The organism is Swaminathania salitolerans (assembly GCF_007988945.1).
Lineage (GTDB): Bacteria > Pseudomonadota > Alphaproteobacteria > Acetobacterales > Acetobacteraceae > Swaminathania > Swaminathania salitolerans.
Window position 1 is genome coordinate 1 of record NZ_BJVC01000001.1, and the last position, 57218, is coordinate 57218.

The following is a 57218-nucleotide window of genomic DNA, read 5'->3' on the forward strand; positions in this document are numbered from 1 at the left end:
ACGCGTCCCGTCACGCGCACGCTCCCCTCTCTATGCTTCGTCCCTCACAGTCTCCCTGACACAAACAGCGCGGGGTAGGGCAGAAGCGAAGCGATGTCGGAAGAGCAGCCGTAAAACCCGGAATTCGAGCGAGATCCCCTACGCGCGTACCGTAGGCGTGCGGCAACAAGGGCTCCGTGATCTGTTCTGTACATCACAAGAACGGCAAATATTGCGGCATATGCTTGAGACGTCTTCTGTTTTTATGAAAGGATCAGCGCTCCGCAGTGGCAGGGAGGCGGACCGTGCAGCGTCGTGAGATTTTGGCAGGGCTTCCTCTTGCCGCCGCTCTTGGAGGAATGTCCGTCGCCGAGGGAGAGCCGATGCGTCGACCCGTTATGCTGATTCACGGGCTGAATTGCGGAGGGTGGGTCTGGCGTTTCGTCTCTCCCTTGCTGGTCGCGCGCGGGTTCGATGTGATCGCCCCGACGCTGACCGGAACAGGGGACCGGGCGCATCTTCTGTCTCATGAGATCACGCTGGAGACCCATATCCAGGATATCGTCGCCACCATCGACATGCTCGATCTGCGGGATATCGTGCTGGTCGGGCATTCTTATGGCGGCATGGTGGCGACCTGCGTGGCCGACAGGCTGGGAGAGCGGATCGCCAGATTGATCTATCTCGATGCATTGATCGCGCAGGATGGAAAAACGGCGTTCGATATCCTGCCTGCAGGCATGGCGACGAGCCGACGCGAGCGCGCCCATACGAGAGGGGCCGATGTTGCGTTTCCTGTTCCGCCCGAATCCGCGCTTCCTATTCCGGATACGGAGCGCAGGCGCTGGTTCGTCTCTCATCTGCGGCCCCACCCGGTCGGCACCTATGAAACTCCGGTTCGGCTGAGCCATCCACCGGGAGAAGGGTTGCCGGTGACCTATATCGCTTATGAGAATCCGGCGCTCGCCTCGATCGAGCCCAGTCGGGCTTATGCGCGCAGTCGGAGTGACTGGCATTATCGCTCCGAGGCCGTGCCGCATGATGCCGAGGTCGTTTACCCTGAAAAGGTTGCCGCTTTTATCGCAGAATCCGTCTGAGCGCCGCCGGAGCGCAAGGTTCCGGCGGGATCTGTTTCAGACGCGCGCCATCAGGGCAGCATTTCCCCCGGCAGCGGTGGTGTTGGTGCTGCATGCATATTCCAGCACCAGCCATTCGAGCGGGTAGTCCCCCTTCGTATCAGGCGTATGCAGGGAAACGATCTGACCGGAACGCGCGGCGAGTTCGGCACCGAGTGTGCGACGGAACGCCTCGTCTCCGTTGGCCAGGGCCAGGTCGAGGGTCTCGACGGTTTCCGCTCTGAGGATGAGGGAGCCGAGACCGGGGGGTAGCGCGGGCAGCATGTCCGAAAGCGCGGCTGGCACGGCACAGCGATTGCCCGTCGCGAGCGCTGCGAGAATCTGCGTGCAGAGATCGCCTTGTGTCGGGCCGGCGCAGAGGATCGTCCCTCTGGGCGCCAGACTGTAGAGATTGGACTCGCCCACCGGCCCTGCCAGAGACAGGGAAAGACCCAGCAATGTCGTGTCGGGAACAGCACGCGCGGTCTCCGGTAGGCATGTCGCCATCCAGTCGGCAAAAAGCCGGGCGTCATCGGGAAGCGGCGCGGCATAGTCTGCGGGAAGGGCCGGGCGTCGGGCGAGAAGACGACGCAGATAGAGCGGACCGCCTGCCTTCGGCCCCGTGCCGGAGAGGCCGTGCCCGCCGAAAGGTTGCACGCCTACGACGGCCCCCACGAGATTGCGATTGATGTAGATGTTTCCCGCATGGCTTTGCCGCTTCAGGGTCTCGATCGTGTCGTCGATGCGGGAGTGAATGCCGAAGGTCAGCGCGTAGCCTGTGGCATTGATGGCCTCCATGACCTTGGCGACATCCTCTCGCCGGTAGCGCAGGACATGAAGAACGGGTCCGAATACCTCTTTCCTGAGGTCGGAGACGGCATCGATCTCGATCAGCGTCGGAGGAATGAAGGTGCCTGTACCGGCTTCCGGTGCGAGGGAGGTCTGATAGACGCGATGTCCTCGCTGCCTGAGTGTCTCGATATGCTCGGCGATCATGGCCCGGGCTTCGGCGCTGATGACCGGACCGACATCCGTATCGGGACGTTCAGGCGTGCCGGTACGAAGTTCTCTCATGGCGCCTTCGAGCATGGTGATCAGACGATCGGCGCTTTCTTCCTGCACGCAAAGCAGACGCAAGGCGCTACAACGCTGGCCTGCACTGTCGAAGGCCGAGGCCAGTACATCGGTGACGACCTGCTCCGTCAGGGCGGAGCTGTCGACGATGAGCGCGTTCTGGCCTCCTGTTTCGGCAATGAGCGGTACAGGGGTGAGGTCGCGGTTCAGCCGTCCGGCGAGTTGTTTCTGGATCAGACGGGCCACGTCGGTGGAGCCTGTGAAAAGCACGGCGGTGATGCGGGGATCGTTCACGAGCTGTGCACCCGCCGCCCCCTCGCCCGGAATGAGCTGGACGACATCCTGCGCAATACCGGATTCGTGCAGAAGGCGGATGGCCTCGCGCGCGATCAGAGGCGTTTCTTCGGCGGGCTTGGCGAGAACGGTGTTTCCTACGGCGAGGGCGGCGGAAACCTGTCCGAGAAAAATGGCCAGCGGAAAATTCCAGGGACTGATGCAGGCGACCGGACCGAGGGGCGTCGCAGTCTGCAGGGGGCCGCGCGCCTGAGCTGCGTAGTAGCGTAGAAAATCGACGGCTTCGCGTATCTCGGCAACGGCATTGGCCAGGGTCTTGCCTGCCTCGCGCATGATGAGTGCCATGAGACTGGGCATTTCGGCTTCAAGCAGATCCGCCGTTTTCTCGAGATGAGCAGCGCGTTGTGCGGCCGGGATATCGCGCCAGTGCGGGAAGGCGGCTTCTGCGCGTTGGATCGCGTTCCCGATTCCGGACCCATCCAGGAACGCGATATGTCCGACGAGATCGTCCCGGTTGGCGGGATTGCGGATAGGCATTTCCGCATCGCGCCTTTTTTCTGCGGGGGTTTCCCGGATGGATGCCGGACGCGAACCGGCGTCGAGAAAGACGCGGGCGAGCCGGCGCAGGGTGTTTTCGTCGGACAGATCGAGGCCCTGCGAATTCACCCGCTCCGTTCCGTAAAGCGCATGGGGGAGCGGAACGACATAACCCGGTGGTGTCGCCTTCGAGAGGGTAACCGGATCGGTGCTCAGCTCCTCCACGGAGATCGACCCGTCCTGGATACGGTTGATGAAGGAGGAGTTCGCGCCATTTTCCAGAAGGCGACGAACCAGATAGGCCAGAAGCGTCTCATGCGTCCCGACCGGCGCGTAGATGCGTACGGGGCGGTCGAGTTTTCGGGGTCCGACGACCTCGTCATAGAGGCCCTCGCCCATGCCGTGCAGACATTGGAACTCATAGCGCTCGACGGAAAAACCCGGCCCGGCATAAGCGTGGATACTGGCGAGGGTCTGCGCATTATGGGTGGCGAATTGCGGGAAAATGGCGTCCGGCGCGTCCAGCAGTTTTTTCGCGCAGGCGATATAGGCGATATCGGTATGGAGTTTGCGGGTATAGACGGGGAAATCGCTCTGGCCATCGGTCTGGGCGCGTTTGATCTCGCTGTCCCAGTACGCACCCTTGACCAGACGGACCATGAGTCGGTGGCCGCTGCGGCGGGCAAGGTCGATCACCCAGTCCAGCACGAAGGGCGCGCGCTTCTGGTAAGCCTGAACGACGAATCCGATGCCTTTCCAGCCTCTGAGCGTTTCGTCGAAACACAGGGCCTCGAGAAGATCCAGGGAGAGCTCGAGACGATCCGCCTCCTCGGCATCGATATTGAAACCGATATCGTAGGCGCAGGCGAGACGGGCAAGCTGGGTGACGCGCGGCAGAAGCTCGGTCAGCACGCGCTCGCGCTGCAGGCGGGCATACCGTGGGTGAAGGGCCGAGAGCTTGATGGAAATGCCCGGGCCACGATAGACGCCCATACGGTTCGAGGCCTTGCCGATCGCATGAATGGCGCGCTCGTAATCGCGGTAGTACCGTTCGGCATCTTCGGCCGTCATCGCGGCCTCGCCCAGCATGTCGTAGGAGTAGCGGTAGCCTTTTTCTTCCAGCTTGCGGCCGTTTTTCAAAGCCTCGTCGATGGTCTGACCTGTGACGAACTGCTCGCCCATGAGCCGCATGGCCATATCGACACCGCGACGGATGACAGGCTCGCCACAGCGCTTGAGCAGGGTGTCGAGTGTCTGCGGCAGTCGTTTGGCTTGTGTGGTCGAAAGAAAGCCACCCGAGACGATCAGCCCCCAGGTGGCGGCGTTGACGAAAAGTGGCGTTCCCTTGCGGATATGTCCCTGCCAATGGCCCTTGGCGATCTTGTCGCGAATCAGGGCGTCGCGTGTTGCGGTATCGGGGATGCGCAGCAGGGCCTCGGCGAGGCACATCAGGGCGACGCCTTCCTGCGAGGACAGGTCATATTCCCTGATGAGACCCTGCACGAGCCCGGGTGTGCCGTTGCGGCGCAGCGCCTCGACCAGTTTGCGGGCAGTGGCGCGCGAAGCAGCTTCCTGTGCAGGCGTCAGTGTTGCGTCAATGGACAATGCTGCCACGCGTTCGGGCTCTGGGGCACGCGTATGGTCGGTGATTGCCTGACGCAAGGCGGAACGTTCGGGAGCGATCGTGCGGAAGGCGGCAAAGGGTGCGTTCATCACAGGCCATATCGTTGCTGGTTGTTTATGATCCCTTATGGTGATTTGCACCAAATGAGTTATGGAAGAATGGTGATAGGGCCGTATATAATTCTCTTAGAGGGAGTTTTACCGAATATCATTCGGGGGAAGTGATGGCGCTGGATGAGATCGATCGCAGGATTCTAAGAATCCTCCAGAAGGACGGTCGTATGACCAATGTGGAGCTCGCCAGGCTGGTGAACCTCAGTCCTGCAGCGACGCTTGAGCGCGTCCGCAAGCTCGAACATTCCGGGGTGATCAGGAATTATATGGCGCGTCTGGACCCTGAGACCGTCAATCTGGGATTACTGGTCTTTGTGCAGGTGACGCTGGATCGCACGAGTGCCGATATCTTCGACTCATTCGCGAAGGCTGTGCGGGCCATGCCACAGGTGAGCGAATGCTACATGGTGGCGGGTGGGTTCGATTATCTGGTGAAGGCACGGGTGCGGGACATGAATGCGTATCGTGCCTTTCTGGGCAAGACGCTTACACGTCTGCCGGGAGTGCGACAGACGCATACTTATACCGTGATGGAAGAGGTAAAGGCGGACCTTGAACTCCCGATTTGAGGGCAGCGTCGTCAGTCCAGACAGGCAACACCCTGATGCAGGTCGAAAGAGAGCTTCGCGCCTTCGAGGGCGGACATGGTCAGGACTGGGGGTTTTGTGGAATCCCCGACTCGATAGCGTATGCGGGCCTGCACATTGTGATGATCCAGGCGCAGGGCAGTGCTGCGCAGGATCGCACTTTCACGGATCATGCCGGTAGCGGTCTCGAATTTTTGCGTGGCCTTTATACCGGCTTGAGTGGTGAGCGTGGGACGCTGGATGACGAGCGGCTCAGGGGAGTTGTCTCCTGTCATCAGGGCAGCCATGCGATGCTGGCCGTCATAGGAGACTGGAAGGAGGAACGCGGCATTGAGCCCCCCGATATCCGACTGAAGTGAAGCCTGACGATGACAGGAAAACGGAGCATCAGGGCCGAAACTCATGCCGTGATCTGTCATGACAACATGGATCAGTACGCCGAGCGACTGGAGGCCGATAACGGCGTGGCTGGTTTTCGCGACAATCATGAGTTGGTTGCGAAAGACTGTATGACCAAGTGTCAGGCTCGGGACCTGCACGAGGTCGGCTTTTTCTGCCTGTATCGTATCGTCGCGCAGTGATGAGACAGTGCCGACTACCGGCCAGTGATGACTGCGCTGCATAGCCTGCGGTACAGCCCCCAGGACACTGCCTGTATTGATGATCGCATGTACCGGACTGCCGTCCAGATCGATTATCGTACCGGCCGTCGCCGTTGTTACACCATCGATCAGCGTCTGGAATGGATTGAAAGAGACCTGATCACTGCGTGGCCCTTTGACCTCGATCGGGAGTATGGCTGACTCTGGAACTGTGAGGGTGACCTGATCGAGGTCCGTGAGAACGAGGCCCGGTTTGTCGTAATAGGCAATGAGGGGCGCACGAAAGGCGCGGTCGATGAAGAGTTTTCCGCCCGCCCATGCGGGAAGGCGGTTTTCCAGAAGCAGGTCGCCGGTCAGGAATGTGACCAGCATGAAATTGAACGGATTAACGCTTCGGGCCGGGTTGCTCCACGGTGCTGCACGGTGCAGAGCCTCCTGGATAATGTGATCGGCCCGGAAGAGGTCACCCTGCGTCCGGGCCATGGCGGCATCGCACAGGGCGAGCAACATCACATTGAAAGCCGGTTCAGGGCCAGGAGCTTTTTCGAGGGACTTTCTTATTGCGCTCAGTCGGCCGGTATCTCCTGCTTCAAGAGTGGAGAGGATATCTCGGGTATCGCTTGCAGCGAGTGTCGTCCTGCCTCGCCTGTCGATGCTCAGCAGGTCTGGCTCGAAGAAATGAACCGGCCCTTTTGCCGTACCTGGTGGCGAGTGACCAGCGCGGGCGGTGTAAGCAGGAAAGAGCAGAGGCGCCGCAATTATGGTCGTGAGAAGAAGCAGTCGAGACAGGCGCATGTTCAGGAATCCCGTTTAGACGCATGAGTGAGGCGGGTTGCGAAGCGGTAGAACAGGATGTCGGCTGCGTCCGGTCTTTCAGGGTTTGCCAAGGAGAGGCGTTTTCCCCCTGCCTTCTGGCAGGGGGAATGATTGCTTAGCGCAGGCAGGCCATGCTCTCGGGCAGGTCAAGGGAGAAACTCAGCGTCTTGAGAGCTGCCATTGAGATAACAGGCCGGTCGGCCGGGTCGCCGATCTGGTATCTCACGCTCGAGCGCAGGCTTTTCCCGGCGACTTCGATAGTGTCGTTTTGCGTGAACGTCTCATGGGCTCGTTGACCATAGGATGTGCCGAGATATTCTGTTCTGCTGCGATGCGCCATTTTGCCGGAGAAGCTGGTGATGTTGACAGTCAGGAGATCGGGAGCATTGTCTTCGGTTCCGATAATTGCCTGTGTATCGCCTCGGGCATAGGATACGGGAAACAGAAGAAACATACTGACCCCAGATCTGAAGCTACTGACGACAGGCCTCAGATTGCAGGAAATCGGTGCTGAGGACCCAAAGCTGAGGCGACGGCTGGTCATCGTCAGGTGACGCAGACGGCTCAGTTGTTGCAGCCCGATCAGCACCGTCTCCGAATGGGTCACTGTCATGATCTGGTTTGTCAGGACAGTCTGTCCGATCTTGATGGAGGGAATGAGAACGACTGTCTCGGTGCGTGGGTCGGGTGATGAATCCCTGCTTCCGGCCAGACGGCCAATGACAGGCCAGTGATGATCCCGTTGTAAAGAAAACGGGACGGAGCCAATGACGGTCGCGGTGCCGAAAGTGGCTGTGGCAGGCGAGCCGTCGATCAGTACGGTTGCCTTTGCTGAAATTGCGGTCTGATCCCCGAACTGGCTCTCGGACGGGTCCAGATCGACAGAATCCGATGGTGGCCCTTCGAGAGTCGAGTCCGGAATTGCATGGGCCGGTACGGAGAGCTTGAGGAAGTCCATATTCCGAAATTCGAGGTCAGGAATATTATAGTAGGCCCTGACAGGCGCATAGAAGCCGGTTTGGAGGTTCCCTGTTTCTTCGGCCCAGTCACGGACGCGGCCCATCAACATCAGATTGCCGATATGGATGTTGCGCAGCATGATCTGGATGGGATTGATCGTCCGGGAAAGGTCCCCGAATCTCCCGGCCTCATGAAGAGCTTGCAGGATGATATTGGATGAACGGGCGAAATCGCCGTCTACACGCGCCATTGCGGCATCACATAGCGCGATCATCATCTTGCGTATCGGCGAGGCATTTTGCTCTGAGGCGACCACCGCGCGAAGACTCTCGATGCGGGATCTGTCGCCCGCTTCCATCGCGTCATTGATCCCATAGCTGTCACGGACGCTGATATGGGCAATGTTTGTCTGCTTATCCCGGAAGATCAGATCTCGATCAAAACCAAGAATAGCCGGGCCGGGCGGGAGGGACGTGGCGGCGGCTGTGTAATCAGCCGACCCCCATAGAAATAGAGCGAACATCGGGACTATACGCCGTATATAACGCAAGATAATGGCTCCAACAGGGAGTTCTCGTTTATTTTCTCGCAATCTATACGCTGTGTTCTATTCTGAATATGCGGATTATAGGACCAGCCGATAGAAGCTGTGCATATGTGACGCAATTGTCACGATTCATCGGATTCTTGTTGGCGCAGACTTGTGCTGCACGGGTATCGCAATCCGCCGCCATAGGGCGCTTTGCCGATGACACTATTTTTATGGGGAGTGGTGAACCGGGTGGGACTCGAACCCACGACCATTCGATTAAAAGTCGAATGCTCTACCGGCTGAGCTACCGGTTCACATGAGGCGTCTGGCTACAATATGCGCCAGAGGCCGTCAACCGACTGAATGGGGTTCAGTCGGTTTTCGTTCGGCTTTAGGGCCGCGAGGCCCGATTCAGGCTTCGGGGCGCATGGAGATGATGGTGTCGGGATCCTGCACCATGCCGGAAGCGCCAGAACCGCGCTTGATCTGGTCGATATGCTCCATGCCGGAAACGACCTGGCCTGCGATGGTGTACTGGCCATCGAGCGACGGGGTGGGCTGGAACATGATGAAGAACTGGCTATTGGCCGAGTTCGGGTTCATGGTGCGTGCCATGCCCAGCGTGCCGCGCTCGAACTTCGCCTCACGCGTGAATTCGGCCTTCAGATCCGGAAGGTCGCTGCCGCCCGAGCCGGTGCCGGTCGGGTCGCCACCCTGAGCCATGAAGCCTTCGATGACGCGATGGAACTTCACGCCGTCATAGAAGCCCTGCTCGGAAAGGGTGCGCAGACGCTCCGCGGCGAGGGGCGCGAGATCGGGGCGGAGTTCGATCACGACATCGCCGGTCTTGAGCTTCATGACGAGGCGGTTCTTGGTCTCGGACATTGACTTCTATCCTTTTGTTTTGCGGAGCCCTGAGAGGCCACGCGGCCTATGTCGGCTTCTCTGCGGGATTGGACAAGAGACGCCGGGCAATATTCTCGGGCACATAGGGACGGATATCGCCCCCATAGACCAGCAGTTCACGCACGAGACTCGAGGCGATCAGACGATGCTCCTCGCGCGCGGTGAGAAAGACGGTCTCCAGTTCCGGGGCCAGGCGCCGATTGATGGCGGCCATAGGCATCTCGCTCGTCAGGTCCGATTCCGAACGCAGCCCCCGGATGACGAATTGCGCCCCGTGCGCGCGTGCAGCATCGACCATCAAGGTGTTGAACGACGCGACCTGGACCCTGGAGATATTTTCCCGGGCAAAGGTCTCGGCAATCGCCTCGCAGCGCTCCGCGACAGGCAGACGCGGTGCCTTGCCCGGGTTGAGCGATACCCCGATGACGAGACGATCGACGAGGCTGAGCGCGCGACGGGCAATATCGAGATGGCCCAGAGTGAACGGATCGAAGGTGCCGGGATAGAACCCGACACGTTCGTCGTTCGGGGAGACGTCAGTTTGCACTGTCATCCGGTGTTGTGTCGCCGGGCGCTTCCGAGGGGGCATCTGCCGAAGACGCGGTTTCCTGTGCGTTCGCTGTCGCGGCATCCGATTCCTCGAGCGAGGTTTCGGCATCGTCCGCTTCCGTTCCTTCGGATTCCGCAACCGGGAAGATGCTGGTCACGCGTTCCTCTGCGCCGACGCGGAACAGGGTGACGCCGCTGGCCTGACGAGCCATGACGCGCACCTGCGAGACCGGGACGCGAATGAGGCGTCCCACATCGGTCACCATCATGACATCCGTACCGTCGAGCGTGGGCAGGGTGGCGACCACCTCGCGACCGCGTCTGGGGTTGGTGAGCGTCATGTTCGCGATGCCCTGACCGCCACGACCGCTCACACGATACTCATAGGCCGAGGAGCGGCGACCGAATCCGGCATCGGTGACGGTGAGCAGGATTTCTTCCTGAGCGGCGAGCTCGTCGAATCGCTCCTGCGTCAGATCGCTGGCATCGATGGCTTCATCGGCCTCGTCAGGCGTCTCATCGGAGGCGATCTCCTCGATCTCCTCCTCGGTGCCCGCGGCATTGGCTGCGGCTTCAGCGCGGCGTCTGGCGTTCGCGGCGCGCAGATAGGCGGAGCGTTCCTCGACGCTGGCATCGACATGGTTGAGGATGCAGAGCGAATTGACCTCATCGCCTGTGGCGAGGCGGATGCCGCGTACGCCCGAGCTGTCGCGCCCGGCGAAGACACGCAGCGTGTCATCGGTGATCTGGAAGCGGATGGAGCGGGCCTTGCGCGTGGCAAGGAATACATCCTGACCCTCGCGGCAGGTGGCAACCCCGACCAGGCTGTCGCCCTCATCGAGCTTCATGGCGATCAGGCCGGAGGCGCGGATGTTCCTGAAATCGCTCAGGCGGTTGCGTCGGACATTGCCGCTGGCCGTTGCGAAGACGAGGTGCAGATCTTCCCACTGCTCCTCCTCCTGCGGCAAAGCGAGGATGGCCGTGATCGAATCTGTGCCGAGGTCGGGCAGGAGATTGACGAGGGCACGACCCTTTGCGGTGGGGGAGGCCTCTGGCAGGCGCCATACCTTCTCGCGATAGGCCTTGCCGCCCGATGAGAAGAACATGACCCATTGATGGGTGTGGGCGTTGAAGCTGTTGACGATGACATCGTCACCGCGACGCCCCGCGGCCGTACGGCCACGGCCGCCACGGTTCTGGGCACGGAAGATTTCGAGCGGTGTGCGTTTGATAAAGCCGTCACGTGTGATGGTGACGACCATCTGGCCGGGTTCGATCAGGCTTTCATCCGACTGGTCGCCCAGCGCATCCGAGATTTCGGTCATACGCGGCGTGGCGATTTCGGCGCGGGCCAGAAGCAGCTCGTGACGCATGACTTCCATGCGACGGACATGGCTGCCGATGATTTCGAGCAATTCGTTGATCTTGGTGGCGACCTCGCTCAGCTCGCCCTGGATCTTGTCACGCTCCAGACCGGTCAGGCGCTGCAGGCGCAGTTCGAGAATACCGCGGGCCTGCACTTCAGTCAGATGGACCTTGCCATCGACGATGACATTGCCTTCGTCATGGATCAGTTCGATGAGCGGTTGCACATCGGCGGCGTTCCAGGCGCGGGCCATCAGGGATTCGCGTGCAGTGGCGGCATCGGGGGCGCTGCGGATGAGAGCGATCACCTCATCGATATTGGCGACCGCGATGACGAGGCCGACCAGCAGATGCCCGCGATCACGCACCTTGTTCAGGTCAAAGCGCGACCGGCGCAGGATGACGTCTTCACGGAAGCGGATGAAGGCCTCCAGAACGTCCCTGAGCCCCATGGTGCGGGGCTTGCCGTCATCGAGGGCAAGGCAGTTGACGCTGAACGAGGTCTGAAGCTGGGTGAAGCGATAGAGCTGGTTGAGCACGACCTCGGGTGTCGCGTCGCGTTTGAGCTCGATCACGATGCGCATGCCCGAGCGGTCGCTCTCGTCGCGGATATCGGAAACACCCTCGATTTCCTTGGCGCGGACGAGATCGGCGATCTTTTCCTGCAATGTCGCCTTGTTCACCTGATAGGGAATCTCGGTGACGACGATCGCCTGACGATCCTTGCGGATATCCTCGATTTCGGCGCGCGCCCGCATGGGAACGGAGCCACGGCCCGTCTCGAAGGCCTGACGGATGCCACGGCGGCCCATGATGATGCCACCTGTCGGAAAATCCGGACCGGGGATGATCTTCATCAGATCGTCGAGCGTGGCCTCGGGGTTCTCGATCAGGGCGAGCGTCGCGTCGATGACTTCGCCGGGGTTGTGTGTCGGGATATTGGTCGCCATGCCGACCGCGATTCCGGAGGCGCCATTGACCAGTAGATTGGGGAAGGCGGCGGGCAGAACCTTTGGTTCGCTCTCGCTTTCGTCGTAGTTCGGCTGGAAATCGACCGTGTCGCGCTCGATATCGTCGAGCAGGAAGGATGCCGATTTGGCCAGACGCGCTTCGGTGTAACGCATGGCGGCCGGGCTGTCGCCATCGACCGAGCCGAAATTGCCCTGACCGTCGATGAGACGGACGCGCATGGACCAGGACTGGGCCATACGCACCATGGCGTCATAGATCGAGCTGTCGCCATGGGGATGGTATTTACCCATGACGTCACCGACCGCGCGGGCCGATTTGCGATAGGGCTTGTCGGAGGTGAAGCCGCTCTCGCGCATGGCGTAGAGGATGCGGCGATGGACCGGCTTGAGACCGTCACGCACATCCGGCAGCGCGCGCGAGACAATGACCGACATGGCATAGGCGAGGTAGGAGGAGCGCATTTCCTCCTCGATGGTCACCGGGATCTGGTCAAAGGGAGCGGCTGGCGGCGTCAGGTCGGTCAAGGCAGGTCCGTCTTGTTCGTGTGTCGATCAGGGAGAGGGGCGGAAGAGGGGGCGATCAGAACGGGATCTCGTCGTCCAGATCGCCACCGGGTGCGTCCCAGCCGCCACCGTTATTGCCGCCCGAGCCGCGCGCGGGGGACTGGTTCATGCCGCCGCTGCTGCGGGCCGGTGCGTTGCCGCCGCCATAGGAGCGCGACGGACCGCTTTCATAACCGCCGCCCATGCCACCGCCGGACTCGCCATCGCGGTTGTTGTCGAGCAGGGTGAGCTCGCCACGGAAACGGTCGAGAACGATCTCGGTCGTGTAGCGCTCCTGACCGGACTGGTCGGTCCATTTGCGGGTCTGAAGCTGGCCCTCGAGATAGACCTTGCGTCCCTTGCGCAGGAAGCGCTCGGCCACATCGGCAAGACGCTCGTTGAAGATCACCACGCGGTGCCACTCGGTGCGCTCCTTGCGCTCGCCGGATGCGCGATCGTTCCAGCTCTCCGAAGTGGCCACCGTCAGGTTGACGATCTTGGCTCCGGACTGGGCATTCCGTGTTTCCGGGTCGCGGCCCAGATTTCCCACCAGAATGACCTTGTTCACACTTCCTGCCATGGCGACCGACCTTACATACTGAAAAACGCGTTATCTTACCCCAGCAATGCGCCGTCGTCACGTCCGGGGCTTCGTCAGGCCCGACTTTAATCCTCCGAGGGGAAATCCTACATAGGTCTCGAAACGTTCCGGTTTTCCCGATCCCCGTTTTTCCTTTCCTGTTTCTGTCGCGTGGTGCCGATGTCCGATCTGCCGTACAACCAGTCCATCCGTGTGCGCGGAGCGCGCGTACACAATCTGAAGAATATCGATGCCGATATTCCCAGGGACCAGCTGACGGTGATCACGGGTCTGTCTGGCTCGGGCAAGTCTTCTCTGGCGTTCGACACGATCTATGCCGAAGGGCAGAGGCGCTATGTCGAGAGTCTCTCGGCTTATGCGCGACAGTTCCTGGAGCTGATGGGCAAGCCCGACGTGGATTCGATCGAAGGGCTTTCTCCGGCGATTTCGATCGAGCAGAAGACGACATCGAAAAATCCCCGGTCGACCGTGGGCACCATCACCGAGATTCACGATTACATGCGCCTCCTCTGGGCGCGGGCAGGCGTGCCGTATTCTCCTGCGACCGGCCTGCCGATCGAGGCCCAGACCGTGAGCCAGATGGTCGATCGCGTAATGACGATGCCCGAAGGCACAAGGCTGATGCTCCTTGCCCCTGTCATTCGCGATCGCAAGGGGGAATACCGCAAGGAACTCGCGGAACTGCAACGCAAGGGATTTACGCGGGTAAAGGTCGATGGCGAGATCTACGAGATTGCCGAGGCACCCCATCTGAATCGCAAGCTGCGCCATACGGTGGAGGTCGTGGTCGATCGCGTGGTGGTCAAGCCGGGGATCGAGCCGCGTCTGGCCGACAGCTTCGAGACGGCGCTGGGTCTCGCCGACGGTGTGGCCTATGCCGAGCAGCTGCACCGCGCGGGAGAGGAAGGCGAACGCGAGCATATCGTTTTCTCGGCCAAATTCGCCTGTCCGGTCAGCGGCTTCACGCTCGAGGAGATCGAGCCGCGGCTGTTTTCCTTCAATGCGCCGATGGGCGCCTGTCCGGTCTGCGACGGGATCGGAACGGAGACGCATTTCGATGCACGTCTGATCGTGCCCGACGAAACGCTTTCCCTGTCGGAAGGGGCGATCCTGCCCTGGCGAGATGCCAGATCGCCCTGGTACGATCAGACGTTCGAGGCTCTCGCCAGCCACTACGGCGAGAAAATGACGACTCCGTGGAAAAAGCTCGGAGCGGCGTTTCGCGATACGCTGATGCAGGGGAGCGACGAACCGGTCCGGTTCACCTATCGTGATGGCAAGCGGGCCTATGAACTGACGAAACCGTTCGAGGGCGTCCTGCGCAACCTCCAGCGCCGTCTTGCGGAGACGGATAGCATGTGGGTGAGAGAGGAGCTCTCGCGTTATCAGTCCGAGGTGCCCTGCCATGCCTGTCACGGGGCACGGTTGAAGCCGGAAGCGCTTTGCGTCCGGGTCAATAACATGAATATCGCGCAGGCCTCCGATCTGACGATTCGCAAGGCCCTGCGCTGGTTCGAGGGCGTCGAGGCCTCCCTGACGCCGCAGCGGGTCGAGATTGCGCGGCGTATCCTGAGGGAAATTCTCGACCGGCTGCGGTTTCTGGACGATGTGGGGCTGGACTATCTGACGCTCTCCCGGGGTTCGGCAACGCTTTCGGGGGGCGAGAGCCAGCGTATCCGGCTGGCGAGCCAGATCGGTTCGGGTCTGACCGGGGTGCTGTATGTTCTGGACGAGCCGTCGATCGGACTGCATCAGCGCGATAACGAGCGCCTTCTGGGAACGCTGGATCGGCTCAAGCGGCTGGGCAATACGGTCATCGTGGTCGAGCATGACGAGGATGCGATCCGGGCTGCCGACTGGCTGATCGATATGGGGCCGGGTGCCGGGGCCCGGGGAGGACAGGTGATTGCGGTCGGTCGCCCCGAGGAGGTCGCCAGGAACACGGACAGCATCACCGGGGATTATCTGTCCGGCCGGAGAGTCATCCCCGTGCCCGAGAAGCGGCGCATGTGGGACCGGGACCGGATGCTCCGGCTGGTCGGTGCCACCGGGAACAATCTGCAGGATGTCACGGCGCAATTTCCGCTTGGCTGTTTCGTGGCGGTCACGGGCGTATCGGGCGGCGGGAAGTCCACGCTTGTGGTCGATACGCTCTACAAGGCGCTCTCGCGCGAGCTCATGGGCGCGAACCAGTCACCGCTTCCGTACAGGGCACTCGAGGGAGTGGGTCATCTCGACAAGATCATCGATATCGACCAGTCGCCGATCGGACGGACGCCGCGCTCGAATCCTGCGACCTATACGGATCTGTTCACGCCGATACGGGACTGGTTTGCCGAGCTTCCCGAGGCCAAGGCGCGGGGCTACAAGCCCGGGCGGTTCTCCTTCAACGTCAAGGGAGGGCGATGCGAGGCCTGTCAGGGCGATGGCGTTCTCAAGATCGAGATGCATTTCCTCCCGGATGTTTTCGTGACCTGCGATACATGCAAGGGCCAGCGCTATAATCGCGAAACGCTCGATGTGAAGTTTCGCGGCAAGTCCATTGCCGATGTTCTCGCCATGACGGTGGATGAGGCATTGCCCTTTTTCCACGCCGTGCCGCGTATCCGCGACAGGCTGGCGATCCTGCAGCAGGTGGGCCTCGGCTATGTCGCGCTCGGGCAGCAGGCGACGACCCTCTCCGGCGGGGAGGCGCAGCGCGTCAAGCTGTCGAAGGAACTGGCGCGTCGCGCAACCGGTAGAACGCTTTATATACTGGATGAGCCAACCACGGGATTGCATACGGAAGACGTCCGCAAGCTGCTGGAAGTGCTGCATGCGCTGGTGGATCAGGGCAACACGGTGCTGGTGATCGAGCATAATCTCGATGTGATCAAGACAGCGGACTGGTTGATCGATATCGGACCCGAAGGGGGCGATGGTGGCGGTCGGATCGTGGCCGAGGGGCCGCCGGAGACGATCGCAGCGACAGCCGGGAGCCATACGGGGCGTTTCCTGGCGCCTTTGCTTCCGCATCGGGCGTCCGGGGGCGACATCCGGACGGATGCCCCGGAAAAGACCGCCGGTCGAAAGAAACAGGCCGGGAAGCAGGTAACCCGGAAAGAGGGAGAGACGGAAAAAGCCGGGCGGCGTAAGCCAGCGGCACCTGCCACCCGCAAGCGGGTGGGACGATCATGACAGTCGTCGTTCCGTTCGTCGGACGGATTACCGGGCGGGAGCGTCGGGAAAGTCTCGACGCGCTCAATGCGAGGCTGCGCGAGATCCGGGTCATGCCGGTCGAGGACATGACCGAGGGGGAAAGACGAACGGCGCGTGTTGCAGTCGTCGCCAATCCCGATGTCGAGATGCTGCGTCGGCTCCCCATGCTGGAATGGGTGCAGAGTCTGTGGGCGGGTGTGGAGCAGCTGGTTTCGGAGTTGCCGCACGAGCGCATAAGAATCGTCCGGATGACCGATCCGCAGCTCGCGACCACCATGGCGGAGGCCGTTCTGGCCTGGACGCTCTACCTGCATCGCGACATGCCGCGTTATCGTGTTCAACAGGAGGAAGCGAGATGGGTCCAGCATCCTCTCGTTCTGCCCCGGGACCGTCCCATAGGCATTCTCGGCATGGGGCGGCTCGGTCTTGCCGCCGCGCGCAAGCTTGCCGAAAACGGTTTTCCCGTGACCGGCTGGAGCCGCAGACCATGGGCCGGAACGGAGTTCCGTGTCCTGAACGGGCCTTCGGGGCTGGAGGCTGTGTTACAGCAAAGCGCCGTGGTCGTGGTTCTTCTGCCGCTTACGCCCCAGACGCGGCATCTTCTCGATGACTGGCGGTTCGGGCAATTGAGGAAGGGAGCTGCGCTCATCAACTTCGCGCGTGGGCCGATTATCGACCGGGCTGCGTTGCTTCGCGCTCTGGATCGTGCGGATGTGGGTCACGCGGTGCTCGATGTCTTCGATGTCGAGCCGCTGCCGCCGGACGATCCTCTGTGGCGGCATCCTCGCGTGACCGTTCTGCCGCATATATCGGCACCGACCCGGACGGGGAGTGCTTCGGATCTCGCTGCCGCCAATCTTCAGCTTTTCTTCGATCGGGGGATCGTTCCGACCGGGATCGACCGAGAAGCCGGATACTGAGTCCCGATCCCTTCTGTCTCGTGCCGGTCAGCATTCCGCGCTCATTCCGACCTTGCTGCGGGGCATGGGTACGAACCCGGGGAGACGTTCGAGGCGGGACAGCCAGTGGCGTATGGCAGGATAGGGGATCAGGGAGACGTTGCCTTCGGGGGCGACGGCCACATAGCTGTATAGCGCGATATCGGCGATGGTCGGTGCGGGAGTTCCGGCAATCCAGTCGGTTGCGCCGAGCCTCTGTTCGATGACCTTCAGGGTCGTATGGGCAAGGGCGATCGCTTTTTCCGCGTCGTCCTGCGCGCCGAACAGGGTGATGAGTCGCGCCGTACAGACGCCATAAGCGATCTTGCCGGCAGAAACGGCGAGCCATTTCTGGATTTCTCCCTGCGTGCAAGGATCTTCGGGGTACCAGTGCGAAGGTCCTGTCTTGCGCGCGAGATAGAGCAGTATCGCGTGGGAGTCCGCTATGACGTGCTGGCCGTCAACGAGGACGGGAACCTCGCCGAACGGATTGAGCGCGAGGAAGTCCTTTTCCTTCTGCTGGCCCCTGGCAAGATCGACGGGGACGATCTCGAAAGGCAGGCCGCAAAGCGTGAGAAAGAGGGCGGCGCGATGCGAATGACCGGAAAGCGGGAAATGATAGAGCTTCATGGATGTCGTCCGGAAGAGGAGTCGAGAGGCTACCGGGTTCTATAAAATATACACCGGTAGAGTGGGATAATATTCGATGGCGCTTCTGTTTTTTCTCTTCTGGATGTCGGGAGGAGAGAGGAGAGGATTGCGATAAGGTGATTATTTCCCATTCTTCTTCCTGTGATAATCTCCGAAATGCGCATTCTGTTTTTGCGCGCTATGTATATAATTGTGAGAGTGAGTTGAATGGAGCGTCTCGGAGCGTTGCGGGTCTTCGTGACGGTAGCGGAGCATCTCAGCTTCAGCGAGGCAGCGCGAAGACTGCATCTGTCGCCGACGCGTGTGAGCCGCATCGTTGCCGATCTCGAGGCATCGCTTGGCGGGCCCCTGTTCGTCAGAACGACGCGTATGGTGCGCATGACCGAGAAGGGAGCGGAGTTCTTTCGTCGCTGTCGGGTGGGTCTGGGAGAGATCGACGGTGCCGTTGCGTTCATGCGTGACGAAAATGACGTGCCGGGCGGCGCCTTGACTGTGACGGCGCCGGTTCTTTTCGGTCGCTATCACGTCATGCCGATCGTCACCGAGCTTCTGGAGCGTTACCCATCGCTTTCGATAAGGCTATTGCTCTGCAACCGTGTCACGCAGATCGTCGATGAGGAGATCGATATTGCGGTGAGGATCGGTATCGTCCGGGATACAAGATTGATCCAGCACCAGGTTGGATCGGTCGAGCGCGTGTACACGGCGAGTCCGGCCTATCTCGGACGATATGGAATGCCGCAATCGCTTTCCGAGCTGCGCCGACATCGGGTGATTGCAATCGAGAACGATCTGAGGGAGCGGGCCGGAGGCGTATCCTCCATTCTCGCGCGGGGGCTTGTGATGCCTCGCCTGGTCGTGACCGATGTGGAGGCAGGAATAGAGGCGGCGCTCGACGGTCATGGGATCGTCAGTACCCTGTCCTATCAGGTGGCAGGGTTGCTGGCGGAGGGGCGGCTCGAGCGAATTCCCCTGGAGGATCGGCCGGAGCCGCTTCCCGTCTCGATTCTCTTCCGGAATACGACCCGCAATGCGCCCAATATCCGTGCATTCGTCGATCTCGCGCGGGACCGTCTGAGGCATTTCGGCCGGATGGAGACGAGGGTCGAGCCGAGAGTCGAGACGAGGACGGACTAGATCCGACCGGGTCGGTCGGGTTCGCCGGACGCTCGATGGCGTGACGACCCCGACCGAGCTCGGGCGGTCATTGCATGGGCATCGGGGCAAGTTTCTTGCCCGAGGCGGCAGAAGGCGCCGAAGGGGCCTGGGTCGAGAGATCCTCGAACGCTTCGGGGTTCTGGGAGATGTTCACTCCGCCCACAGGTTGCGGATGATGCAGGTTGTCATATTGCAGCGGGGTGATGGACAGGGTCTGATCCATTGTCGGCAGAAGCTTGACGTTCCAGCCGCCACCCAGTGCGCGGACGAGACCGACATCGGCCTGATAGAGGCGCGTTGCCACCTCGATCTGATGGATGCGTACCTGCAGGGTCTGGACCTGGGCGAAGATGGCTTCGAGATAGGTGCCAACTCCACCCTGATACAGGGTCATGGTCATGTTCTGCGTTGAGAGCGTGGCCTCGACCGCCTTTTGCAGCGTCCGGTTTTCCTGGTCGAGCCGGCTGGTCCGCGACAGGCCGTCCTCGACCTCGCGGAAGGAGTCCAGAACCTTGCTGCGATAAGCGTCACGCGTCTCGCGATAGGCAGACCATGCATGCTGCAACTCGGCGCGTCTCAGGCCACCTTCGAAGATAGGAAGCTCGAAGGATGCGCCGTAGGACCAGAGGGAGTTGGCGAGATTGGCGAGATCGAAGCCATTCTGCGCGAAACCGCCTCCGGCCTGAAGAGAGACATGGGGGTAGAACGCGGCTCGCGCGATGCCGATCTCGCGATTGGCCTGTGCCATCTCGCGTTCGGCGCTCGCAACGTCCGGCCGGCGCTGGAGGAGTTCCGAGGGAATGCCGGTGGGGATATGGGGCTGACGGAAGCCCATGACCTGCGTCGGCTCGATATGGAACGACGAGGGAGAGGCGTTGGTGAGAATGGCGATCGCGTGCTCGGTGACTTCGCGTGCGGCCTGTACGTCGAGACGGGCGGCCTGGGTCGAGTAGAGCTGAGCCTGTGCGCGAGCGACGTCGAGCCGGGGTGCGGCCTGATGTTCGAGCTGGTTCTGCGTGATCTGAAGCGCTTTCTGGTAATAGCCGATCGACTGGTCGTAGATCGCGATCTGGGCGTCATAGCCGCGCAGCTGGACATAGGCGGAAGCGAGCTCGGCCTGCAGGCTCAGGCGGGACATCGCGAAATCCGCCGCTTTCTGCTGTGCGAACTGCTTCTGCGCGCGGACGTGGTTGCGGATGGCCGACCAGAAATCCGGCTCCCATGACGCGAGGCCGTGATATTCCTCGTCGGTTTCCGTGATGTTGCCCTTGTAGCGGAACAGACGATCCGCCGACTGCTTGTTGTCGAACGCTCCGGCGCCGAGGGCGAGATGGGGGAGCAGCTCGGACCGGGCCTGGACCACCAGCGCACGCGCCTGGATGAAGCGCTCTGCCGCGGCCTGGAGATCGGGATTGGAGGCGGTCAGCGTCGCTTCCATCCTGTCGAGGAGCGGATCGTTGAACAGTTTCCACCAGTCCCTCGGCAGGACCGTGTCGGCAGGCATGGCCTGCGCGAACGGTGCCTGGCCGTGCCAGCTCGAGGGAACGATGAAGGTCGGGGGCTTGTAGGCCGGGGCGAGGTCGCAGGCTGACAGTCCGAAAGTTGTCACGACCGTGCTGCAGGCCAGAGCCAGTTTCCTGAGATGATGTAAGGTCATTCCGAAGATCCGAATCCGGACTGGTTGTAGCCGCGCTCTGGTGTGGTGATGTGGACCTTGTCACCTTCGAGAAGATCGGCCGGCGGGTTGGCGATGATACGATCCTTGGGCGAGACGCCTGCCTGGATCTCCGTCGAGGTATCAGCCATACGCCCGATCGTCACGTTCTGGAAATGCACGGTGTTGTCGTCCTTGACGATCACGACCTGCATTCCCTTCTCCTGGAAGACGAGCGAGGAGGTTGGAACCTCGTAGAGATGCGCCGCCTCGTTATGGGCCTTGAGGGCCACGGAGGCGAATGTGCCCGGCCACATGACCTCTCCGGGGTTTTCCATGGTGAATTCGGAAGTCACGGTACGTGTGTTGGGGTCGTATCCGCGGGCCGTTGTCAGGAAGTTGGCCTTGAATTTCCGGTCCCTGAACTGCGGCACGCTGACTTCGGCGGTGATGTCGGGCTGGAGGATATAGGAAAAGACCTCCGGTACCGAGATGAACAGACGCAGCTTGTGGACGTCGGCGACCGTGAAAAGCTCGGAAGCGGAGCCCGTCGCGTTGAGATTGCCGCCGCCATTATGGACGTAATCGCCGACATTGATGCTGCGTGAGGTGACGATGCCATCGAAGGGCGCGACGATGGTCTTGAACTTCTCGAGCGCCGCGAAATGATCGACATTGCGCTGGGCAGCGTCGACCTCGGCCCGTGCCGATTGTTCGTTTGCGTTCGATACGGAGACGGACTGCCCCGAGACGGACTGGGACTTGCCCATTGCCCGCCAGCGCTGGGCCGTTACGGCGGCCAGATTGTATTTCGCCATCACGGATTTGAGGTTTGCCTGTGCCTGGGCGTATTGCGCATCGAGGGCAGGCGCGTTGATTTCGGCGAGCGCGTCGCCAGCCTTCACATGCGCGCCGTAATCCTTGAACCACATTTTCACGTAGCCCGAGACCTGCGGATAGATCGGCGCCTGATACCATGCGTCGATATTGCCGGGCAGCGTCAGTGCGACCTTGTCCGGTGACTGGATGGGATTGATGACGGCGACGTCCGGGACGGCATTCTCGGCAGTTTCGGTAGCGAGCGCCTGTTCATGATGCACGCGGCCCACGACGAGGACGCCGACCCAAAGCGCGAGGACGCATCCTCCCGCAATGGCGATGATCTTGGGGGAGGTGGCCATTAGACGGTTTCCTTCTGGCGAGCGGAGCGGTTGTGCAGGATCGCGTAGACGCAGGGGACGAAGAGCAGTGTGGAGATGGTGGCGACGATCAGTCCGCCTATGACGGCGCGGCCGAGAGGCGCGTTGGTCGAGTTGGACGTGGCCATCGGGATCATGCCGACGATCATGGCCAGGGCGGTCATGATGACAGGGCGGATACGACCGTATCCTGCCTCGATGGCGGCACGCAGCGCGTCACCGTGAATCTCGAGACGCTCACGGGCGAAGGATACCACGAGGATCGAGTTGGCCGTGGCTGTGCCCATGCACATGATGGCACCGGTCAGGGCAGGAACCGACAGGCGCGTGCCGGTCAGGAACAGGGCCCAGGCGATGCCGCCGAGCGCACCCGGAAGTGCCGTGATGATGATGAACGGGTCGAGCCAGGACTGGAAGTTCACGACGATCAGCAGGTAGATCAGGACGATCGACACGCCGAGACCGAAGACGAGCTGGGCGTAGGCGCCATGCATCGTGGTTGCCTGTCCGTGCACGTCCACGGCGGTGGAGCGGGGCAGGTTGGGCGCGTCCTTCCTGATGGTATCGTTGACCTTGTCGAGTACGGAGCCGAGATCGGTGCCTTCGACGTTCACATAGATATCGATTTCCGACATCGAGTTGTAGTGCGAGACCTCGCCCGGCGTCCCGGTGGCAACGACATCGGCGATCGCACCGAGGAGCTGGGTCTGGTCGGTGGGGTCGCCGTCTCCCTTGTCTACGGGAATCGTCAGAAGATCGTTCAGATGGGTCAGCTGATCCTGCGACGTGTAGATATTGAGCGGGAAGGTGACGTTATCGACCGGATCGAGCCAGAATTGCGGGTCGACGACGACGGAGCCGGACAGGGTGAGCAGCTCGTTCGTGGCGAGGTCGCTCTCGCTCAGACCGGTTGCCTGACTGAATGTGCGGTTGCCGTTGACCATCAGGGTCGGGGTCGACATCGTTTGCTGGATGACGACATCCGCGGTTCCGGGGATCTGGCGTATCTTGCCGATCAGATGTTTGGCGTAATTGTAGTTCGTGCTGGAACTCGGGCCGGAGAGCTGGATATCGATCGGTGCGGCGGAACCGAAATTGAGGATCTTGTTCGTGAGATCCGCAGGCTGGAAGGTGAATACGGTGCCGGGGAAGCGACGCGACAGATCCTTGCGCAGAACGGCGCGGTAATCCCAGACGGGCGATTCCTCGTCCTTGAGAGCGATGGTGAGGTCGCAATCCTGTGTGCCGACCGTCGGGGTCGGGATGAAGGCCTGGTTGTGCGGGCCTTCCGGCAGACCGCAATTCGAGATGATATTCTCGACCTTGCCCGGCAGGTCCTGATGGATGCGATCATCGACCAGGGCTGCGATGCGCCCGGCGACCTCGATCCTGGTGCCGAGCGGCGCACGCATGTGCATCTGCAGGGCGCCCGATTTCACTTCGGGGAAGAAGTCGCGGCCTGCAACGCTGTAAAGCCCCATCGACAGGAGGGATACGGCAAGGAATACGCCGACGAAGGCCTTGCGACGGTCAATGCATCGCGTAAGCAGCGTGTTGTAGTGCTCGCGGAACGCGTTGAACCGATGCTCGAAGCCCCGCTGGAACCGGCCGAAGAAGCCCTTCGGCGCGGGCGCATGGTCGTCATGACCGTGCTCGTGATGGATCTGACCGGCGAGCAGGAATTTCGCCATGGTCGGAACCAGCGTCCGGGACAGGATGAACGATGCGATCATGGCGAACATGATCGCCAGAGCCATGGGCATGAAGAGGTAACCCGCAACGCCCGACAACTCGAAGAGAGGCAGCCAGACGATACAGATGCAGGTGGTCGATACGAAGGTCGGGATGACGATCTGATTGGCCGCGTCGATGATCGCGAGTTCGAGATCCTTGCCCATTTCGAGATGGGTATCGATGTTCTCGATCATCACGGTGGCATCGTCGACGAGAATGCCGACGGCCAGTGCCAGACCGCCGAGTGTCATGATGTTGATCGACTGTCCGGCCCAGCCCAGCCCGATGATGGAGCAGAGAATGGCCAGGGGGATCGACGTGGCGATGATGACCGTCGAGCGCCATGAGCCGAGAAAGAGAAGCACGACGATACCGGTCAGGAACGACGCCGTGACCATTTCGCGCACGACGTCCTTGATCTGATCCTTCACCAGGACCGATGCGTCGGAGAGGATGGAGACATGGACATCGGGCGGCAGGATGGCGCGCAGGCGGGGCAGCAGGGCCTTGGTGGCGGCCACGACGTCGAGTGTCGAGGCGGTGCCGCCTTTCTGGGTGATGACTTCGACACCCTGACGTCCCTTGACGAGCACCAGATTGGTCTGGGGGTGACCGCCGCGATAGACGTCTGCGACATCACGGATATAGATCACCGCATTCCCCACGCGCTTGACGGGGATGGCTGCGATTTCCTCCATCGATTCGGGGGCGGCGTTGGTCTGGACCATCCAGTCCGTCGCATCGATTTTCTGGTCGCCGGCAGGGAGAACGATGTTCTGTGCGGTCAATGCGGCTTGTACGTCGGCGGCGGAGAGATGATGGGCGCGCAGCTGCTTCTGGTTCAGGGAGATCATCACGAAGCTGTCCATGCCGCCATAAGGATGGGCGACGACGGCGCCGGGGACGGTTGCCAGAAGGGGGCGGACGCGAATGACCCCGAGCTTGAACAGATCGGAAGGAGTCTGTTTTTCGGATGTGATCTGCAGGGCGATGACGGGAACCTGAGACGGGTTCAGGGCCACGATCATGGGAGCCGGCACCTTGGGGGGGAGGCCGAGGAGGATCGTCTGGGCGATGGACGTGACCTCAGCCTCGGCCGTTCCTATCGGGGTGCCGGGCTGGAAGTAGATGTTGACGATCGAGCGCCCGTAATACGAGTTCGACTCCATATGCTCGATGTTCTGCACGGTCGTCGTGACAGCGAGCTCGAAATTATAGGTTATACGCCCCGCGAACTGCTCCGGAAGCAGACCCGGATAGGTCCAGATAACGGCGACCACCGGTACCTTGATTTCCGGGAACACGTCTGTGGGCGTCTTGAAGATCGACATGATCCCGAACATCAGGATCAGGATCGAGAAGACGACGAAGGTCAGGGGCCGCCTGAGGGCAGTTACGACGATGGCGTTCATGAATTCATGAGCTCTCTTCTCGTACGAAGGGGAGGAGCCTTACGGCAGATTTCTGTTTTTCATTAATCCGATTTAAGATTTAGATAATGAAAACGACATGGATGCGCCGCACATTACTTATCCGGACTACTCATATTGGGATATTAGAGGCGCAGACATAAAATGTCGCATAAATGTTGTTTTACAAAGGATTTCAGACACAGCCATCTATACGAACTGTGGCAAAAAGCCATTCTAGAATCTTGACATTATGGCTCAATGCCATTAAAAACACGTTAATCGTCCAGAAGTCGGATTGGCTTCAAGGCGCAGCTGGCCGGTTGGTGCTGAGCAATTCGCGGTGGCGCGAGGCATGGGGAACGACAGGAATTTCTCGAAATTTCTTTTGTTCTTGTTTTGTTCTTGCTGCGTACCACACCACGCGCTATGTCTGCCAACGAAGAAGGCTGTGTTCTGGATGTGTGATGAAAACAAGGATGCTACGAATGCTCCCGATCTGGTCTCCTGGGCGTCTATGGCGTGTCGCAAGGCGTGTTTTTGCCCATGTGCGACGCCGTGTCCTGCTGCTGGAGCACCAACTCTGGGTGCAGAGCTGCCAGGCGGAGAGCCATTTCCTCGTCCGTACGACCGTTCAGAACGCCCTTCAGCAGAAAATCGGTCGAGACGCGAAGGCGATTAGACAGGGCCATGATCAGAAAGACGCTGGGTGCCCTGTCTCCTTTCTCGATCTTGTTCAGGGTCGATGCATCGACGCCTAGGAGGCGCGCGCACTCGCTCTGATTGGGAAAGACGAGCTCTCTCGCCCAGGTGATCCTTCGGCCAATGGCGCATTGAACGATCGTGAGGGAGTCAGGGCGTTTGTGTTTGGCCATGGGACATTCATAGCAATGGCTCATTGCCAAATCCAGTGGGTAATTTGTGATGTGTCTGGTTTGCCTAGATCTATGGCAAATAGCCACAGAAAGACGTGCATCAGGGAGATGTAGCATGGGTGTCCTGACCGAAAACTCTCGCCGGACGGTCTCCTCGCGCGATCTGGTGCGCCTCCTGCATGAGGCGCGGATCAAGATGCGGCCGGATGTTTTCGCGGGACAGGCATCTGGGCCGCTCCGTCCTGCTCCGCGGTGCAGCGATTTCGAGCGCGAGGAGAACGAAGCCCTCCCTGCAGGTCATGCGGTGAGCTGGGGAGCCCTGTGGAGCGATGAGGCAGCGCCTCCCTCCTATGTCGATGCGCTTTACGGCCGGTTCGATCGTATCGTGCAACGGTGACGCGGCGGAGCCTGTCAGGAGAAAGATCATCATGACTCAAACTTGTGGCGAGCGACCTGTCGAGGGGGATAACGCGCCGACGCCCGAGCGACTCCGGCACAGCGCGTTTCGCGTCGACGGCGAGTCTCTCCGGGTCGTGACTTCGGTTCGGCGGTTATACGAGGCGGGGGAGATCGGCGATGACGAGGTTGCCGCGGCGCAGCGCTGGCGATGCGAGGTCGAGTACGCCGAGCTGGGGATCGTCGATGCGGACCGTCATGGGCTCGATCGATACGAGAAGGGCGATGTCCATACCTGGATGCTCGGGCGCGGACGGTGCCGCGAACGGCTTCGGCATATCCGGGAGGTGCTGGGGACGACGATCCATATAAGGATCGAGATGATGCTGCTGCATGAAATGAGCTTGTCCGCAATGGCTCAGCTCGTTTTCCCGAACCATGCCAGAGCGGTGGGCCGCAGCAGGGTCGCGGCGCAATGCGCTTTGGCGCTCGAAAGGCTGGGAGAGTTTTATAGAAATAAAAGAGATTGACTTTATAATAATGAAATAGTATAAATAGTACATAATAAGAAAACTGAAAATGATAATCCGAGAAGCTAAAGCCGGTCATATCGTTTTCTGTCGTACTTCATATTACCTGATCGTCAGCCTCCATAACCCGGCCGTTCTGTTGTGTCCGTTCGTTCGGGTATCCGAACCTCGGCACCGGGGCGATATTCATCTGGAATGGGTCGAGATGACGCAGGCCAATCTGCCCTGGCTCGATATGCGTGTCCGGGCCGTTCCATGCTGGCGCGTTCCTGCCGAACTGGTTTTCGTGGGGAGGGCTCCGCCCGCGCTTCTCGAGCGTGTCACGCGCCGACTCGTCGAGGAAATGAGGCAGACGGACCGGTATCCGGGCAGAGGGTTTCAGGGAGTGAAGCGACGATCTGTGCAACCGGCAAGGAAATGGGGCCAAGATGGGACCACGGCTCAAGACACGGGGAGGGCCAAAGGGGGGGACCCTGAAAGCCCTGTTCCTAGAGCATCTTCGCAAGACGGGGAATGTTTCCGAGGCGGCTCGCGCAGCCGGAATCGATCGGAAGACCGCATATAACTGGCGACGGCAGGATGAAGCTTTCGGCGATCACTGGAGAGAGGCGCTCGAGGAAGCGACGGATCTTCTCGAGGCTGAGGCGCGTCGCCGGGCGATCGACGGATATGACGAGCCGATGCTTCATGCGGGGCGTCTGATCTGCGATCCGGAAGGACGTCCGGTCATGCGCAAGAGATATAGCGACGGTCTGTTGCGCATGTTGTTGCGGGCGCACCGGCCGACCCGGTTCAGGGAGGCGCGGATCGTGGGCGAGGATAGCCTGCCGATCCTGACGAAGGACGATGAACACCTCTAGGGAGGCGTTTCGCCTGACGCCGATCCAGGAACAGGCGAACCGCCTGCTTGCAGGCGAGGCACGTCACATCTTTCTGAAAGGGGGGTCGCGCTCGGGCAAGACATTCGTGCTTCTGCGGGCGATGATCGTGAGGGCTTTGCGTGTATCCCGCTCGCGTCATGGGGTATTCCGGCATCGTCAGATCGCGCTGCGAGCGAGCGTTATCCAGGACACGTTTCCCAAGGTGATGCGCTGCTGCTTTCCGGAGACGCGCTACCGTTGGGACGGCAGCAGCAACCGGGCCGTGTTCCGGAACGGCTCGTCGATTCTCTTTGGAGGACTCGACGATGCAGGTCGAACCGAGAAAATTCTCGGACTCGAATTCGCGACGATCTATCTGAACGAGGCGAGCCAGATCAGTTACGCCGCGCGGAACATGCTGCTTACGCGCCTGGCGCAGCGCAGTGCACTCAGGACGCGCGAATATATCGATGCGAACCCGCCTACGACCGATCACTGGCTTTATGCCCTGTTCGAAGCGGGGATAGAGCCGCGTTCGGGAATGCGGGTGGCCGATCCCTCCCTGTATGCGACGATGCGGCTCAACCCCGCGGATAACAGGGACAATCTGAGCGATACGTACCTGCAGCAACTCGAGGCGTTGCCGGAGCGGGAGCGAAAGCGGTTCCTGCTTGGCGAATACCTTACGGTTATCGAAGGGGCGCTCTGGCGGCTCGATATGATCCGCCGCGAGGCACCTCCGGATGAAGCGGGGCACGCGGCCCTGATTGCGCGTATGCGAAGAATCGTCGTTGCCGTCGACCCTTCGGGCGCTTCCGGACCGGGAGATATCGGCGCTGACGAGATCGGGATCGTCGTGGCCGGGGTGGATGCCGAAGGAATCGGGCATGTGCTGGAGGATTGCTCGATACGGGACAGCCCGATGGGCTGGGCGCGTCGTGTCGTGACGGCCGCCGCCCACTGGAGGGCGGACCGGATCGTGGCCGAGCGCAATTTCGGCGGTGCTCTGGTCGAGGCGACGTTGCGCAGTGTCGATCCGCAGGCGGCGTTGCTCATGGTGACGGCGTCTCATGGCAAGGTCGCACGTGCGGAGCCGGTTGCGGCGCTCTACGAGCAGGGACGGGTGATCCATCACGGACGTTTTCCCGAGCTGGAATCGCAACTCTGCCTGTTTTCGTCCCGGGGTTTTGGCGGAGCGACCTCTCCGGATCGCGCAGATGCGCTGATCTGGGCTCTCAGCGAACTGATGATCATGCAGAAACCGGGCAAGGGGCAATGGCATGATCAGGGCTGGTTTTCTCTCTCACGATGAAGGAATGCTCATGGACTGGTTGTCGTTGCAGAGACGTTATCCGGTCGCACCGGGAATGACGGCGCGCGCGGCGCGTCTGCTGGCGTTGCAACGCGTCCTGGACGGAACGCAATACGACATTCTGCCCTATCCTTTTGCCACCGAGAGAAACCCGTCCGGAGAGTATATTCCTCTTTCCCGGCGTCGGCCTTCGGTCAGGACGAATTTGTGCCGCACGGTCGTGGACGAGGCGGTTTCGCTTCTTTTCGGGGATACGCACTGGCCTCTGGCGGTGGGAGCGCGAGCGGCCACAGCGGAGGCGCTGAACCGGTTTGCGGTCGAAGCGGGTCTCCCGGCTCTGATGATGCAGGCGGCCATACGGGGATCGGTGGGATCTGCCGCCCTGTTGGTTGAGTGTTTCGACAACCGCTTGCGCATCGGGTTGCTGGACACCGCCCATCTCGTTCCACGCTGGGACAATGCGGGCGCTCTGGTGGAGGTGACCGAACGGTTTGTCGTGACCGGGGAAGAACTGGCTGCTCATGGCTATGACATTGCCTCCCCGGAGCGCGAAACCCGGTTCTGGTGGCAGAGGCGATGGACGCGAAACGGGCTTCTCGCTTTCGTGCCGGTTCCTGTCGGGGGAGAGGAAGCGGAGGTGGAGGATCCGTCCCGCAGCATTTCTCACTGTTTCGGGTTCGTGCCGATCGTCTGGATCCGTAATCTGGGTGTCTCCGGTTCTGACGATCCGGAGGGGGAATGTTCTTTCGAAAAGGCGATCGATACGGTCATAGAGGCCGATTATCTTCTGTCCCAAGCCGGTCGCGGGCTCAAATACGGATCCGATCCGACGCTCGTTCTGAGAACGCCCGATGGTGTCGAAGGTCTGGCGCGCCAGGGCGGAGCGGCATCGGCCCTCACGCTGCCACCGGAGGGGGATGCCAAACTGCTCGAGATCAACGGTGCGGCCGCAGGGGCCGTGCTGGCCCATTACAGGGAGCTGCGTCAGCTCGTTCTGGAGCAGCTGCACGGAAACCGCATGCATGGCGACAGGCTGAGCGCGCCGCAATCGGGGCGGGCCATGGAGTTGATGTGTCAGCCTCTGATCTGGATGGCCGGGCGTATGCGTTCTGCCTATGGGGAAGGCGGGATCCTGCCTCTTTATCGCATGATCTGCCAGCTTTCGACGATCGTGCCGGGAGGGGTGACGATCGGTGAGACGATGTTCAGCGATCTGGATCCTGCGGGGCTCTCTCTGCACTGGCCCTCCTGGTTCACGGCGGACGAGCAGGAGCTTCTTCCGCTCGCCCGCGGGTTGGATGTTGCCATATCGAATGGATTGCTGAGTCGGGAGACGGCCTCACGACTCTATGCGAGCGCGGCCGGAATCCCCGATCCCGCCTCGGAGTGGAAGAAGATCGTGGCTGCGGAAGCGGCGGAACGATCATCCGGAGAAGAGAATGGACATGGTGGAGGATATCGATGCGCTACGTGCACGTCTTGCTGAGGATATTGCTGAGCGCGCTTCCCTCGTACAGGCGCATGAGGCGGCACTCGCGGAGGTGAGACGCGAGGCGCAGGAGCGTCTGCTCGAAATGGCCCTGCGCTTCGGTGCAGAGCGGATGGGTGCCCATGATCCGGACGCCGTTCTCGCGCTCATGGACCGGAGCGAGGTGAGCTGGTCGGAGTCCGGGGAGCCGATCGGCGTGGAGGCGGCCCTGAGCCGGACGCGGGAGGCGAGACGCTATCTGTTCCGCGACGAGGCGGCGAATCATGGCGAACGACATCGTCTCGGTCAGGGGGCCGCACCGAAGCCTGCGCCTGCCCGGAGGCAGGACGCGCGGGCGCTTTCCGAGCAGGATTATCTGGTGCGCAAACGCCAGTTTCTTGCCGGACAAATCTGAGTTTACTGGCGGGAGATGACGACAGAATGGGTATCGAGAATTTTCCTGAGCAGCTTCGCGCGGCAATCCAGCAGGGCTTTCTTGCCCGGGAGTTCGAAGCCGGGCTGAATGCGCGGCTCGGATTTCGGGCGGTTGCCGATCGGGAGATCTTTCCGAACGCGATCGGAGAGACGCTGACCAAGACGCGCCGGAGTCTCAAGGCGCCCGTGATCGAGCCATTGCTCGCCACCGGCAATACGAATTTCGATAACGGACTTTCGCCGAGCGGCTGGTCGATCGAACAATATACGCTCAGCATCAATCAGTATGGCGACACCATCGATCTGAACATGGTGACGACGGGGATCGGCATTGCATCGCAGTTTCTGGCGAATGCCCAGACCAATGGCATGCAGGCGATGCAATCGCTGGACAGGCTCGCGCGAAATGCCCTTTTCGGCGGTGTTCCGGGGGGCGTCGGAGGCTATCTGGGGGGAAATACCCGGGTAACGGTATCGGCTGACTCGGATACATACGGGATCGCTGTCGACGATATTCGCGGTTTCCAGTCGATGATCGTTGCCGGACAGGTGAGACCCGTCGCCGGAGGGCCCGGTATGACCGTGACGGTCGGCGGAGGGGTCTATACGCTTGTCGATGCCATACCGGATAACCGGTCGCGCTCGACCGCGCCGGGTGGAGTGTCGGGCGAATTGCGATTTTCGACCGAGGTGTCGGCCGCAGACGGGCGTGCGGGCAATGCCGTCATTGCATCGACGGCACCGCTGGTCCTGCGTCCGAACGGAAAACGGACGACCGCCGATCTGTCTCCCGCCGACGGGGATACGCTGGGGATACAGCATGTGCTTGCCGGTGTGGCGTCGCTGCGGCGCAACAACGTACCGATGATCGACGGCGCCTATAATTGCTATCTCGACGATCTCCAGCTGCTGTCTCTCTTCCGGGATGCCGATTTCAAGTATCTCTATCGCGGCGCCTATGGATCGGAAGAGTATCGATCGGGACAGATCATCGAGCTTCTGGGTGTTCGCTTCGTGCCGACGACCGAAGCGCCGCAGCAGGCGTCGCTCGGCGGAGGGCCTGTTCATCGCGCCCTGCTTCTCGGTCAGGGGGCTCTGGTGGAGGGCGATTGCGCCTGCACCGGACAGAGCGATATTCCCGATGCCGAACGCGCGCTCGTCGAAATGGTCGATGGCGTGGCGATGGTGACGCGTGAACCTCTGGACCGGCTGAAGCAGATCATTGCGCAGTCCTGGTACTGGATCGGCGGGTTTGCGCTGCCGACCGACATGACTGCCGATGCGTCGATCATCCCGACAGCGACCAACGCCTATCTCAAGCGGGGCGTCGTCATCGAGAGTCTCGGTACGGATGCGACGGGATACGGTCCGTGAGCGATCGGCGGCGGGATCGGAGCGGTCCCGTCTCGTCGGCTCCCCTGAGCGAGGACGAGAAGACCGAGTTGCGCCGCTTCTGCGGTTATGCGGCTCTCGGTGACGCGGCGACCGGCGAGAGTTCCTGGCGCTTCTTCCAGAGCGCAGGGGTTCTGGAGTGGCGGCTCAGGACGCTCTCGGAGGCGGAAAACAAGCGTATACGATCGCTTCTCAAAACTGTTTTGCAGATGGAGCAGGCCGTCATATCCGCGTCCGAGTCCCTCGATACGCAGGCCGTTTCGGTCTGGACTCGTAACAGTCGCGAAATGGCGGAGCGCACGAACCTGTTTACCTGGTGGCGTCGTCGCCTCTGCGGTTTTCTTGGTGTGGCACCCGGACCGGATCTGCAGGAACAGGCGTCCATCCTTATCTGAACGGCGGAGTCACCGGCATGAGATACGCAGAAGAACGTGTCGTCTCCGGCTTTGCGCGCGTTGCGCGCCGTCTGGGTGCGATCGGGGATCATTTCCGTGTCGCAGATCCCCTCGACATATTGGGGAACAGGATCGGACAGCCGTCTCTGTGTTTCGATATCGATCCGGCATTCCGTCTGCGCAGAACGCGTATGTGGGGGCGACCGACGCTCTATCTGGCGAGCGATGCGCAGGATGTGAGGATCGGGGATATTTTCGGTCTCGACGGGCGATTTTTCTTTGTGACGGAGCGCGAAAGCTACAGGCCGTTCCTCTGTATCGCATGTACCCATCGTGTTTCGCTGCATGGTATGCAGGGGCGGGAGGAGACGCGGGTGTCGCGATGTCCTGTCAGCCTCGTGATGAGTGGCCGGGGTGAGGAATGGCGGAGCGGGATGCCCGGCTCCACCCGGCCGGGCAGTTATCTGATGCACATGCCGCTTCTGCCGGGCGTTTGTCTCACGCCTTACATGCGCATGGAGGATGAGCGTGGCATGCGTTATCTCATCGATGCCGTCGAGATGTCGCAAAACGGGATAAGAGCGGTCGCCTCGATGCAGCAGATATGACGATGATGACGCTTTCGCATGTCGCGCGCAGTCTTGCCTTCTGGTGCGCTGCGCAATTCGAGACGGTCGCGCCCACCTCGTCTTTCTGGCGCGCGCATGAGGTGATGTTCCGGGCGGGTCCGGTGATGCCCTCGGATCTCTTTGCCGACCCTTCGCTGCGGGAGAAGGGACATGTCGTCGCTTTCGAGGCCCTCGCCGGGAAGGGCGAGATGCTGATGACCCCTCTTGGGGGCGGATGGCGGGAAACGCTCCGGATTCTCCCTGTCGTGGGATTGACGATCGGGGACGGACGGGCCCGCGTACGGATGGATGCGGTCCGACCGGCTCCGGGTCTCGTCTCGCTGATGTGGCGGGATGCAGGGGGGGCGTGTCGAAGCGTTCGTCATGTGGCGGATACGGGGGAGGAGCCCAGCCATATTGCCTCAAGCCTTGCGTCCATGCTGGGCGCTGGGGCCGTATCGGACGGACCTGACGTGCTGGTGCCGCGGGGGACCCTCACGGGATCCTGCGCCGGATACGGGCGCTCATCCCGGCTCGTGCGTCGTCAGAGCCGGGTTTTCAGGATTTCTGTCGTATCGGGAGACGATCGTCTCTGCCCGGCACTCATCGACCTTCTGACAAGCGTTCTGCTGCCCGACGACTGGGTTCCCCTCGTCGATGGACAACAGGCGCAGATCGCGTTGCGTGGAGAGAGCATCCAGGATGCCATGCAGACGGAAGGACTGTATCGCCGGGAGATTCATGTCGGGATGATCTGGGATCAGTTCCGCTCGGTCTGGTCGCCCCAGATGGTGGCTGGCGGCGGCTGGCTCGGCGCGCAGGGAGGCGATATCGGGATCGCTCCGGTTCCGGACGAGATGGGCGCGGGCGTACCGCAGGAGGCACTCGAGGCCATGGCGACGGCCCTGGAGATGCCACACGCCTATCGTGCACTGAAAACCGACCGCTACGGCACCGTCTGTCGCGCTGATACACCCGATCCGGGCGGGTCCGGCCTGGGCGGGATCGTCTGAACGCGCGCCGACGCCGGAGAGATCGGAAAGACATCAAGCGTCTTCGCAAGAGGCGCGATCGGGCGGGAACGCCCCGGACCTCGTTCAATGAAGAGAAGGATCATCCATGCCACAGCTATTGCAGGCAGGGGGCCTGAATACGGCTGCCTTGCAGGTGCCGGACCTCTATGTGCAGATCGCCCAGCCTGAGACGCTGCTCGTGGCCGGTCTGGCTTCCGGACGTCTTGGTATTGTCGGGACAGCGTCCTGGGGGCCGGTGAATCGCCCGGTTATCGTAGGAAACGTTTCCGCCTGTCGTGAAGCGTTCGGCGGCAAGCGGGCATGCGCTTCCAATCTCACGCTCGCTGTCGATATCGCCGTGCATCAGGGCGCGAATGCGTTCTGTCTGGTTCGTGTCACCGATGGGAGCGATCGCGCGGCTGCCGGTATGCTGGGGGGCATCAGAATCAGCGCCGCCCTTACCGGGCAGGCGGGAAACGGGATCCGGATCAATCTTGTCAGACAGAGCTATCGCGATGGCCTGTTCGTTCTGACCGTTGCGCATGAAGATCTCGGAAGCACCGCCTATTCGGGAGCGGACTGGTCGGCGCTTGCAACTGCCGTGGCGGCCGATGCACAGGCGCTGATCCGGATCGATCAGCCCCCGGAAAGCGTCGACATCGAGGCAGGCTCTCTGGAGCTCGCGGGTGGAACCGATGGCGAGGCGCCGTCGGCATACGCCTTTCTGGGCGATGGTGGGGCAAGGACGGGCATGTATGCGCTGTCCGGACAGGGCTGTTCGATTGCAACGCTTGCGGGAGTGACCGAACCCGCGATCATGCCACGGCAGCTCGCGTTCGGAGAGGCGGAGGGCGTCTATATGATCGCTTCCGGACCGAGAGACGAGACGCTCGAACAGGCGGTGCAGAGCAAGGCGACGCTAGGGTTGTGGTCTCATGCCTTCAAATACATGTTCGGCGACTGGCTCTGGTGGAACGACGACGTTCTGGGTCTGCAGCTTGCCTCGCCGGCGCTTTTTGCGGCGGGCAAGCTGGCGGCGTTGTCTCCCGAGCAGTCGGGTCTCAACAAGCCGCTGGGCGGAATTATCGGCAGTCAGAGAAACGGGCTGGACAGGACACGTTTCGGCTACGCCGCAGCCGAACTCGGCGTGCTGATCGAAAACGGAATCGACGTGATCTGCAACCCTTCTCCGGGGGGGCAATACTGGTCGCTTCGCTCCGGCCATAACAGCGCGCTGAAGGCGGGGATCCAGAGCGACGCCTATACGCGATTGACCCATTATCTGGCGCGATCGCTTGCCGGAACGATGGGGCAGTATGTCGGTGCCGTGATCAATGACACGCTTTTCGGCAATATCAGGGCGTCGCTGCTCGGGTTCCTGTCAGAATTGCTCTCCCAGGGGATTCTCGGGGTGACCGGAGGTCGATTGCCTTACGCGGTGATTTGCGATGCGGGCAACAACCCGCAGGAGCGTATCGCGACGGGTTATGTCCGGGCGGATGTTCAGGTGCAATATCAGGGCATCAACGAGAAATTCATCATCAATCTGCAGGGGGGCGCGTCGGTAAGCGTCAGCACTGCCAGCGGGAGTGTCTGACGGATGGCCAATCCCTACAGCATCGGGCGTGATTGCAGGATCACCCTGCTCTGGAACGGGTCGCGGATCGATCTCCGGGACGTGACCGGTTTTCAGGCCGAGCAGCATACGATCATCCAGAGAGCGACACCGCTCAACGGCTTGCCGGTAGAGTTCAATACGCCCAGCGGCTGGCGGGGCGTTTTTACCATTGCGCGGGCCAATGCCAATCTGGACAGTCTTGTTGCGGCGATCGAGTCAGCCTTCTGGAATGCCGGATCGATCGGAAGCGGAACGCTGTATCAGTATATCCGGGAGCCGGATGGGGCAACGACGACCTGGGAGTACAGCGGCGTCTCTCTCTCGCTCAAGACGGATCGCTGGCAGGCTGAAGGCATGATTCATCAGCATGTCCAGTTCTATGCCTCCCTGAGGAGCAAGATCACATGACGGTTCTTCCTGACATGGTGGAATTCGGTGAGGCGCGCCGCCTCGGATTGCGCGAACTGGATCCCGGGGATCTGCTCGATCTGATCGAGGCCGCAGGCAGTGTGATGGCGGGCGAAGCTGCGTCGGCCTGGCTCGATTACGCGCAGATGATCTGTTCGGTCAGTGCGATCGACGGCGTACCAGTGCCCATGCCGGGGACGAAGGACGAGATCAGGGCGCTCGCGCGGCGGATCGGCAATGACGGTCTGGCCGCATTGCATCCCGTATTTGCCGAAGCGCGTGCAGCGGAGGAAACGATGCTGGACACGGCAAAAAACTGACCGGGCACCCCGTGTTTCGCGAGAGTCTTTATCTCGTCAGACATGGGGTGCCCTGGGCTGTGGTCATGGGATGGTCCCGGGCGCGTCGCATCGCGGCCTGTGTCGTTCTGGCGGAAGGCGAGGGATTTCGTTTCGACTGGGAGCATCGCGTTTACAGGCGCGACGAGGAGGCAGGATCGTGAAGCGCGTTTCGGATTTCGTTCGCTCTCTCTCCATTCTGGCCAATACGCGTCACTTCGTGCCTCCCGGTCGGTCGGTAGCGGTTCTGCCTGCCTTGCGTCGTGTCGGCGCGCGCGCGCAGGAACGCGTCGGATCCGGGGCGGAACACTTGTTTTCATGGCGTTCGTATCGGAGCGATTCGACTGCGCTGGGACGTTCGTCTTCTTCGGGGAGACGCCGATCCCCCTCGGTCGGGGCGGGGGCGATATGCAGTCGTGCAACGTCTCGACCGCGCTTTCGATCGATCCCGGGTTCGCGGATCCCGGGGGACGCGCATTTATCGATTGTTTCTCCCATCAACCCTCTGTCGTCTCCGACATGGAGGGATGCGGATCGTCGCACGGGGGCCGGTGGGATGACTGCGGGCGCATACAGGTCTTTTTCCGGTTCGGGGCCGGCTTCGCCCGGATCGGCGGTTCCCGAATCAGGGGCGAGCCGGGCAGTTGGTGCCGGACCGGTCGCGCTCAGGATGAAACCGGGAGGCAGGATGCAGGGATTGTCGTTGGCCGATATGTCTTTCGGGGCAATTGCGGCACGTTGTTCCGGAGCGGGCATCCGGCATTCTGTTGCATCCCGGATCTCGACGCCGAAGCGGCGTGATGCGGATCGGGTCGATAGGATCGAGCCGCAAGGAGATTTTCGCTTCGGGTATGCAGAGAGGCGCGAGGGGAGGCGCGTCGGGAGGCAGGCGGGGAAAAATCTGCGTCTGGCGCGCGGGATGCCGGGTCGGAACGGATATGAAGGACTTGGTGCCCGGTCTGGCCTGTCGGGCCTCGATGCAACCCCGCGATATGTCGGTAGATCCCCGGAGACGGCCCTCGAAGGAGACGGGATCGCGTCTGCGCCGCGCATCGGAGGAGAGGGAGACGATATGGGTCTTGCGTTCGAACGGGGCGGCGCCATTCCTTCCTCGGCCTGGCCCCGGATGGCTGCGTTTCCGGAGCCCTCTCCGGATCAGTCCCTGCGCGCGGGAGGAGCCTGGATCGATGAGATCGCCTGGCCGCAATATCCGAATCTGAGTGTTGGCGTGATCTAGTGCGACCTGCCGGCGGAGGCGCGCGCGGATTATGGGTAAGAGGTGACTGGACGTGGCGATTTCGTCTCTCGAGATACAGAATGCCATCGGCGCGTTGGGGCGTCTCGATCGAGCCGCCCCTGTCATTCTGGGCGGACTTGTCCTGAGCGGTCCGGAAGTTCCGGATCAGCTGGTTTTCGGCGGACGACAGCGTCTTGTCATTCATCATGCGCTGGGGGGCGGACGTGTCGTCGATGCGGTCGGCAACGATCCGCTCAGGCTGGTGCTGAGCGGACGTTTCATCGGGCCTCTTGCGACACAGAGAACGCGCAGCATCGAGGCGATGCGTCGCAAGGCGCGCAGTCTGGTCTTTTCCGTCGCCGATCTGACAATGCGCGTCTGGATCGCAGAGTTTTCCTGGGCGTATCAGGCCCGGGGGACGATATGTCCCTATCAGCTGGTTCTCGAGCGCGAGGATGCGCCGTCGGACGGGGCCAGCAGCTCGGCAGAGGAGGCTGGGGGCGCCATGGCGACTGGTTCTGCCACCCTGTCGGGCTTCCTTGGCCAGATGGCGGAGATCGGATGGGTCGGCAACAATGCAATCGCCGGTCTCACAGGACAGATCATGCCTCTGGCTCAGGGTCTGGGTGTCGGGGGGACGATTGCGCGCGTTCAGGATCGTCTGGGTCAGGCCGGAGCTCTCTGGCAGACCGTGCTCAATGGCGCCCGTATTCCCTCCGCGCTCCGGAGTGTTTCCTCGTCCCTCTCTCTCGCTGTTGACGATCTGGACCAGACGCGTGGCGAGAACGAGACGATACTGGATACGCAGCCAGTCAACGACGCATCCGACCTTCTCGTCGCGGCACGGAGTACGGGCGCTCTGGCCATGAGCGTCGATGCGGGAAACGAGATCCGCCTCGCTCACCGTCTGGTCGATGAGTGGAGCTGAAGAGACCGTATCCGAACAGACCGTATTCGAACGGACCGGGCCGGAACGTGTTACAGGAGGACAGCCGAGAGATGAGAGTGCAGGTCACTGCGGAGGACATATCCCTGTTCCATCTTGCGGCGCGTCATTACGGAGACGCGCTGTACTGGTGGCATATCGCACAGAGAAACGGGATGACCGATCCGGATCTTACAGGACTCGCCGCTCCGGCGACGCTCGATCTGCCTGAGCGTGTTCTTCCCGACGCCGGTGGAGGGCTGCCTCCGCCATGACAGCGTCATCTCGTGCGTGGGAGACGCGCGTTCTGGTCGAGGGCAGGCCCGGGGGGGAGATTTTCGTTTCCTGGTTCCGTCTGGAATGCAGCCGCTATGAGCGGTGCGATACTGCGTCCATCGGAGTGCTGGTTCGGGATACGGCCGCGCTTTCAGCGCTGCTCGGAGAGCAGGAACCAGCGAAGCGACCGGATATCGTCCTGCAGATTCGCGAGGAGCGTCTGACGGGCGGGCAGTGGCAGACCGTTTTTCACGGTATGGTCGACCGGATCAGCCGCGGATCGTCTCCTTCGGCTTATGTGCTGAACTGTCGGGACTATCTGGCCCTGTTGCTCGAAAGGCGGCTTGTCGGGGGATGGAGCAATGCGACCGGCATCGAACTCGTACGTCATGCTGTCGAAGCATCCGGTCTGGGATTCGATGACTCGGCGTTATCCGGCATGGAGGTGGGACAGTACAGCGGACAGTTCTGGCAGATCGAGCACAGAAGGCTTTCGACCATCACCCAGAATCGTCATCAGACGGCATTCGACCTCGTTTTCTCCGTTGCGCGCGAGCAGGATTTCGAGTGCTCCGTGCAAGGCCGGACCGTGATGCTCCATCCCTGGGCCAGCGCGCAGACCCGAAGCGCGAATGTGTTTTCGCCCGATGCGGTGACTTTGAGGGCCATGCATCGCGATCTTTCGCTCTCCGGCGGGGCCGTTGTCGGAGTGCAGTCCTGGGACTCGCGTCAACGGGCGCGGAGTGCGGTTTATTATGACGGCAGTTCCTTCATGGCAGAACCGCCTTCCGGAGACCGCCCGTTTTACTGTTTCCGTGCCCCGGGACGACGCATGGACGACATAAGACGTCTGGCTCAGGGAAAGCACCGTCGGATCATGGCACATGCATTCGAAGCGCGGCTCGCCTTTCCTGCAATGGTTGGTCTTGCGCCACGCCATCTCATCCGGTTCGACGACGGCATGACGAAGGGCGGTAAAGTGTTGTCGGTCGATTCAGTCCGGCATGTTTTCGATGGACGACAGGGGTATCTGCAGGATGTGACGATAAGAGATCGTTCCGGATGAACAGACAGGATCATGAAGGAGGGCAGGATGGAAGATGTGATGCGCATGGCCGCGAGTCAGGCAAGGGTTGCCCATGCTGTGCATGGAATCGTATCGGCCGTCGATCCCGATAATCATGCCGTGAAGGTCAGGATACAGCCTGACGACGTCGAAACGGGATGGATCCCGGATGCCGGTCTGACCCAGGTCGGCGATCTGCGCATTTCCTGCCCCTGTACGCCGGACACCCATGTTCTCCTGATGCCTGTCGAAGGCGATGGAGAGACGTTCGTGATCGTTGCCGTTCTCTACGACGTGGTGGCCTCGCCGCCCGTATCCCCCGTGTCGGGGAGGGTCGCGCAGCCTGGCGAGCTTCTGGTCCGCACAGGATGTGACGTGGCTGCCAGAGAAGAACGGGACGGCGGTCACGGCGGCTGGTTGCATCTGTCGCGCGAGGGTCTTGCCTTTGGCGCAGGGGAAGCCCGGTGCTCGATTGGTTCGTCGCGTATCGCATGGCATGTTGGAAACGTGACCATGACGCTGGATTCGGCCGGACTCGCCGTGTCCGGGGGCGATGTCAGAACGGATCGGAACGCACTTGGCGAGCACGTCCATCCTTATGCCAACGGTGTCACCGAACGAGCGATCGGATGACGGATCTCTTTCATTATTTCGGTCAGGATCTCGTTTGCGATCAGGATGGCGCGCTGGCCTGCGCGCGGGAGACGATCGGAACACGGCAATCGGTCCTGCGTCGTCTGTGCACCAATGAGAACGGCTATCTCTGGCATCGATCCTACGGCGCAGGGCTTCCAGCCCGGATAGGCACGCCCCTGCGGGAGGCGGAGCTGCAACGGCTCATTCTCGCTCAGCTCGCCATGGAAGCGCGCATCGATCAGGATGCGCCGATTTCGGTCCGGATCGTCGCCTCCCCACCGGGGGGGGCGGCTTGCACCATAAGCTATACCGAGCGCGGCGAGGCCGGGCAGGATTCCTTCAGCTTCAATCAGGACGGCACGGTCTGAACGCGGTTCGGCACGGGCCGTAACAGTATCGGAAGACTCATGTCGCTTTCTCTGCGCTCCTTTTCCTCACTGGTACGGACGGCGATCGTGACGGCTCAGGCAAACTGCTCCGAGCGCCTCGCCTTCGATACCGGTTCCGTCGGGCTGGCGCTGATCGAGAGCGTTTCGGCGCTCGGAGTCTGGTTGCAATATCTTCTGGTCCAGATCCTGTGCCGAACGCGGCTTGCGACCTCGGTGGGTGCGGATTGCGACAGCTTCGTCGGCGATTTCGGAATGATCCGCCTTCCAGGTGTGAAGGCGGCCGGTTCCGTGACGATGAGCTGTCTGTCCTATGGCGATCTTTCGGCCGTGGTGCGACCCGGGGTGACCGTGCGTACCGTCGGAGCGGTAACGTTTCAGGTCGTTCGTGATCCCGGTCATCCACGCTGGTCGCAGGAAGCGAGGGGATATGTTCGACCTGCGGGGCTTGCCTCGCTCACATTGCCGGTCGAAGCCCTGATCGAGGGGAGTGGAGGAAATGTTCCGGCGGGAGCCATCTCGCTCATGGGCACCTCGGTTGCCGGAATCGATATCGTAACGAATCCCCGTGCCTTCACGAATGGGGCCGATCAGGAAACCGACGCACAGTTGCGGGCGCGATTCCCGCTCTGGCTTGCAGCGAAGGCGAGCGCGTCCCGGGCGGCGATAGAAAGCGCGATCAGGGAGACGCAGCATAATCTGAGTTACGCGGTGTTCGACGGGCAGGCGCCGGGAGGGAGCGCGCGCTCGGGGTATTTCACGGTCGTCGTGGATGATGGAAGCGAGGAGGTGCCGGAGCAGGTCGTACGGCGCGTTCATGCCAGTGTGGAGGCGCGCAAGGCGCTCGGGGTCGCATTTTCCGTGGTGCGGCCTTCGATCCTTCATGTCGATGTCTCCATGCGCGTTCTCGTCGATGGAGGCGACGATCCGGAAGAGGCGAAAACCCTTCTGGAGCGTGCGGTGAGCGAGGATATCGCGGCCGCGGGCATAGGGGATGGATATCCCTTCAGCCGTCTTGCCTATGTCGTGTTTGCAGCGGTCGGGGTCAGCGTCAGATCCGTCAACGACATCAGGATGAATGGTGGGCAGGATGACATTTCCGGTCGAACCAGCCAGTCGCTTTTTCCCGGCGAGATTTCCATACATATCGAACAGGAGGGGTAATGCCGAAATTCAATAATTATTTCCGGATCCCCTCTGTCGAAGGACAGGAAGTTCTGGTCGTTGCGACATCGGACGGAGTGGAAACGCTCAATGCGACGGCGAGCCAGATCGCGGGTGCGCCGGCGGACTCGCCTCCGAGCGGAGAGTTCTTTGCGGAGGAGGGAGCCAAGGTCAGCCGGTTCGGTGACCGGTTTTTCGTGGGCGCCGCATCCGATTATCCGGCGCTGAACACGCGGAATGTCGATCGCCAGGACTGGCTCTCGGCAATCATGGCCACCACCTCGATCGGGCCGTGGGCTCTGGAAAATGCGCAGAGCGCCTCTCTTTCCCGCTTCGGCAATAGCGGTTTCGTCGCGGGGTCGCGTACCTCCGATGCCCTGAAATGGCGCGACAAACTCGGGCATATTCCGAGCTCGATCGGTGTGGCCGCCTGGGGAATTTCGGATGACGTGACCACGCCGACAACAACCACGGCTTACGCCTATTATGGCGAGGCGTGGCGTATGCCCGGGGTGAACTACCAGCCCAGCTTCGTCATGGAGCTCGAGGCCGTCAATCTCGGTGGGGCGGCGCATGGCGTTTCCACCCCGTATCATCCGAATTGCGGTGGAGGCACCTACGCGATCCAGATAGGGGCGGGTGGGGGACATACCGAAGGGACCTCCGATTGCGAGGCGGGAATCGTTTTCGTCAGCAACCCGGATTCGTGGAAGACCGGAATCCTGTTCGGCAATACGTCTCTGGCCGGGACCGATGGAGATGACAGCGGCTATGGCTGTGCGATCTCGATGGCGCGGAACCAGGGGATCGAGTGGCGCACGCCCGAGAGCCGGGAGGGCGTACAGGGGCTCGATGCCGGAGCGATGATGTTCTCGACCGTATCGCAAACGGCGAGGGGACAGCGCCTTCAGTTTTCCGATGACGGATTTCTCGTGACGAACATGTCGGGGCAGTTGCTGTTTTCGGTCCTGCCCAATGCAAAGCCGACGAACACGCTCAATATCCAGGCAGGGAGCGATCTCGCGGCGGCGGGGGTTTATGTGCAGAAGGGAGAGAACGGCTCTCCCAATCTCGGGCTTTATCCTGCGGAAGGAGGAGAGATCCAGATGGCGTCACCGGTATCGGGTGTGGGCGGAGCGCTGCCCGCTCGTGCCGAGGGTGGATTCCTGCATCTCAATGTCAACGGCCGTGATTATCGTGTCCCGTTGTTTTCGGTCGAGCAGGTGGGCGGCTGATGGCGATCGTCAGAGACCGCGATGACGCCCGGTTGCATGCTACAGACAGAAAGATCCTGTTCGACACCTATCCGGCTCCGGGAACGGCACGGGATTTCGCACGTCGCCTGCGTCTGATCCTGCCTGAGGGCTGGTTTCCCGTCTATCGGGGAGACGAGGAAGAAGACGCACCGCGTTTGCAGGCGCTGCTCACCGGTTTCGGGGCTGTTCTGTCGCAGATCTGGTCGCTGATGGGCGTCGTTCGCGATCAGACCCGTATCGGCTCGGTGCGCGGTGTCTTTCTGGATATGGCTGCGACCGATCTGTTCGGGAGCTCCGGCATGTGTCGTCTCCCGCAGGAGAAGGACACGCATTTTCGCCGCCGCATGATCGAGGCGATCTCGGCGGAGAAGACGACGCGCAGAGCCGTTTCGGAGGCTGTGAGACAGATCGCCGGCGCTCCGCCGAGACTGATCGAGCCCGGATCGGTGCGCGATTGCGGCGCGCTGAACGTGCTTGGCGGATATGGCGCAACACGTCTGCGGTACGGAAGCCTCGCAGGCGGACAGTTCTGTCTCGAGCTGATGCCGAAATTGCCTTTGACCACGCGTGCACTCTGCACGGCTGTAAAAGACGTCAAGGCGCTGGGTGTCACTGCCTGGATAAGGATGGATATGTGATGGATCGACCGATTGTCTATGCAGGATCCGTGCCGCTCGATACCGATCTCCTGCGTCTCGGACGCTATGCGAAAGAGGGGCTGGGGCGACTGGCGAGCGTTCTGCTTGGAAGCGACACCGTAACGGCTACGGGTCTCGCCTGCACCGTGTCCAGCGAGTCGCTCTCTGTCGCGATCGGACCGGGCACGATCGTCGCGCCCTATGCGCTGGACTGGACACGGATAGGAAGCCCGAGCGCCGGGCTGGATGCGGCGCCGGTCGTGACGCAATGTCTTTTCCATCACGACGAGGAGATTTCTCTGGATATTCCCCTGACCGGGGCCGTCGTGACCGTTTATGCCGTTTGCAGGGAAGCCGACGACTGCAATGAAGTGCTTCCCTTCTTCGACGCCGACGATCCCGACCGTACGATGGCCGGACCGGATAACCGGGGAAAGGCACTGCCGACCCGTCGTGCCGGGCAGATTTCTTTCGTGATCGCAACCAGCCAGCCGGACCTATACGGTGCGGTCGTCGTTCCCCTCTACAGGCTGGACGTCCCGTCCAGCGCGGCAACGATGAGCGGAGTGGTTCCCCGTCCCGCCGAAGCCTTCCGACCACGCCTTGCGGATTATGCGACGATCGACTTCGTCCAGCAGATCGCCCAGTCCCACGCGCTTTGCTTTGCCAGCCAGATTCTCACCATTCCGGCCTGGGCTTCTCATGTGGAATTACGTGTCATCGGTGCCGGAGGGGGGGGAGCGTCGAGTTCGGCCGTCAGCGCCGAGAGCGGTTCGTTTTCGGGCGGCGGCGGCGGAGCTGGCGGCGATGCATGGGGTATCTATCGCGTCGATCCGCGTCACAGCGCTGCGCTTTCTGTCACGATCGGACTCGGTGGCGGGCCGGATAATCGTGGAGGAACGAGTTTCGTGACTTATGACGGGACTCTCCTGCTCTCGGCCGAAGGAGGGGGGGCGGGACAGTTCACCGGTCCGCAAAATGCGTCGGGGGGGAGCGGGGGCAGTGCTACAGGCGGCACGTTATGGAGTCTGTACGGGGGCTGCGGGAGCGATGGCCAGGCAGGCACATATGTATTCGCCGGGAATGGCGCCGATGGTCCGTGGGGTGGAGCGGGGCGCGCGGGGGCGCTGCTCGGGCACAATGCGACGAAATACGGAGCTGGTGGCGGCGGAGCCTACGGTGCGCGTGCGGAAGGGCAGACCAGCCCCGGCGGGCGGGGTTTCCAGGGCTGTGTGATCTACCGGTTCCAGCGATGACGCCGCTGAGGATTGCTGCGCTCGGACATCCGCCGGATCAGGGTGCGTTTTCCCGGGGAGAGGACGCTCGGTTCATGGGCGATGGCGGTTTGTCATCGATCCATTGACCGTTATGTTTCCGGAATGTCCTGACATCGTCTTGCGTCACCACGCGCGCATTGTTGCCCCAGGAGCGGCGGATGAACGTGACGACCTCGGCGACATCCCGATCTGACATGAGGGATGCGAAGCCAGGCATCGTGAATGGTGAGGGCGCCTGTTCGGTGGGAGGGAGCGTGGAACCACGCAGTACGATCAGAATGAGCGATCCGGGATCGGGGTTCATGACGACCGGGTTGCCTGCAAGCGGCGGGAAGGCCGGCGCGTAGCCATGTCCGTCCGTGCGGTGACATGCGGCGCAACGATCGACATAAAGCCGCGCGCCCTTATCCGGCAGAGTGCCTTGCTGAAGCGCTTTCGCCACCGCCGGATCATATGTCCAGGGGGCTTCTCCCTTGCGTGCGGGCAGGCTGGTTTTCAGGTAATGCGCGATGGCGCGGAGATCCTGATCCGTGAGATGCTGTGTGCCGTGTACGATCGCATCGGTCATGCCCCCGAAGGCCGAGCCATGCAGATTACGCCCGGTTTCCAGAAAGGCGACGATGTCCTCCTCACGCCATCTTCCCAGTCCGGTACGATTGTCCTGACGCAGGTTGACGGGTGTCCAGCCGTCGACAGCGGCACCGCCCGAGAGGTAAAGATCGTTCCCGTCGCTCGAGAGTGCCTTTTCCTGAAAGGTTATCGCGCGCGGTGTATGACAGGCGCCGCAATGCCCGGGGCCTTCGACGAGATAGGCGCCGCGCGCTGTCTCCTGAGACGGGAAATGACGCTCCGCGCTTTTGCGCGCCTCGGCCGGGGTCGGAGCGAAGGCGATACGCCACAGCGTCATGGGCCACCGCATGGAAAGCGGCCACGGGATCTTGTTCGCAGGCACGCTGGCCGGGTCCGGGGCGACATCGTTGTGGAAATAGGCCCACAAGGCGTGGATGTCGGCGTCGCTCATACGCGCATAGGATGGGAAAGGCATGGCCGGGTAGAGGGGCTTGCCGCCTTTTCCTATGCCGCGACGCAGGGCGTTTGAAAAATCCGCTTCGGTATAATCCCCGATTCCGGCCTTGCGATCGGGCGTGATGTTCGGAGCATAGAGCGTGCCGATCGGAAGAAGGAACGGATTGCCTCCCGCATAGGGATGACGGCTGTCATGGGTATGACAGGCGGCGCAATCCGATGCCGCGGCCAGATAGCGCCCCTTTTCGATCAGTTGCGTCTCCTTTTCCGGCGCCGCCTGTGCTGCTGCCGGGAAAAGGAAGAGAGTCGCGAGGAGCGCGAGACATCCGGGCTTTTTCATGCGCGATGTACCAGAGGGCCGGGATGCATCAGATAGCGGGTACGGATATGATGGGCCGCCCAGTAGGCGAGGGCGGCAACCGTGCCCGTAGGATTGTATCCCATCCCCTGTGGAAAGGCGTTGGATCCGATGACGAAGACATTGGAAACATCCCAGCTTTGCAGATAGCGATTGAGCGCGCTCGTCCGTGGATCGGCGCCCATGACCGCACCGCCGCCGAGATGGGTGGTCTGATAACGGCGGGTGTCGAAGGGTTCGCCATATTCCAGCCGTCCCAGCTCGTAATGGCGCGCGCCGAGCGCCTTCATGATGGGTTCGATCTTGCCGACGACATACTGGTTCATCCGGATATCGTTATCCTTCCAGGTGAAGGTCATGCGCAGCAGGGGCTGGCCGTAGCTGTCTTTCCAGGTTGGATCCAGATCGAGATAAACGTCGCGATACGCCATGTTGCTGCCATGCGCGTCGATGGCGAAGGAGTGGCGATAGGTATCGACCAGAGCTTCCTTGAAGCCCTTTCCCCAGCGCGGGGAGGATTTTCCGCCTCCCGACATGGCGGCTGCGATGGGTTTTATGCCGGCCTGATTGACCCAGACGGGCGAGCCGCCGATGAAGCCGAGAGGACCATGGTCGAAATTGTCGCTGTTGAAATCGTCTATCGCGACCCCTGCCCCTCCTGCTCCGACGAACTGGTTGGTGTAATCGTTCCTCCCCATCCAGGCATGGGAGGTCGTGAGGGTCTGGTAGACGAAGTTGCGTCCGACGACGCCGGTATTGCTGACAGGATCGTAGGGTTTGCCGATACCCGACAGCAGCATGAGGTGAACGTTGTGAAACTGGAAGGCCGCGATAATGACGAGTTCGGCCTCGATCGTCATTTCCCGATCTGCTTTCTGATCCAGATAGGTAACCCCGGTGGCGCGGCTGCGCTCGGCGTCCAGATTGACGCGCAGGACATGGGCATTCGAGATCAGGGTGAAACCCGGATCGCTCCTCAGCGCGGGCAGGATGTTGATGTTCGGAGAGGCCTTCGAATACATGAAACAGTCATAGCCGCTGCAATAGCCGCAGAAATTGCATGGCCCCATCTGAAGCCCGTAGCTGTTGAGATACGGTTTCGAGGCGTTTGCCGCCGGCATTGAATAAGGGTGATAACCGGCCTCCGCCGCAGCCTTGCGGAAGAGGGCAGCGGTGTGAACGTCCTGCATCGGCGGGAGCGGAAATGCGTCGCTGCGCGACGGTGCAAAAACATTTCCGTTTCCGACAATTTTCCCGTCGATCTTGTAGGCTTCGCCTGATGTCCCGAAAACCTTTTCGGCCTTGTCGAAAAAGGGTTCGAGCTCGTCATAGGTGACGTCGTAATCCTGCAGGTTCATATCCTCGGGAATGAATTTCTTCCCGTAACGTTCAATGACATGGCTGCGCAGGCGCAAATCGTCCGGCGCCGCTCTGAAATGCACACCGGACCAGTGCAGCCCTGCGCCGCCCACGCCTTCACCCGGCAGGAAGGCAGCCAGCTGGCGATAGGGCAGGGCGGTCTGGTTCATCGTGTTCCGGATCGTGACAGTTGTCTTGGCCGGGTTCTGGAAGAGGCGATGCCGGATTGCTCCGCGCAATTCGTCGATTGAGCCCGGATAGCTTCCTTCCACGGCCGTTCTGCGTTCGGGGCCACGCTCCAGCATGATGACGGATCGCCCCGCTTCACGCATTTCCTTCGCCAGGATCGAACCGGCCCAACCGGCTCCAATGATAACGACGTCAGTCCGTTTTCTCGACATGGGTATGATGCTCGTATTCGCGTCGTTTCAGAGGGGCTGGCGTGCCAGAGAGACTGGACCGAAAGGATAGGGAGCGCCGTTCTGATCGACCCAGTCCATGAAGTCGGCGCGTGCGCCCGGAAAGCCGAGAAGCGTCCAACCCTGCATGGCCCGGTTGCCTCCATAGACCGGATCGGCAAACACGCCTTCGAGCGTGTTGCGTCTGAGCTGTTCGAAGAACATACGGGCATTGAGTTCCGGGAACTGCACGCCGCCTCCTTCGAATGCCGTGAGCAGATCGATCTGATCGTTCGCAGAAAGACCGGAGAATTTCCTCCCACGTCTCTGGCGGGCATAGGCATCTGCGGCGGCAATCCCCTTGCGATACAGATCGCGGGGGGCGAAAGGAAGCTGGTAGCCGAGCTGGGGCGGTCCTTCGTGGAACGGTCCAGAGAGATACCAGAGTTCGCCTTTTCCGTAGGGCGTATCCATCTGGCGATCGATGAAGAAGGGCACGCCGAGCGCGACGGCTCCCGGTCCGAGATCGTCCTGCGGAAAGATACGTTCGCAGGCTGCCGACAGGAATTCGAGCTCGGCAGGTGTGAAAAAGACAGGCTCGAACGGAACGGCCGCTTCGGAAGTTCCGGCATGAGCCGGCCGACCCTGATACGGGATGAGGGCGAGCGCTGTGGTACCGGCCGCGTTGCGGACGAAGCGGCGGCGTGAAGATGAAGACGCAGTCAACGTATTCTCCCTGCGTAACGTTGAGCGTCGTTACTCATTTTGCCCAGATACCTCTCTTTCTCGTGATTGAACAACGAAAAAGCAGTCATCCGGGTTCCGGTCCATGCCAGTCCCGGCTCGGCTGGCATGCGGACCGGCGCATCGAGACCGGAATGCGCCCGGTATCGGGTTCGGTATCAGGCCCGCTATCAGGCCCGCTATCAGGAATGACTGGCGGGGAGAGTAAGAACACCGGGTTGCGGTGAGCGCGCTGAGGGTTGGCTGACACCTTCATCGCCAGGGTCGCCAAGAGGGAAGATCGCATCGGGTTGCGTCGGTGCCGAAGATGCGGGCGTGACGTGCGAGGGTGTACCGTTCGAGGACGCACCGTTTGCGAACGGAGCGTTCTCTCCGGTTACGGGGCTGGCTGCGGATCCGGTTGCAGGACTCGCGACGGGCGCGGCGGCCAGCGGCGCATTCGGGCCGATATCCTGCTGCTGGATCGTGCCTGCGATCGGAACGCCGCTGGCATCGACGAGCCAGTCACGGAGGGATTTCTTGATCTGGAACTCGAGCTCGACATTCATGTCCTGCATCATCTGGGCGGTGAGATCGTACAGGACCGAGGGAGATTCGGGGTTCTTGTTTCCGGGATTGAGGCTTCTCGTGATCCGCGCCTGAGCAAAGCCGGCCCGCCCGCCCGCAGGAGCGGAAAGGTCGATATGAGCCTCGAGTTCGCCGAGAAGGGTGCCGCCCGGCGCATGAAGGATGCTCGCCTTGGTGATGGTGAAGGTTCCGTTGCCTTCCGTACCGCTGGGAATGAGCCTCTCCCGCGCCATCCTCTCGAGCGCTTGCTGGGGGGAAGTGGGCGCCTTGCCCGAGATATCTCCCGCCGTGCTTCCCGGAGGCGCCGCATCGACGATCTCCATATGAGCCACATTCAGATGGATCTTGCTGAGATAGGCGTAATCGAGCGGTGCGAAGCTCTGGGGTTCGCTGTCCCCGCAGGCAATGAGAGCCGGGGCCATGACACCGAGCATCAGGCAGACGGAACCGAAACGCAGAAAGGACGTGACCCCGGGTGATTTCGCCGACATGACTGGCTCCTGTGGCTGGTGAGGGTTGATTATTTCTTTCTTACAAGAGAGCGCAGGCGTCCGAGAAGAGACCCCGATGGTCTTGTTCTGGTCGGATCCTCCGCCGCGGGAGACTCGGACGGTTCGTCCTGTGTACGATGCAGGAAGGCCCAGGATTCCGAAATCATGTCCGCTGTCGAGACATCCTCGGGGGTCGTCGGAGGCGATACGGTATTTTCGGGGGATGCGAGGAGCGACGACGCGCTTCCGAGACCGAAATCCTGCGCCTCGAACTCCCGCGCCTCTGCGATCAGGGAGACATGATCCGGCGTGCTCATATACCAGCCGAGAATACGGGGCGGGATCATTCCTGCGAGGTCGATATCGCTGACGATAAGCCGGCTCTCCGGAAAATAGAGGCTCGGCGATTGATCGAGCTGCTTTTCCCACCAGACGAGGTAGAAAACGGTATCGGTTTCCGGATCGCAGAAGCGATGGATGATCTGGTGATCCACAGAGAAAGAAATCTGGGATCGCAACGGACGGTCCGTAAACGGAGAGAGAACGACAAGCGTCTCCGGCGCTATGCGGGTTCCGAGCAGACGACGAAGCTGACGCGGGGCGATCGGCAGATCCTCGGGGCGATCTGCGGAGCGGTCCTTTCCGAGCAGCGCGCTCTGGATGAGACGGACATCGGCGAGGTTCCGGACCGCCCATGCCGCAGCGAGCTGGACGGCGAGAAAGAGCGGCATGGGGGGAATGTCGGGAAGGGGAGTCGGGCTCGAAACCAGAGCATGACGGGCGAGGTCGTCGAACCAGGGCGCGACCGTATCGCAGATCTCTTCGGGGCGCAGACGCTGGACGACCTCGATATGGGAGCCGCAGTAACACGCGTTTCCGTCGAGATACCAGACCGCCGATCGCCCGGAGAGCGGATCGTGAAAGGTGAGGCACTGGACATTATCGGCGAGGACGACATGTTCGGCCGGGCTCCACTGGTCGTAAAGACCGGAGACCGGTTCGCCGTCGATCGTGACGGAATTCAGCAGTGCTTCACCCGGGGTCATCGTGCGATATCGTCTCGGGCGAACTGGAAACCGACATTGCAGAATTCGCAATTCATCGTGATGGTTCCTTCTTCCGCCATATGATCGAGATCCTCTTCCGGAAAGGAAGAGAGCACGCCAGCGAGGCGCGCACGATTGCACCGGCAACCGAGGCTGACCGCGCGGGCGCGATCGACGATAACCCCCTGGGTTCCGAACAGACGCTCGATCAGCGTGACGCTGCTGAGCGATCGATCGAACAACTCGGACGATGTCAGGGTGCGGCCCAGAACACATGCCGTCTCCCAGCTGTCCTCGTCCGTTTGTGCCGCGCCGGAATCCGTCTGACCCTGGTGCTTTTCTCCGGGCCCGGCATCCGGGCTCGGGACGATCCCCCCTTCCTGCGCGATTTTCTCGAGAAGGAGGGCTCCTGCCTCCCAACCCGCCTCCGTCCGGTCGCAGAAGAGAAGCACGGCGCAGCGATGCTGTTCGCTGGTTTCGAAATAATGGGTGGCCATATCGGCCAGGGTCTCGCCCTCGAGCGCAACGATCCCCTGATGACGCTCCATATGGGCACCCTGATCGACCGTGAAGGCGAAATACCCCTCCCCCAGAAGGGCGCGCGCGGTTGCGTCGCGCGGGGCGGCGTCGTTCTCCATCCGGAGATAGAAGCGCAGTTCCCCCGTATCGGTGCAGTCGGCAACGAGTGTGCTGACCGGGCCGTCGCCCTTGATCTGGAGCGAAAAGGACCCCTTGAATTTGAGCCCAGCGCTCAGACCGGCCACCAGTGACAGGGCCTGACCTGCAAGAATACGACCTGAATCCGCAATGTCATGACGGGTCAGCATGATATCGGCAAGTGGGCCGAGACGCACGAGACGGCCTCGTACCGGGCTGTTCGAGAGATGGAACGGCGTGATGCCATGCGGCACCACGAGATCGGGCACGGAGTCGGGGCGATGTGTGTCCAGAAAGGCGGGCGTGTCGATCATCGGGTCTCGTCGGTTGGGCTGGATGCCGGTTCTGTCTCGCCGGAGGCGTGGCCGAAGCGCTGCCATCGGACGCCACCGAGAACCCAGAGCAGAAGGCCTTTCTGGGCGTGGAGTCTGTTTTCGGCCTCATCGAAAACGACCGAGGCCGGGCTTTCGAACACGTCCTGCGTGACTTCCTCACCGATATGGGCAGGCAGGCAGTGCATGAACAGGGCTTGCGGTGCAGCTTTCTGCATGAGGTGCGTATCGACGCGATACGGTTCGAGCGTTGCGAGACGGTCGGCCGATTCCCGATCCGACATGCTTGTCCATGTATCGGTGACGATGCACTGGGCATCGCGTACGGCTTCGACCGGATCGTGCACGAGCCTGATCGCGCCGCCCTCGCGTCTGGCCCATTCCAGAACCTCTTCGCGGGGCTGCATCGAGGGGGGTGTGGCAAGCGTGAGCGAGAAGCCGAACCGTACGGCGCCCTCGATCAGGGAAACCGCAACGTTGTTGCCATCGCCGACCCAGGCCCAGTGCGTTCCCCCTACCGCGCCGCGATGCTCCTCGAACGTCATGATATCGGCAAGAATCTGAACGGGATGGGAATCCGGTGTCAGACCGTTGACGATCGGGATGGTGCTCCATCGGACCAGCTCCCGGATCATCTCGGTATCCCCTGTCCGCACGACCAGAACATCGAGGAAGCGGGAAAGGACCCTTGCCGTGTCGGCAAGACTCTCTCCGCGTCCGATCTGCATGTCGCCCGGAGAAAGGACCGAAACGGTTCCCCCGAGCTGACGCATCCCGATCTCGAAGGAGAGGCGCGTCCGGGTAGATGGCTTGGAGAGCATCAGCCCGAGCGTCCGCCCGGCGAGCGGCTGCGCAGGATGGAGCGGTCGTTCACGCCCGTGCTGCATGGCCTTGACGGACCGCGCCACATCCAGAATGGCGCGCAACGTCGCACTGTCGTGATCGCGCAGATCGAGAAAGTGACGGATCCCGTCGGCGGAACTTCTACATGTCTGGGCGGTCACGCCTGGATCTCCTCGTGGCTCTGGATCGGCCCCTGTTTCCCGTCTGTCCGGGCCTCGGATCCGGCACAGGATTTGCCGGTTTCGGACTCGAGCGTACCGGCGACCGTCCCGAGTATGGCGACCGCCTCGCGGCATTCATCCTTGCCGACGATCAGTGGCGGCAGGAGCCGCAGGACGTTATCGCCTGCCGTCACGCTCAGCAGTCCCGATCGGGTTGCCATTTCCTGTATCCGGGCAACCGGGAGGCGGCATTTCAGCCCCCACATCAGGCCTCGCCCACGGGCGAGTTCGAAAATTGCCGGATGAGTCCGTACGAGGGCTGCGAGTGCCTCGCCCAGAAATGCCCCGGTCTCTTCCACAGCATCCAGAAATCCCGGAGCGAGAATTTCGTCCAGAACGGCATTGGCGGCGGCGCAGGCCAGAGGATTGCCACCGAAGGTCGTGCCATGAGAGCCGGCCGTCATGTGCGAGGCGACCTCCTCCGAGGCGAGAATGGCGCCCATGGGGAATCCTCCGGCGATACCCTTGGCGACCGAGATGATGTCCGGGGTGACATCGTACCATTCATGGGCGAAGAGCTTGCCGGTGCGTCCCATGCCGGTCTGGACCTCGTCGAAGCCGAGCAGGAGGCCGAACTCGTCGCAGACCTGTCTCAGCCCCGTCATGAACTGCGGATCGGCCTGACGTATGCCGGTCTCTCCCTGGATCGGCTCGACCATGATACCCGCCGTCTCGGGTGTGATGGCAGCTCTGAGGGCATTCATGTTGTTGAACGGGACGTGATCGAAGCCGTCCACCGGAGTACCGAAGCCCTCGAGATAGGCCGGGTTGCCGGTCGCGGCGATCATGGCCAGCGTCCTGCCATGAAAGGCCCCGGTGCAACAGATGATCCGGGTGCGTTCCGCGTGGCCGCGCTGCGCCTGCGCCTTGCGGATCATCTTGACCATGCCTTCATTGGCTTCCGCGCCGGAATTGCTGAAGAACACGCTATCGGCAAAGGAATGGGCCACAAGCCGTTCGGCAAGGCGTTCGGCTTGCGGAATCCGGTAGAGATTGGAGACATGCATCACCCGGGCGGCCTGCTCCGCAATGGCCTTCACCAGTCCCGGATGGCCGTGGCCGAGGGACGAGACGGCAATGCCTGCCCCGAAATCCAGAAATCGTCGTCCGTCTGCCGTATACAAGCAAGCACCCTGACCGTGCTCGAAAGCAAGGTCGACCCGTTTGAACGTTGGCATCAGAGCGGAAATCATGGCGATGAGAAGCCCGGTTGGAGAGGGAAGGGATGGAGCAACGGCAACGGCCCCGCACCCGGAGAACGGGGCAGGGTGAGACCGGCTGCGGCAATATGATGCGGTGAATGCCCCCTGTTCGTCAAATGCGGGTCACGCCATGCCGGGTGAGACAGGCGGAGTGTGTCCCGTTATCCGGATCCGGTGCCCCGGGGAGCGCGATGCCGTCCAGCCCGGTCCGGGAGCGTTTCGTCGCTCGCTCGCATGGGCCTGCCCGATCCTGCACGATCCTGCCCGCACCGATCCGGCCTCATGCCGGGGCGGCGTGGGCGGTCATGCGTCGGTAGCGGAGTGCGCGCGCCAGCCAGCAGCCGACGGTCAGGGCCTCGACCCTGCCATCGGGAGCCCGGTGGAAGACCAGCGTCCAGTATCCCGGAGGACTGTGGTCGAGCGCTCTGAGGCAGGGCATCAGCCAGACATCTTCCCCAAGAGGAAGAAGTCGTTCCATACGGCCCGCACCGAGCGCTCCCGAGGCTGCGCCATAAGGCGTGCCGCTCGTGACAGCGATCGTAATCCCGGTGTCGAGCTCCTCGCAGAAATAGAGGCCGTCGAGATCGGTTCGCCCGGATGGCGGCATGAGGCGTCTCAGGCTGATCGTCCGGTTTTCCTGCGGGCGGATCATGCGAACGTCGGAACCCTGCAGAGCAAGGCGCGTGCCATGCCGTCCTGCATGCGCGGCATCCCAGTCATCGAGCGTTTCCGGCGGCCAGGCATATCTCAGGGCAAGACGTCCATCCTCGCACCCGTCGGGGGTGCGGCTGGGGGCGATGCTTGCCGAAAGCCCCGTTTCCTCGTCGAGAAAGGCCCCGGAAAAAGCGCCCCTGCCGCCGGAAGGCGCAGGGGAGGGCGACGCGAGATCGAGTGCGGCCGCAGCGAGTTCGGCTGCCGCGAGATGGGCGTCGGACATGTGATTGAACATCACCACGACCGAAAGACGCTCCTGCGCCAGATGCAGCCTGTGGCTTCGCCATCCGCGCAAGGCACCGCCATGCCCGGTCATGGCGCGACCGTGCAGATGTCCCCGTTGCAGGCCGAATCCGTATCGGGCAGGCGTGCCGTCGGAAAAGGTCACGTCACGGCTCAGCCGGTTGTAGAAACCGTCCGGGTCGTCGCGCTGGGCGTCGATCGCGCGTTCCCAGGCGATCATGTCCTCGAGGCTGGCGCCCAGCCCGGCATCTCCGGTCCAGAGAATGGCGTTTTCGGCGGGGCGATAGCCGGAGGCCTCGTTTCCTTCGTAACCCTGTGTTCCATCGGGCAGAGCCGCGGTGTTGGCTGCGAGAAAGGCATGATCCATCCCGCAACGCCCGAAAATCCGGGTGCTCAGCAATTCCGCGAAGCTCCGGCCCGTCTCTTCCTCCAGGATATCGGAGATGAGTCGGAAGTTCTGATTGACGTAGGAATAGCTCGTGCCCGGCCGGAAATGCAGATGCCGGGTGCCGGAAATGAGGCGCTTCGCCTCGCAGGGGCCGAAGATCGACTCCGTCGGAGCGCCATGCAGCATGGCAATGGCCCAGTAATCTCTCAGTCCGGACTGGTTATGGGCCAGATCCATGATGCCGGGCGGTGCTTCCTCGAGGCGCGGCAGACGGGCCGAGATTGCCGCGTCCAGCCGGGTTCGATCCTCACCATGGTCCGAAAGCCACTGGTCGAGCAGAAGACAGGTGAACTGCTTCGTGATCGAGCACATGCGGAACTGCGTGCGGGGCGTGAAGCGCAGGCGCATTTCCGCATTGGCAAACCCCCAGCTCCGGCTGGCGACGACTTCTCCCCGGTGGATGACGGCTGCCGCGCCTCCCGGGCCTGGATAGCGGGAAGGCAGGGCTCCGAGGCATTTTTCGAGCAGGGCTGACGACACGAGCTTGGTCTCCCGACGGATTTCACCATGATGACGCCACGAATCTATGACATATTCCCCTCATGTCTGCGATTCCGGACCCTTCTGCGCCGCTGACAGCGGAAACCCTGCGTGAGGCGGCCTTGCGTCACCTTGCGCGTTTTGCCGCAACCGAGCAGGGGCTCGCGCAGGTCCTCGAGCGCGCCATCATGCGCCGGGCGCGCAAGGCTGCCCGGGCGGGGGAGGACGAGGCGGGAATCGAAACCGCATATGCGCGGATGCGGGCATGCATCCCGCCCATCGTCGAGGAGATGCGCGCTCTCGGTGCGCTCGACGACGCGGCTTTTTCCCGTGCGCGTGCCGCGTCGCTCACCCGCTCCGGGCGATCCCGCCGTGGCGTTGCCGCATATCTCGTCCGCAAGGGGGTCGATCGCGCGGTAATGGGCGAGGCGATGGAAGCGGCGCTCGGCACCCGCGGCGAGACAGGCGCGG

The 57218-nt window shown here is 61.7% G+C and carries 51 protein-coding genes and 1 tRNA gene (1 of these 52 running past the window's edge); 29 read left to right on the forward strand and 23 right to left on the reverse strand.

Going from position 1 to position 57218, the window contains the following annotated elements:
* Nucleotides 1–362 precede the first annotated feature (362 nt).
* Complete coding sequence (locus SSA02_RS00005; RefSeq protein ID WP_186807595.1) at nt 363–1076, forward strand: alpha/beta fold hydrolase; 714 nt, start codon at nt 363–365, stop codon at nt 1074–1076.
* 36 nt (nt 1077–1112) lie between these two features.
* Here SSA02_RS00005 and putA read toward each other — a convergent pair whose 3' ends face one another.
* Nucleotides 1113–4712: a bifunctional proline dehydrogenase/L-glutamate gamma-semialdehyde dehydrogenase PutA gene (putA, locus tag SSA02_RS00010; RefSeq protein WP_147091904.1), complete on the reverse strand. Its 3600-nt coding sequence runs from the start codon at nt 4710–4712 to the stop codon at nt 1113–1115.
* Nucleotides 4713–4846: 134 nt separating this feature from the next.
* Here putA and SSA02_RS00015 point away from each other — a divergent pair, with 134 nt between their 5' ends.
* Entirely contained in the window at nt 4847–5305 is a 459-nt protein-coding gene (locus SSA02_RS00015) for an Lrp/AsnC ligand binding domain-containing protein (RefSeq protein WP_222591040.1), read from the forward strand.
* Nucleotides 5306–5316: 11 nt separating this feature from the next.
* Here SSA02_RS00015 and SSA02_RS00020 read toward each other — a convergent pair whose 3' ends face one another.
* The 7 genes from SSA02_RS00020 to ssb form a co-directional block, all read right to left on the reverse strand.
* Complete coding sequence (locus tag SSA02_RS00020) at nt 5317–6720, reverse strand: hypothetical protein (protein ID WP_147091905.1); 1404 nt, start codon at nt 6718–6720, stop codon at nt 5317–5319.
* 136 nt (nt 6721–6856) lie between these two features.
* On the reverse strand, nt 6857–8224 hold the full coding sequence (locus SSA02_RS00025) for a hypothetical protein (RefSeq protein ID WP_147091906.1): 1368 nt from the start codon (nt 8222–8224) through the stop codon (nt 6857–6859).
* Between the two features lie 247 nt (nt 8225–8471).
* Nucleotides 8472–8547: transfer RNA gene (locus tag SSA02_RS00030), tRNA-Lys, on the reverse strand.
* A 97-nt stretch (nt 8548–8644) separates the two neighbouring features.
* A complete protein-coding gene (locus tag SSA02_RS00035) occupies nt 8645–9118 on the reverse strand; it encodes a peptidylprolyl isomerase (protein WP_147091907.1) in 474 nt (157 codons plus the stop codon).
* Between the two features lie 46 nt (nt 9119–9164).
* The gene (gene coaD, locus SSA02_RS00040) at nt 9165–9692 is read right to left on the reverse strand and encodes a pantetheine-phosphate adenylyltransferase (RefSeq protein ID WP_147091908.1); all 528 of its coding nucleotides are present in this window, start codon (nt 9690–9692) and stop codon (nt 9165–9167) included.
* The gene (gyrA, locus tag SSA02_RS00045) at nt 9676–12486 is read right to left on the reverse strand and encodes a DNA gyrase subunit A (protein ID WP_246103597.1); all 2811 of its coding nucleotides are present in this window, start codon (nt 12484–12486) and stop codon (nt 9676–9678) included. Before gyrA ends, coaD begins: the two co-directional genes overlap by 17 nt.
* 118 nt (nt 12487–12604) lie before the next feature.
* Nucleotides 12605–13147 (reverse strand): single-stranded DNA-binding protein, encoded by a 543-nt coding sequence (gene ssb / locus SSA02_RS00050; RefSeq protein ID WP_147091910.1) that lies wholly within the window; start codon nt 13145–13147, stop codon nt 12605–12607.
* Between the two features lie 180 nt (nt 13148–13327).
* Between ssb and uvrA the strand changes: the two genes are divergently transcribed.
* Together uvrA and SSA02_RS00060 are read left to right on the forward strand one after the other, a co-directional pair.
* Nucleotides 13328–16345 (forward strand): excinuclease ABC subunit UvrA, encoded by a 3018-nt coding sequence (gene uvrA, locus SSA02_RS00055; protein WP_147091911.1) that lies wholly within the window; start codon nt 13328–13330, stop codon nt 16343–16345.
* Nucleotides 16342–17286 (forward strand): 2-hydroxyacid dehydrogenase, encoded by a 945-nt coding sequence (locus SSA02_RS00060; protein ID WP_147091912.1) that lies wholly within the window; start codon nt 16342–16344, stop codon nt 17284–17286. Before uvrA ends, SSA02_RS00060 begins: the two co-directional genes overlap by 4 nt.
* A 27-nt stretch (nt 17287–17313) precedes the next feature.
* Here the strand turns inward: SSA02_RS00060 and SSA02_RS00065 are convergent, their stop codons facing one another.
* Nucleotides 17314–17934, reverse strand: a complete 621-nt coding sequence (locus tag SSA02_RS00065; RefSeq protein WP_147091913.1) for a glutathione S-transferase family protein — start codon at nt 17932–17934, stop codon at nt 17314–17316.
* Nucleotides 17935–18162: 228 nt separating this feature from the next.
* On the opposite strand from SSA02_RS00065, the gene SSA02_RS00070 reads away from it, so the two are divergent.
* Nucleotides 18163–19092, forward strand: coding sequence for a LysR family transcriptional regulator (locus tag SSA02_RS00070; protein WP_147091914.1), 930 nt, complete (start codon nt 18163–18165; stop codon nt 19090–19092).
* A 67-nt stretch (nt 19093–19159) separates the two neighbouring features.
* Here the strand turns inward: SSA02_RS00070 and SSA02_RS00075 are convergent, their stop codons facing one another.
* The 4 genes from SSA02_RS00075 to SSA02_RS00090 all read right to left on the reverse strand — a co-directional run bounded on the left by SSA02_RS00075 (nt 19160) and on the right by SSA02_RS00090 (nt 26008).
* Complete coding sequence (locus tag SSA02_RS00075; RefSeq protein ID WP_147091915.1) at nt 19160–20770, reverse strand: efflux transporter outer membrane subunit; 1611 nt, start codon at nt 20768–20770, stop codon at nt 19160–19162.
* Nucleotides 20767–21948, reverse strand: coding sequence for an efflux RND transporter periplasmic adaptor subunit (locus tag SSA02_RS00080; RefSeq protein WP_147091916.1), 1182 nt, complete (start codon nt 21946–21948; stop codon nt 20767–20769). Before SSA02_RS00080 ends, SSA02_RS00075 begins: the two co-directional genes overlap by 4 nt.
* Nucleotides 21948–25112: an efflux RND transporter permease subunit gene (locus SSA02_RS00085; RefSeq protein ID WP_147091917.1), complete on the reverse strand. Its 3165-nt coding sequence runs from the start codon at nt 25110–25112 to the stop codon at nt 21948–21950. The genes SSA02_RS00080 and SSA02_RS00085 overlap by 1 nt, the downstream gene beginning before the upstream one ends.
* A 512-nt stretch (nt 25113–25624) precedes the next feature.
* Entirely contained in the window at nt 25625–26008 is a 384-nt protein-coding gene (locus SSA02_RS00090; RefSeq protein WP_246103524.1) for a helix-turn-helix domain-containing protein, read from the reverse strand.
* Nucleotides 26009–26099: 91 nt separating this feature from the next.
* Here SSA02_RS00090 and SSA02_RS00095 point away from each other — a divergent pair, with 91 nt between their 5' ends.
* Complete coding sequence (locus SSA02_RS00095) at nt 26100–26381, forward strand: hypothetical protein (protein WP_147091918.1); 282 nt, start codon at nt 26100–26102, stop codon at nt 26379–26381.
* A gap of 154 nt (nt 26382–26535) precedes the next feature.
* Here SSA02_RS00095 and SSA02_RS12600 read toward each other — a convergent pair whose 3' ends face one another.
* Nucleotides 26536–26775: a hypothetical protein gene (locus SSA02_RS12600; RefSeq protein WP_186807596.1), complete on the reverse strand. Its 240-nt coding sequence runs from the start codon at nt 26773–26775 to the stop codon at nt 26536–26538.
* 563 nt (nt 26776–27338) lie between these two features.
* Here SSA02_RS12600 and SSA02_RS00105 point away from each other — a divergent pair.
* The 22 genes from SSA02_RS00105 (at nt 27339) to SSA02_RS00200 (ending at nt 45597) form a co-directional block, all read left to right on the forward strand.
* Complete coding sequence (locus tag SSA02_RS00105) at nt 27339–27770, forward strand: hypothetical protein (protein WP_147091919.1); 432 nt, start codon at nt 27339–27341, stop codon at nt 27768–27770.
* Nucleotides 27757–29082, forward strand: a complete 1326-nt coding sequence (locus SSA02_RS00110; protein ID WP_147091920.1) for a phage terminase large subunit — start codon at nt 27757–27759, stop codon at nt 29080–29082. The genes SSA02_RS00105 and SSA02_RS00110 overlap by 14 nt, the downstream gene beginning before the upstream one ends.
* Complete coding sequence (locus SSA02_RS00115) at nt 29051–30568, forward strand: phage portal protein (protein WP_246103525.1); 1518 nt, start codon at nt 29051–29053, stop codon at nt 30566–30568. The genes SSA02_RS00110 and SSA02_RS00115 overlap by 32 nt, the downstream gene beginning before the upstream one ends.
* Nucleotides 30522–30965 carry a phage scaffolding protein gene (locus SSA02_RS00120; protein ID WP_186807597.1) on the forward strand — a complete coding sequence of 148 codons (444 nt, stop codon included), beginning with the start codon at nt 30522–30524 and terminating at the stop codon, nt 30963–30965. Before SSA02_RS00115 ends, SSA02_RS00120 begins: the two co-directional genes overlap by 47 nt.
* Before the next feature lie 26 nt (nt 30966–30991).
* Nucleotides 30992–32359 carry a DUF4043 domain-containing protein gene (locus SSA02_RS00125; RefSeq protein ID WP_147091922.1) on the forward strand — a complete coding sequence of 456 codons (1368 nt, stop codon included), beginning with the start codon at nt 30992–30994 and terminating at the stop codon, nt 32357–32359.
* Nucleotides 32356–32772, forward strand: a complete 417-nt coding sequence (locus tag SSA02_RS00130) for a hypothetical protein (protein WP_147091923.1) — start codon at nt 32356–32358, stop codon at nt 32770–32772. Before SSA02_RS00125 ends, SSA02_RS00130 begins: the two co-directional genes overlap by 4 nt.
* A 17-nt stretch (nt 32773–32789) precedes the next feature.
* Nucleotides 32790–33380, forward strand: coding sequence for a hypothetical protein (locus SSA02_RS00135; RefSeq protein WP_147091924.1), 591 nt, complete (start codon nt 32790–32792; stop codon nt 33378–33380).
* A gap of 2 nt (nt 33381–33382) precedes the next feature.
* Nucleotides 33383–34393 (forward strand): hypothetical protein, encoded by a 1011-nt coding sequence (locus SSA02_RS00140; RefSeq protein WP_147091925.1) that lies wholly within the window; start codon nt 33383–33385, stop codon nt 34391–34393.
* Between the two features lie 106 nt (nt 34394–34499).
* Nucleotides 34500–35990 carry a phage tail sheath protein gene (locus tag SSA02_RS00145; RefSeq protein ID WP_147091926.1) on the forward strand — a complete coding sequence of 497 codons (1491 nt, stop codon included), beginning with the start codon at nt 34500–34502 and terminating at the stop codon, nt 35988–35990.
* Nucleotides 35991–35993: 3 nt separating this feature from the next.
* Nucleotides 35994–36419, forward strand: a complete 426-nt coding sequence (locus SSA02_RS00150; RefSeq protein ID WP_147091927.1) for a hypothetical protein — start codon at nt 35994–35996, stop codon at nt 36417–36419.
* Nucleotides 36416–36739 carry a hypothetical protein gene (locus SSA02_RS00155; protein ID WP_147091928.1) on the forward strand — a complete coding sequence of 108 codons (324 nt, stop codon included), beginning with the start codon at nt 36416–36418 and terminating at the stop codon, nt 36737–36739. The genes SSA02_RS00150 and SSA02_RS00155 overlap by 4 nt, the downstream gene beginning before the upstream one ends.
* An 11-nt stretch (nt 36740–36750) precedes the next feature.
* A complete protein-coding gene (locus SSA02_RS12605; RefSeq protein WP_186807598.1) occupies nt 36751–36921 on the forward strand; it encodes a hypothetical protein in 171 nt (56 codons plus the stop codon).
* A 908-nt stretch (nt 36922–37829) separates the two neighbouring features.
* Nucleotides 37830–37994 (forward strand): hypothetical protein, encoded by a 165-nt coding sequence (locus SSA02_RS12610; RefSeq protein WP_186807599.1) that lies wholly within the window; start codon nt 37830–37832, stop codon nt 37992–37994.
* A 52-nt stretch (nt 37995–38046) separates the two neighbouring features.
* A complete protein-coding gene (locus SSA02_RS00160) occupies nt 38047–38922 on the forward strand; it encodes a hypothetical protein (protein ID WP_147091929.1) in 876 nt (291 codons plus the stop codon).
* Nucleotides 38923–38993: 71 nt separating this feature from the next.
* Nucleotides 38994–39194 (forward strand): hypothetical protein, encoded by a 201-nt coding sequence (locus SSA02_RS00165; RefSeq protein ID WP_147091930.1) that lies wholly within the window; start codon nt 38994–38996, stop codon nt 39192–39194.
* Nucleotides 39191–40261, forward strand: a complete 1071-nt coding sequence (locus tag SSA02_RS00170) for a hypothetical protein (protein ID WP_147091931.1) — start codon at nt 39191–39193, stop codon at nt 40259–40261. The genes SSA02_RS00165 and SSA02_RS00170 overlap by 4 nt, the downstream gene beginning before the upstream one ends.
* A gap of 27 nt (nt 40262–40288) precedes the next feature.
* Nucleotides 40289–40894: a baseplate assembly protein gene (locus SSA02_RS00175; RefSeq protein WP_147092592.1), complete on the forward strand. Its 606-nt coding sequence runs from the start codon at nt 40289–40291 to the stop codon at nt 40892–40894.
* Nucleotides 40891–41265 carry a phage tail protein gene (locus SSA02_RS00180; RefSeq protein WP_147091932.1) on the forward strand — a complete coding sequence of 125 codons (375 nt, stop codon included), beginning with the start codon at nt 40891–40893 and terminating at the stop codon, nt 41263–41265. Before SSA02_RS00175 ends, SSA02_RS00180 begins: the two co-directional genes overlap by 4 nt.
* A 39-nt stretch (nt 41266–41304) precedes the next feature.
* Nucleotides 41305–42447: a baseplate J/gp47 family protein gene (locus SSA02_RS00185; protein ID WP_147091933.1), complete on the forward strand. Its 1143-nt coding sequence runs from the start codon at nt 41305–41307 to the stop codon at nt 42445–42447.
* Nucleotides 42447–43682, forward strand: coding sequence for a hypothetical protein (locus SSA02_RS00190; protein ID WP_147091934.1), 1236 nt, complete (start codon nt 42447–42449; stop codon nt 43680–43682). The genes SSA02_RS00185 and SSA02_RS00190 overlap by 1 nt, the downstream gene beginning before the upstream one ends.
* On the forward strand, nt 43682–44341 hold the full coding sequence (locus SSA02_RS00195) for a hypothetical protein (protein ID WP_147091935.1): 660 nt from the start codon (nt 43682–43684) through the stop codon (nt 44339–44341). Before SSA02_RS00190 ends, SSA02_RS00195 begins: the two co-directional genes overlap by 1 nt.
* Nucleotides 44341–45597, forward strand: a complete 1257-nt coding sequence (locus SSA02_RS00200) for a glycine-rich domain-containing protein (protein WP_147091936.1) — start codon at nt 44341–44343, stop codon at nt 45595–45597. Before SSA02_RS00195 ends, SSA02_RS00200 begins: the two co-directional genes overlap by 1 nt.
* 37 nt (nt 45598–45634) lie before the next feature.
* Here the strand turns inward: SSA02_RS00200 and SSA02_RS00205 are convergent, their stop codons facing one another.
* The 9 genes from SSA02_RS00205 to SSA02_RS00245 form a co-directional block, all read right to left on the reverse strand.
* Complete coding sequence (locus SSA02_RS00205) at nt 45635–46984, reverse strand: c-type cytochrome (RefSeq protein WP_147091937.1); 1350 nt, start codon at nt 46982–46984, stop codon at nt 45635–45637.
* The gene (locus SSA02_RS00210) at nt 46981–48762 is read right to left on the reverse strand and encodes a GMC family oxidoreductase (RefSeq protein ID WP_147091938.1); all 1782 of its coding nucleotides are present in this window, start codon (nt 48760–48762) and stop codon (nt 46981–46983) included. Before SSA02_RS00210 ends, SSA02_RS00205 begins: the two co-directional genes overlap by 4 nt.
* Before the next feature lie 27 nt (nt 48763–48789).
* A complete protein-coding gene (locus tag SSA02_RS00215; RefSeq protein ID WP_147091939.1) occupies nt 48790–49485 on the reverse strand; it encodes a gluconate 2-dehydrogenase subunit 3 family protein in 696 nt (231 codons plus the stop codon).
* Between the two features lie 200 nt (nt 49486–49685).
* Entirely contained in the window at nt 49686–50561 is an 876-nt protein-coding gene (locus tag SSA02_RS00220) for a hypothetical protein (protein WP_147091940.1), read from the reverse strand.
* A 29-nt stretch (nt 50562–50590) separates the two neighbouring features.
* Nucleotides 50591–51607 carry a hypothetical protein gene (locus tag SSA02_RS00225; RefSeq protein WP_147091941.1) on the reverse strand — a complete coding sequence of 339 codons (1017 nt, stop codon included), beginning with the start codon at nt 51605–51607 and terminating at the stop codon, nt 50591–50593.
* Nucleotides 51604–52578, reverse strand: coding sequence for an Hsp33 family molecular chaperone HslO (gene hslO / locus SSA02_RS00230; RefSeq protein ID WP_147091942.1), 975 nt, complete (start codon nt 52576–52578; stop codon nt 51604–51606). Before hslO ends, SSA02_RS00225 begins: the two co-directional genes overlap by 4 nt.
* Nucleotides 52575–53600, reverse strand: a complete 1026-nt coding sequence (gene argF, locus SSA02_RS00235; protein WP_147091943.1) for an ornithine carbamoyltransferase — start codon at nt 53598–53600, stop codon at nt 52575–52577. Before argF ends, hslO begins: the two co-directional genes overlap by 4 nt.
* Nucleotides 53597–54853 (reverse strand): aspartate aminotransferase family protein, encoded by a 1257-nt coding sequence (locus tag SSA02_RS00240; protein WP_147091944.1) that lies wholly within the window; start codon nt 54851–54853, stop codon nt 53597–53599. The genes argF and SSA02_RS00240 overlap by 4 nt, the downstream gene beginning before the upstream one ends.
* A 289-nt stretch (nt 54854–55142) precedes the next feature.
* Nucleotides 55143–56747, reverse strand: a complete 1605-nt coding sequence (locus tag SSA02_RS00245; protein WP_147091945.1) for a D-aminopeptidase — start codon at nt 56745–56747, stop codon at nt 55143–55145.
* Nucleotides 56748–56809: 62 nt separating this feature from the next.
* On the opposite strand from SSA02_RS00245, the gene SSA02_RS00250 reads away from it, so the two are divergent.
* A protein-coding gene (locus SSA02_RS00250) for a RecX family transcriptional regulator (protein WP_186807601.1) crosses the window boundary here: on the forward strand, nt 56810–57218 show its 5' portion. 227 nt of this gene lie beyond the right edge of the window; only the first 409 of its 636 coding nucleotides appear in the window; its start codon is at nt 56810–56812; its stop codon lies off the right edge, out of view.

Excerpts from the sequence above, each read along its gene's own strand:
- ssb (WP_147091910.1), bottom strand. The coding sequence starts at position 13,147 with ATGGCAGGAAGTGTGAACAAGGTCATTCTGGTGGGAAATCTGGGCCGC.
- SSA02_RS00105 (WP_147091919.1), top strand. The coding sequence starts at position 27,339 with ATGGGACCACGGCTCAAGACACGGGGAGGGCCAAAGGGGGGGACCCTG.
- SSA02_RS00060 (WP_147091912.1), top strand. The coding sequence starts at position 16,342 with ATGACAGTCGTCGTTCCGTTCGTCGGACGGATTACCGGGCGGGAGCGT.
- SSA02_RS00020 (WP_147091905.1), bottom strand. The coding sequence starts at position 6,720 with ATGCGCCTGTCTCGACTGCTTCTTCTCACGACCATAATTGCGGCGCCT.
- SSA02_RS00080 (WP_147091916.1), bottom strand. The coding sequence starts at position 21,948 with ATGGCCACCTCCCCCAAGATCATCGCCATTGCGGGAGGATGCGTCCTC.
- SSA02_RS00145 (WP_147091926.1), top strand. The coding sequence starts at position 34,500 with ATGCCACAGCTATTGCAGGCAGGGGGCCTGAATACGGCTGCCTTGCAG.
- SSA02_RS00165 (WP_147091930.1), top strand. The coding sequence starts at position 38,994 with ATGAGAGTGCAGGTCACTGCGGAGGACATATCCCTGTTCCATCTTGCG.
- SSA02_RS00085 (WP_147091917.1), bottom strand. The coding sequence starts at position 25,112 with ATGAACGCCATCGTCGTAACTGCCCTCAGGCGGCCCCTGACCTTCGTC.
- SSA02_RS00065 (WP_147091913.1), bottom strand. The coding sequence starts at position 17,934 with ATGAAGCTCTATCATTTCCCGCTTTCCGGTCATTCGCATCGCGCCGCC.
- SSA02_RS00070 (WP_147091914.1), top strand. The coding sequence starts at position 18,163 with ATGGAGCGTCTCGGAGCGTTGCGGGTCTTCGTGACGGTAGCGGAGCAT.
- SSA02_RS00090 (WP_246103524.1), bottom strand. The coding sequence starts at position 26,008 with ATGAGCCATTGCTATGAATGTCCCATGGCCAAACACAAACGCCCTGAC.
- SSA02_RS00205 (WP_147091937.1), bottom strand. The coding sequence starts at position 46,984 with ATGAAAAAGCCCGGATGTCTCGCGCTCCTCGCGACTCTCTTCCTTTTC.
- putA (WP_147091904.1), bottom strand. The coding sequence starts at position 4,712 with ATGAACGCACCCTTTGCCGCCTTCCGCACGATCGCTCCCGAACGTTCC.
- SSA02_RS00095 (WP_147091918.1), top strand. The coding sequence starts at position 26,100 with ATGGGTGTCCTGACCGAAAACTCTCGCCGGACGGTCTCCTCGCGCGAT.
- SSA02_RS12600 (WP_186807596.1), bottom strand. The coding sequence starts at position 26,775 with ATGCAGCAGCATCATCTCGATCCTTATATGGATCGTCGTCCCCAGCAC.
- SSA02_RS00170 (WP_147091931.1), top strand. The coding sequence starts at position 39,191 with ATGACAGCGTCATCTCGTGCGTGGGAGACGCGCGTTCTGGTCGAGGGC.
- SSA02_RS00075 (WP_147091915.1), bottom strand. The coding sequence starts at position 20,770 with ATGACCTTACATCATCTCAGGAAACTGGCTCTGGCCTGCAGCACGGTC.
- SSA02_RS00115 (WP_246103525.1), top strand. The coding sequence starts at position 29,051 with ATGATCAGGGCTGGTTTTCTCTCTCACGATGAAGGAATGCTCATGGAC.
- SSA02_RS00140 (WP_147091925.1), top strand. The coding sequence starts at position 33,383 with ATGATGACGCTTTCGCATGTCGCGCGCAGTCTTGCCTTCTGGTGCGCT.
- SSA02_RS00150 (WP_147091927.1), top strand. The coding sequence starts at position 35,994 with ATGGCCAATCCCTACAGCATCGGGCGTGATTGCAGGATCACCCTGCTC.
- SSA02_RS00195 (WP_147091935.1), top strand. The coding sequence starts at position 43,682 with ATGGCGATCGTCAGAGACCGCGATGACGCCCGGTTGCATGCTACAGAC.
- SSA02_RS00200 (WP_147091936.1), top strand. The coding sequence starts at position 44,341 with ATGGATCGACCGATTGTCTATGCAGGATCCGTGCCGCTCGATACCGAT.
- hslO (WP_147091942.1), bottom strand. The coding sequence starts at position 52,578 with ATGATCGACACGCCCGCCTTTCTGGACACACATCGCCCCGACTCCGTG.
- SSA02_RS00175 (WP_147092592.1), top strand. The coding sequence starts at position 40,289 with ATGGAAGATGTGATGCGCATGGCCGCGAGTCAGGCAAGGGTTGCCCAT.
- SSA02_RS00155 (WP_147091928.1), top strand. The coding sequence starts at position 36,416 with ATGACGGTTCTTCCTGACATGGTGGAATTCGGTGAGGCGCGCCGCCTC.
- SSA02_RS00005 (WP_186807595.1), top strand. The coding sequence starts at position 363 with ATGCGTCGACCCGTTATGCTGATTCACGGGCTGAATTGCGGAGGGTGG.
- SSA02_RS00240 (WP_147091944.1), bottom strand. The coding sequence starts at position 54,853 with ATGATTTCCGCTCTGATGCCAACGTTCAAACGGGTCGACCTTGCTTTC.
- SSA02_RS00015 (WP_222591040.1), top strand. The coding sequence starts at position 4,847 with ATGGCGCTGGATGAGATCGATCGCAGGATTCTAAGAATCCTCCAGAAG.
- uvrA (WP_147091911.1), top strand. The coding sequence starts at position 13,328 with ATGTCCGATCTGCCGTACAACCAGTCCATCCGTGTGCGCGGAGCGCGC.
- SSA02_RS00035 (WP_147091907.1), bottom strand. The coding sequence starts at position 9,118 with ATGTCCGAGACCAAGAACCGCCTCGTCATGAAGCTCAAGACCGGCGAT.
- SSA02_RS00125 (WP_147091922.1), top strand. The coding sequence starts at position 30,992 with ATGGGTATCGAGAATTTTCCTGAGCAGCTTCGCGCGGCAATCCAGCAG.
- SSA02_RS00120 (WP_186807597.1), top strand. The coding sequence starts at position 30,522 with ATGGACATGGTGGAGGATATCGATGCGCTACGTGCACGTCTTGCTGAG.
- SSA02_RS12610 (WP_186807599.1), top strand. The coding sequence starts at position 37,830 with ATGGGTCTTGCGTTCGAACGGGGCGGCGCCATTCCTTCCTCGGCCTGG.
- coaD (WP_147091908.1), bottom strand. The coding sequence starts at position 9,692 with ATGACAGTGCAAACTGACGTCTCCCCGAACGACGAACGTGTCGGGTTC.
- SSA02_RS00210 (WP_147091938.1), bottom strand. The coding sequence starts at position 48,762 with ATGTCGAGAAAACGGACTGACGTCGTTATCATTGGAGCCGGTTGGGCC.
- SSA02_RS00225 (WP_147091941.1), bottom strand. The coding sequence starts at position 51,607 with ATGACCCCGGGTGAAGCACTGCTGAATTCCGTCACGATCGACGGCGAA.
- SSA02_RS00025 (WP_147091906.1), bottom strand. The coding sequence starts at position 8,224 with ATGTTCGCTCTATTTCTATGGGGGTCGGCTGATTACACAGCCGCCGCC.
- SSA02_RS00190 (WP_147091934.1), top strand. The coding sequence starts at position 42,447 with ATGCCGAAATTCAATAATTATTTCCGGATCCCCTCTGTCGAAGGACAG.
- SSA02_RS00220 (WP_147091940.1), bottom strand. The coding sequence starts at position 50,561 with ATGTCGGCGAAATCACCCGGGGTCACGTCCTTTCTGCGTTTCGGTTCC.
- SSA02_RS00135 (WP_147091924.1), top strand. The coding sequence starts at position 32,790 with ATGAGATACGCAGAAGAACGTGTCGTCTCCGGCTTTGCGCGCGTTGCG.
- SSA02_RS00110 (WP_147091920.1), top strand. The coding sequence starts at position 27,757 with ATGAACACCTCTAGGGAGGCGTTTCGCCTGACGCCGATCCAGGAACAG.
- gyrA (WP_246103597.1), bottom strand. The coding sequence starts at position 12,486 with ATGCGCTCCTCCTACCTCGCCTATGCCATGTCGGTCATTGTCTCGCGC.
- SSA02_RS00185 (WP_147091933.1), top strand. The coding sequence starts at position 41,305 with ATGTCGCTTTCTCTGCGCTCCTTTTCCTCACTGGTACGGACGGCGATC.
- SSA02_RS00180 (WP_147091932.1), top strand. The coding sequence starts at position 40,891 with ATGACGGATCTCTTTCATTATTTCGGTCAGGATCTCGTTTGCGATCAG.